The sequence below is a fragment of the Galactobacter valiniphilus genome (assembly GCF_003575975.1).
Classification (GTDB): Bacteria; Actinomycetota; Actinomycetes; order Actinomycetales; family Micrococcaceae; genus Galactobacter; species Galactobacter valiniphilus.
In genome coordinates, this window is sequence record NZ_QQXK01000023.1 from 1 (window position 1) to 55,339 (window position 55,339).

General features: G+C 71.2%; 56 protein-coding genes, 2 tRNA genes and 1 riboswitch. Of the genes, 39 read left to right on the plus strand and 19 right to left on the minus strand.

The features are described 5' to 3' along the window. Window positions 1-1,550 (minus strand): DUF222 domain-containing protein (locus DWB68_RS17015; protein WP_119425233.1); only part of this gene is annotated, 1,550 nt, incomplete at its 3' end. A gap of 312 nt (window positions 1,551-1,862) precedes the next feature. Further along, window positions 1,863-2,237 (minus strand): hypothetical protein, encoded by a 375-nt coding sequence (locus DWB68_RS11285; protein ID WP_147391659.1) that lies wholly within the window; start codon window positions 2,235-2,237, stop codon window positions 1,863-1,865. A gap of 120 nt (window positions 2,238-2,357) precedes the next feature. On the opposite strand from DWB68_RS11285, the gene DWB68_RS11290 reads away from it, so the two are divergent. The 3 genes from DWB68_RS11290 (at window position 2,358) to DWB68_RS16265 (ending at window position 5,580) form a co-directional block, all read left to right on the plus strand. Beyond that, the gene (locus tag DWB68_RS11290) at window positions 2,358-3,917 is read left to right on the plus strand and encodes a long-chain-fatty-acid--CoA ligase (RefSeq protein WP_119425235.1); all 1,560 of its coding nucleotides are present in this window, start codon (window positions 2,358-2,360) and stop codon (window positions 3,915-3,917) included. A gap of 191 nt (window positions 3,918-4,108) precedes the next feature. Then, window positions 4,109-4,708, plus strand: a complete 600-nt coding sequence (locus tag DWB68_RS16260; RefSeq protein WP_158588290.1) for a hypothetical protein — start codon at window positions 4,109-4,111, stop codon at window positions 4,706-4,708. Next, the gene (locus DWB68_RS16265) at window positions 4,705-5,580 is read left to right on the plus strand and encodes a phosphotransferase (protein ID WP_158588291.1); all 876 of its coding nucleotides are present in this window, start codon (window positions 4,705-4,707) and stop codon (window positions 5,578-5,580) included. Before DWB68_RS16260 ends, DWB68_RS16265 begins: the two co-directional genes overlap by 4 nt. A gap of 6 nt (window positions 5,581-5,586) precedes the next feature. Here DWB68_RS16265 and DWB68_RS11300 read toward each other — a convergent pair whose 3' ends face one another. Further along, window positions 5,587-7,002, minus strand: a complete 1,416-nt coding sequence (locus DWB68_RS11300) for an aminotransferase-like domain-containing protein (RefSeq protein WP_119425237.1) — start codon at window positions 7,000-7,002, stop codon at window positions 5,587-5,589. Here DWB68_RS11300 and DWB68_RS11305 point away from each other — a divergent pair. Then, on the plus strand, window positions 7,001-7,942 hold the full coding sequence (locus DWB68_RS11305) for a DMT family transporter (RefSeq protein WP_119425238.1): 942 nt from the start codon (window positions 7,001-7,003) through the stop codon (window positions 7,940-7,942). The genes DWB68_RS11300 and DWB68_RS11305 overlap by 2 nt on opposite strands. Window positions 7,943-8,024: 82 nt before the next feature. On the opposite strand, the gene DWB68_RS11310 is transcribed toward DWB68_RS11305, so the two are convergent. Continuing rightward, complete coding sequence (locus DWB68_RS11310; protein WP_119425239.1) at window positions 8,025-8,963, minus strand: Ltp family lipoprotein; 939 nt, start codon at window positions 8,961-8,963, stop codon at window positions 8,025-8,027. 102 nt (window positions 8,964-9,065) lie between these two features. Beyond that, the gene (locus DWB68_RS11315) at window positions 9,066-9,548 is read right to left on the minus strand and encodes an Lrp/AsnC family transcriptional regulator (protein WP_119425240.1); all 483 of its coding nucleotides are present in this window, start codon (window positions 9,546-9,548) and stop codon (window positions 9,066-9,068) included. Between the two features lie 112 nt (window positions 9,549-9,660). On the opposite strand from DWB68_RS11315, the gene DWB68_RS11320 reads away from it, so the two are divergent. Together DWB68_RS11320 and DWB68_RS11325 are read left to right on the plus strand one after the other, a co-directional pair. Further along, window positions 9,661-10,284, plus strand: coding sequence for a LysE family translocator (locus tag DWB68_RS11320; protein WP_119425241.1), 624 nt, complete (start codon window positions 9,661-9,663; stop codon window positions 10,282-10,284). A 158-nt stretch (window positions 10,285-10,442) separates the two neighbouring features. Next, window positions 10,443-11,393 (plus strand): PQQ-dependent sugar dehydrogenase, encoded by a 951-nt coding sequence (locus DWB68_RS11325; protein WP_233548768.1) that lies wholly within the window; start codon window positions 10,443-10,445, stop codon window positions 11,391-11,393. Between the two features lie 78 nt (window positions 11,394-11,471). On the opposite strand, the gene DWB68_RS11330 is transcribed toward DWB68_RS11325, so the two are convergent. Next, window positions 11,472-12,632, minus strand: a complete 1,161-nt coding sequence (locus DWB68_RS11330) for an MFS transporter (protein WP_158588292.1) — start codon at window positions 12,630-12,632, stop codon at window positions 11,472-11,474. Window positions 12,633-12,837: 205 nt separating this feature from the next. Here DWB68_RS11330 and DWB68_RS16270 point away from each other — a divergent pair, with 205 nt between their 5' ends. After that, entirely contained in the window at window positions 12,838-13,353 is a 516-nt protein-coding gene (locus tag DWB68_RS16270) for a DUF6630 family protein (protein WP_158588293.1), read from the plus strand. Window positions 13,354-13,360: 7 nt separating this feature from the next. On the opposite strand, the gene DWB68_RS11335 is transcribed toward DWB68_RS16270, so the two are convergent. Then, window positions 13,361-14,269 carry a LysR family transcriptional regulator gene (locus tag DWB68_RS11335; protein WP_119425243.1) on the minus strand — a complete coding sequence of 303 codons (909 nt, stop codon included), beginning with the start codon at window positions 14,267-14,269 and terminating at the stop codon, window positions 13,361-13,363. Window positions 14,270-14,353: 84 nt separating this feature from the next. On the opposite strand from DWB68_RS11335, the gene tdh reads away from it, so the two are divergent. The 3 genes from tdh (at window position 14,354) to tpx (ending at window position 17,277) form a co-directional block, all read left to right on the plus strand. Then, entirely contained in the window at window positions 14,354-15,400 is a 1,047-nt protein-coding gene (gene tdh / locus DWB68_RS11340) for an L-threonine 3-dehydrogenase (RefSeq protein ID WP_119425244.1), read from the plus strand. A gap of 66 nt (window positions 15,401-15,466) precedes the next feature. Next, window positions 15,467-16,666, plus strand: a complete 1,200-nt coding sequence (locus DWB68_RS11345) for a glycine C-acetyltransferase (protein ID WP_119425245.1) — start codon at window positions 15,467-15,469, stop codon at window positions 16,664-16,666. Window positions 16,667-16,779: 113 nt separating this feature from the next. After that, on the plus strand, window positions 16,780-17,277 hold the full coding sequence (gene tpx, locus DWB68_RS11350; protein ID WP_119425246.1) for a thiol peroxidase: 498 nt from the start codon (window positions 16,780-16,782) through the stop codon (window positions 17,275-17,277). On the opposite strand, the gene DWB68_RS11355 is transcribed toward tpx, so the two are convergent. The 3 genes from DWB68_RS11355 to DWB68_RS11365 all read right to left on the minus strand — a co-directional run bounded on the left by DWB68_RS11355 (window position 17,231) and on the right by DWB68_RS11365 (window position 19,518). Beyond that, the gene (locus DWB68_RS11355; RefSeq protein ID WP_119425247.1) at window positions 17,231-17,962 is read right to left on the minus strand and encodes a patatin-like phospholipase family protein; all 732 of its coding nucleotides are present in this window, start codon (window positions 17,960-17,962) and stop codon (window positions 17,231-17,233) included. The genes tpx and DWB68_RS11355 overlap by 47 nt on opposite strands. A gap of 174 nt (window positions 17,963-18,136) precedes the next feature. Further along, window positions 18,137-18,640: a GNAT family N-acetyltransferase gene (locus DWB68_RS11360; RefSeq protein ID WP_233548769.1), complete on the minus strand. Its 504-nt coding sequence runs from the start codon at window positions 18,638-18,640 to the stop codon at window positions 18,137-18,139. Further along, complete coding sequence (locus DWB68_RS11365; protein ID WP_233548770.1) at window positions 18,637-19,518, minus strand: aminoglycoside phosphotransferase family protein; 882 nt, start codon at window positions 19,516-19,518, stop codon at window positions 18,637-18,639. The genes DWB68_RS11360 and DWB68_RS11365 overlap by 4 nt, the downstream gene beginning before the upstream one ends. Before the next feature lie 36 nt (window positions 19,519-19,554). Between DWB68_RS11365 and DWB68_RS11370 the strand changes: the two genes are divergently transcribed. Beyond that, window positions 19,555-20,412 (plus strand): CPBP family intramembrane glutamic endopeptidase, encoded by an 858-nt coding sequence (locus DWB68_RS11370; protein WP_233548771.1) that lies wholly within the window; start codon window positions 19,555-19,557, stop codon window positions 20,410-20,412. An 87-nt stretch (window positions 20,413-20,499) separates the two neighbouring features. Here the strand turns inward: DWB68_RS11370 and DWB68_RS11375 are convergent, their stop codons facing one another. Next, on the minus strand, window positions 20,500-21,144 hold the full coding sequence (locus DWB68_RS11375; RefSeq protein ID WP_119425249.1) for a VOC family protein: 645 nt from the start codon (window positions 21,142-21,144) through the stop codon (window positions 20,500-20,502). Window positions 21,145-21,318: 174 nt separating this feature from the next. After that, a riboswitch (SAM riboswitch) is annotated at window positions 21,319-21,434 on the plus strand. A gap of 75 nt (window positions 21,435-21,509) precedes the next feature. On the opposite strand from DWB68_RS11375, the gene DWB68_RS11380 reads away from it, so the two are divergent. Together DWB68_RS11380 and metX are read left to right on the plus strand one after the other, a co-directional pair. Beyond that, entirely contained in the window at window positions 21,510-22,889 is a 1,380-nt protein-coding gene (locus tag DWB68_RS11380; protein ID WP_119425250.1) for a bifunctional o-acetylhomoserine/o-acetylserine sulfhydrylase, read from the plus strand. Window positions 22,890-22,951: 62 nt separating this feature from the next. Then, a complete protein-coding gene (gene metX / locus DWB68_RS11385) occupies window positions 22,952-24,097 on the plus strand; it encodes a homoserine O-acetyltransferase MetX (RefSeq protein WP_407645698.1) in 1,146 nt (381 codons plus the stop codon). Window positions 24,098-24,178: 81 nt separating this feature from the next. On the opposite strand, the gene DWB68_RS11390 is transcribed toward metX, so the two are convergent. From DWB68_RS11390 to DWB68_RS11405, 4 genes are all read right to left on the minus strand, one after another. Further along, on the minus strand, window positions 24,179-24,436 hold the full coding sequence (locus tag DWB68_RS11390; protein ID WP_119425251.1) for a hypothetical protein: 258 nt from the start codon (window positions 24,434-24,436) through the stop codon (window positions 24,179-24,181). Window positions 24,437-24,439: 3 nt separating this feature from the next. Next, on the minus strand, window positions 24,440-24,871 hold the full coding sequence (locus DWB68_RS11395) for a hypothetical protein (protein WP_119425252.1): 432 nt from the start codon (window positions 24,869-24,871) through the stop codon (window positions 24,440-24,442). Between the two features lie 101 nt (window positions 24,872-24,972). After that, the gene (locus tag DWB68_RS11400; RefSeq protein ID WP_233548772.1) at window positions 24,973-25,839 is read right to left on the minus strand and encodes an SGNH/GDSL hydrolase family protein; all 867 of its coding nucleotides are present in this window, start codon (window positions 25,837-25,839) and stop codon (window positions 24,973-24,975) included. A gap of 64 nt (window positions 25,840-25,903) precedes the next feature. Next, on the minus strand, window positions 25,904-27,088 hold the full coding sequence (locus tag DWB68_RS11405; protein ID WP_119425254.1) for a DmpA family aminopeptidase: 1,185 nt from the start codon (window positions 27,086-27,088) through the stop codon (window positions 25,904-25,906). A gap of 157 nt (window positions 27,089-27,245) precedes the next feature. Between DWB68_RS11405 and DWB68_RS11410 the strand changes: the two genes are divergently transcribed. From DWB68_RS11410 to DWB68_RS11445, 9 genes are all read left to right on the plus strand, one after another. Next, entirely contained in the window at window positions 27,246-28,136 is an 891-nt protein-coding gene (locus DWB68_RS11410) for an APC family permease (protein ID WP_158588294.1), read from the plus strand. A gap of 2 nt (window positions 28,137-28,138) precedes the next feature. Beyond that, window positions 28,139-28,519, plus strand: a complete 381-nt coding sequence (locus tag DWB68_RS17020) for an amino acid permease (RefSeq protein ID WP_158588295.1) — start codon at window positions 28,139-28,141, stop codon at window positions 28,517-28,519. Beyond that, window positions 28,516-28,728: a hypothetical protein gene (locus DWB68_RS16275; protein ID WP_158588296.1), complete on the plus strand. Its 213-nt coding sequence runs from the start codon at window positions 28,516-28,518 to the stop codon at window positions 28,726-28,728. Before DWB68_RS17020 ends, DWB68_RS16275 begins: the two co-directional genes overlap by 4 nt. After that, the gene (locus DWB68_RS11420) at window positions 28,667-29,323 is read left to right on the plus strand and encodes a TetR/AcrR family transcriptional regulator (protein WP_158588297.1); all 657 of its coding nucleotides are present in this window, start codon (window positions 28,667-28,669) and stop codon (window positions 29,321-29,323) included. The genes DWB68_RS16275 and DWB68_RS11420 overlap by 62 nt, the downstream gene beginning before the upstream one ends. 70 nt (window positions 29,324-29,393) lie before the next feature. Beyond that, the gene (locus tag DWB68_RS11425) at window positions 29,394-30,053 is read left to right on the plus strand and encodes an alpha/beta hydrolase (protein ID WP_158588298.1); all 660 of its coding nucleotides are present in this window, start codon (window positions 29,394-29,396) and stop codon (window positions 30,051-30,053) included. Window positions 30,054-30,194: 141 nt separating this feature from the next. Beyond that, window positions 30,195-31,277 (plus strand): hypothetical protein, encoded by a 1,083-nt coding sequence (locus DWB68_RS11430; RefSeq protein WP_119425259.1) that lies wholly within the window; start codon window positions 30,195-30,197, stop codon window positions 31,275-31,277. Next, window positions 31,274-31,642, plus strand: coding sequence for a GntR family transcriptional regulator (locus tag DWB68_RS11435; protein WP_119425260.1), 369 nt, complete (start codon window positions 31,274-31,276; stop codon window positions 31,640-31,642). Before DWB68_RS11430 ends, DWB68_RS11435 begins: the two co-directional genes overlap by 4 nt. Window positions 31,643-31,695: 53 nt before the next feature. Beyond that, window positions 31,696-32,334, plus strand: a complete 639-nt coding sequence (locus DWB68_RS11440) for a TetR/AcrR family transcriptional regulator (protein WP_158588299.1) — start codon at window positions 31,696-31,698, stop codon at window positions 32,332-32,334. Next, on the plus strand, window positions 32,331-33,536 hold the full coding sequence (locus tag DWB68_RS11445; RefSeq protein ID WP_119425262.1) for an MFS transporter: 1,206 nt from the start codon (window positions 32,331-32,333) through the stop codon (window positions 33,534-33,536). Before DWB68_RS11440 ends, DWB68_RS11445 begins: the two co-directional genes overlap by 4 nt. An 80-nt stretch (window positions 33,537-33,616) precedes the next feature. On the opposite strand, the gene DWB68_RS11450 is transcribed toward DWB68_RS11445, so the two are convergent. Further along, complete coding sequence (locus tag DWB68_RS11450; protein ID WP_199700440.1) at window positions 33,617-33,850, minus strand: RNA-binding S4 domain-containing protein; 234 nt, start codon at window positions 33,848-33,850, stop codon at window positions 33,617-33,619. Between the two features lie 43 nt (window positions 33,851-33,893). Between DWB68_RS11450 and DWB68_RS11455 the strand changes: the two genes are divergently transcribed. From DWB68_RS11455 to DWB68_RS17170, 4 genes are all read left to right on the plus strand, one after another. After that, a complete protein-coding gene (locus DWB68_RS11455) occupies window positions 33,894-34,877 on the plus strand; it encodes a DMT family transporter (RefSeq protein WP_119425263.1) in 984 nt (327 codons plus the stop codon). Between the two features lie 63 nt (window positions 34,878-34,940). Further along, window positions 34,941-36,440 (plus strand): purine-cytosine permease family protein, encoded by a 1,500-nt coding sequence (locus DWB68_RS11460; protein ID WP_119425264.1) that lies wholly within the window; start codon window positions 34,941-34,943, stop codon window positions 36,438-36,440. Further along, window positions 36,437-36,703 (plus strand): hypothetical protein, encoded by a 267-nt coding sequence (locus DWB68_RS17165; RefSeq protein WP_325048562.1) that lies wholly within the window; start codon window positions 36,437-36,439, stop codon window positions 36,701-36,703. The genes DWB68_RS11460 and DWB68_RS17165 overlap by 4 nt, the downstream gene beginning before the upstream one ends. Before the next feature lie 63 nt (window positions 36,704-36,766). Then, entirely contained in the window at window positions 36,767-37,009 is a 243-nt protein-coding gene (locus DWB68_RS17170) for a cysteine hydrolase family protein (protein ID WP_407645699.1), read from the plus strand. A gap of 81 nt (window positions 37,010-37,090) precedes the next feature. Here DWB68_RS17170 and DWB68_RS11470 read toward each other — a convergent pair whose 3' ends face one another. Beyond that, window positions 37,091-38,815 carry an AAA family ATPase gene (locus tag DWB68_RS11470; protein WP_233548773.1) on the minus strand — a complete coding sequence of 575 codons (1,725 nt, stop codon included), beginning with the start codon at window positions 38,813-38,815 and terminating at the stop codon, window positions 37,091-37,093. A gap of 189 nt (window positions 38,816-39,004) precedes the next feature. Between DWB68_RS11470 and DWB68_RS11475 the strand changes: the two genes are divergently transcribed. Both DWB68_RS11475 and DWB68_RS11480 read left to right on the plus strand, forming a co-directional pair. Beyond that, a complete protein-coding gene (locus DWB68_RS11475) occupies window positions 39,005-40,393 on the plus strand; it encodes a glycine--tRNA ligase (protein WP_119425265.1) in 1,389 nt (462 codons plus the stop codon). After that, a complete protein-coding gene (locus tag DWB68_RS11480) occupies window positions 40,390-41,325 on the plus strand; it encodes a GNAT family N-acetyltransferase (protein WP_233548774.1) in 936 nt (311 codons plus the stop codon). Before DWB68_RS11475 ends, DWB68_RS11480 begins: the two co-directional genes overlap by 4 nt. A 636-nt stretch (window positions 41,326-41,961) precedes the next feature. On the opposite strand, the gene DWB68_RS11490 is transcribed toward DWB68_RS11480, so the two are convergent. After that, on the minus strand, window positions 41,962-43,038 hold the full coding sequence (locus DWB68_RS11490) for a 2,3-butanediol dehydrogenase (protein ID WP_119425267.1): 1,077 nt from the start codon (window positions 43,036-43,038) through the stop codon (window positions 41,962-41,964). A gap of 219 nt (window positions 43,039-43,257) precedes the next feature. Between DWB68_RS11490 and DWB68_RS11495 the strand changes: the two genes are divergently transcribed. The 4 genes from DWB68_RS11495 (at window position 43,258) to dnaG (ending at window position 49,366) form a co-directional block, all read left to right on the plus strand. Beyond that, complete coding sequence (locus tag DWB68_RS11495; protein WP_119425268.1) at window positions 43,258-44,742, plus strand: YibE/F family protein; 1,485 nt, start codon at window positions 43,258-43,260, stop codon at window positions 44,740-44,742. Window positions 44,743-44,786: 44 nt separating this feature from the next. Continuing rightward, window positions 44,787-45,992, plus strand: a complete 1,206-nt coding sequence (dusB, locus tag DWB68_RS11500; RefSeq protein WP_407645700.1) for a tRNA dihydrouridine synthase DusB — start codon at window positions 44,787-44,789, stop codon at window positions 45,990-45,992. Then, window positions 45,985-47,331: a deoxyguanosinetriphosphate triphosphohydrolase gene (locus DWB68_RS11505; RefSeq protein WP_407645701.1), complete on the plus strand. Its 1,347-nt coding sequence runs from the start codon at window positions 45,985-45,987 to the stop codon at window positions 47,329-47,331. Before dusB ends, DWB68_RS11505 begins: the two co-directional genes overlap by 8 nt. Window positions 47,332-47,482: 151 nt before the next feature. Further along, window positions 47,483-49,366: a DNA primase gene (dnaG, locus tag DWB68_RS11510; RefSeq protein WP_119425269.1), complete on the plus strand. Its 1,884-nt coding sequence runs from the start codon at window positions 47,483-47,485 to the stop codon at window positions 49,364-49,366. Between the two features lie 97 nt (window positions 49,367-49,463). Here the strand turns inward: dnaG and DWB68_RS11515 are convergent, their stop codons facing one another. Beyond that, window positions 49,464-49,931 (minus strand): GNAT family N-acetyltransferase, encoded by a 468-nt coding sequence (locus tag DWB68_RS11515; RefSeq protein ID WP_119425270.1) that lies wholly within the window; start codon window positions 49,929-49,931, stop codon window positions 49,464-49,466. Window positions 49,932-49,997: 66 nt separating this feature from the next. Here DWB68_RS11515 and DWB68_RS11520 point away from each other — a divergent pair. From DWB68_RS11520 to DWB68_RS11550, 7 genes are all read left to right on the plus strand, one after another. Then, a tRNA-Asn gene (locus tag DWB68_RS11520) sits at window positions 49,998-50,073 on the plus strand. A 153-nt stretch (window positions 50,074-50,226) separates the two neighbouring features. Beyond that, window positions 50,227-50,302: transfer RNA gene (locus tag DWB68_RS11525), tRNA-Asn, on the plus strand. A gap of 100 nt (window positions 50,303-50,402) precedes the next feature. Beyond that, entirely contained in the window at window positions 50,403-51,509 is a 1,107-nt protein-coding gene (locus DWB68_RS11530) for a glycosyltransferase family 4 protein (RefSeq protein ID WP_119425271.1), read from the plus strand. Window positions 51,510-51,579: 70 nt separating this feature from the next. Beyond that, the gene (locus tag DWB68_RS11535; RefSeq protein WP_119425272.1) at window positions 51,580-52,440 is read left to right on the plus strand and encodes a phage holin family protein; all 861 of its coding nucleotides are present in this window, start codon (window positions 51,580-51,582) and stop codon (window positions 52,438-52,440) included. Between the two features lie 69 nt (window positions 52,441-52,509). Next, window positions 52,510-53,169, plus strand: coding sequence for a CDP-alcohol phosphatidyltransferase family protein (locus DWB68_RS11540; protein WP_119425273.1), 660 nt, complete (start codon window positions 52,510-52,512; stop codon window positions 53,167-53,169). Continuing rightward, window positions 53,169-54,065, plus strand: a complete 897-nt coding sequence (locus DWB68_RS11545; protein ID WP_119425274.1) for a DMT family transporter — start codon at window positions 53,169-53,171, stop codon at window positions 54,063-54,065. Before DWB68_RS11540 ends, DWB68_RS11545 begins: the two co-directional genes overlap by 1 nt. Window positions 54,066-54,119: 54 nt before the next feature. Continuing rightward, window positions 54,120-55,310 (plus strand): glycosyltransferase, encoded by a 1,191-nt coding sequence (locus DWB68_RS11550; protein ID WP_119425275.1) that lies wholly within the window; start codon window positions 54,120-54,122, stop codon window positions 55,308-55,310. Window positions 55,311-55,339: the final 29 nt, after the last annotated feature.

The following is a 55,339-nucleotide window of genomic DNA, read 5'->3' on the forward strand; positions in this document are numbered from 1 at the left end:
CAGTCGTGCAGGTGGTGGTCGATCGCGGTCAGGGTCGTGCTGATGAGCAGGGTGGGGGCTGCGCCTGCGGTGGTGGGTGCGTCGGCGGAGGCGGCGTGGAGGGCGAGGATGTGCGCGAGGGCGTCGAAGGAGCGTTGGGCGTGGGTGCGGCTCGCGTCCGCACCAGTGCCCGTGCCCATGTCGGTGCTGTTGGCCACGTGGTCTTGGTTGAAGAGGTTCTCGGGGCCGTGGTCTTTAGTGCGTGGTGAGAGGCAGGCGTCGAGGAGGGTGCGGATTTGTGCGCCTTCGACGTCGGGGGCGAAGCCGGTGATGTCGTAGCCTCCACCGGCCTTCTTGATGAGACGGAAGGAGCGGTTCTTGCGCTGTTGTTCGTAGCGCGGTTCGGCCCCGTCGGGGTCCAGGACCAGGCCCCAGCCCTTGGATTCTTCCTTGATGCGTTCAAGGCCCACGCGGCCTCCGGCGATCGCAGAGCCGGTGCCGCGGCGGGTGGTGTTCTCGTCCATGCTCGGTGGAAGCACGGGCCGGAACGGCGCCTGCGGCTGCTGTCGTTGGTGCGGGGAGGGCTGCTGGTTGGGCGAGGCAGTGGTCCCGGGCCAACCCGCGCCGCCTCCGCCCGGGGTGCCATCTTGTTCGTGGCCTGCGGGTGCACCGGGCACTGCGGGCCAAGCATTGCCGTGGGCGCCGGGCTGCCCGAAACGCCCGAGGTTCCCTGCACCGCCGGCCCCGGCGGATGCCTGTCCCGGGTGGGGCTGACCGGGGTCGTCTTGGTGGCCGAACCAGGCACGGCCCGCCCGCGTGTGCGGGTCTTCGTATCTGGGGTCGCGGTCCCAGGGTGTGCCACCCATCTCACCCCAGGGCGTCATCCGCGGGTCCTGGGGCGCGGGCGGGTTCTGGGGCAGGAACTCGAGGATCCCGTCGCCGGGACCGCCTGGGCCGCTGCTGTTTCCGCCCCAATCCGTGCCAGATTCGCAGTACCCGCCGGATTGTCCCGCGGGCGGGGCAGGTTGCACGGGCGGTGCTGGCTTGAAGAGGTTGATGCGTCCACCCGTGGCGTTGGCGACCATGGCTGCCTCGGCCACGGCGATGCCGCCGTCCACAGATTCGCCGGTGAGCTTGGAGAGCTGTTCGACGATGGCCTTGGCGATCTCCGCGCTGAGTTCCCCGGCCTCGATCGCGGCGGCCACGGCGGGCCGGGCCGGTGGCAGGTCCCCGGTGGAGATCCCCGTGCGTGGTTGCACGGCGGCGGCCACGTCGATCCAGGAACCTGCCACGTAGCCGTTGACGCCGAAGACGTCCATGACCAGCCGCCGAGTGTTGGAGTGCCCCAGCCGGCGCGCCAACGATTCGATGGGTGTCAGGGGTTCAGAACGGCGGGCCACGGCACCGGCCGCGGCGATCTTCACCGAATCACAGGTCCGGGCGAGGTCGGCGGCGGCACCGAGTGCGGCCACGACCTCTTCTTCCGGGGCACCGTCCCAGGCACGGGGACCGGCGTTAATGAGGGAGCGCAGTGTGGCGGTGGCCTGCGTGATGGCCTCAACGTCCAACATGGCGATCCCTCCCGCCTTTGAGCGCATGCGCGCGCCACTAGAAACGAACCTCGAATCGATCGGTGATCGACCGGCATGAACTTCGGTTTCTCGGTGCTGGCGAGAGTTTCATTCTAGCGAGGAAGCCTGGAAATTGACTGAGAAAGTGAACCAAAAGCGGACCAAAACACAACAAAACGCAAGTATCTGACAGTGGTATTCCACCAGCCGCTCAGCCCACGGCAAGCCCGCAGCGAGGCTCCGCCGAGCCCGTCCCCGGCACCCGGCTGAGCCGCCCCATCCAACGCCACCACCCGCCGTCGGGCACTCTGGTCAGCGCTTGGCGCGAGGCCCGAGCAACGGGGCCGCCGCCTCCCGCAACAGCGGCGCGAGCAGGTCGCGCACGCGCTCCCACTCGCTGGCCCCGACGGTGCCCTGCAGATCGCCGACCGCAAGCCGGGCATCCACCTCGTGGAGCTGCCTCCGCAAGGATCCAAGCCGCTCCCTCGCCAACTCTTCGGGGGCGTAGGACTCGGTTTCAAAGAGCTCGAGGGCCTCGTTCCAATACTCGGCGGACTCGCTCGCCTCGCGCAGTCGGGTCTCCAGCTCATCGACGATGCGCTCGTGCACGGCGCGCGGAACGGGCCCGGCCTCAGGGGCCGAGGGCAGCGGTTCTGGGAACAGCGGCGGGTTGTTTGACGAGTTCATGGCGCCAGAGTGCAACGGCCCCCCGACACAGCGGAACGCACGCGGGCAACCATTGACACCACCCCACCCCGGCACTTGGATGTGAGGCGCCACCTCAGCACGTGAATCGGGGAACATCGCATGTCTCAGCAGGGCTTCGCAGGGATCAACGTCGCATCGGTACTCGCCGAAAGTGCGCGCAGGTATCCGAACCACACGGCGGTCAGCCTGGGGGAGGCGCGCATCAGCTACACCCAGCTCTGGGGTCAGACCCTCGCCTATGCGGGGGCGCTCAAGGAGCGCGGCGTGGGTCCGGGGAGCAAGGTGGCGTTGCTGTCACCGAACGTCCCGCACTTCGCCATCAGCTACTACGCCGTGCTGGCACTCGGCGCCACGGTCGTGCCAATCCACGCCTTGCTCAAGCGCCACGAGATCCAGTACGTCCTCGAGGACTCGGGCGCCTCCCTGCTCATCGCGGCCGCGCCCTTGCTCGGCGAGGGAGGCACGGGCGCCCAGGCCGCGGGCATCGAGGTGCTCACGCTGCTGGCCCCGGAGGACCTCGGTACGACCCGCCTCGAGGCCCTCGCCGCGGAGGCCGCCCCGCTCACCCAGCTCAGCCTCCGAGACCCCTCGGATATCGCCGCCATCCTCTACACCTCAGGCACCACGGGCAAGCCCAAGGGCGCCATGCTTTCGCACTTCGCCCTGCTGGAGCAGACCAGCGCGCTCCTCATCGACACCTTCGATATGAGCGACACCGACAAGATCTTTGGAGCCCTCCCGCTTTTCCACATCTTTGGGCAGACCGTGGTCCTCAACCTCGGCATCCGGGCGGGCGCCGAGCTCGTCATGGTCCCCAAGTTCAACGGCCCGGAGGCCTGGGACGCGCTGCTGGATCAGGGCATCACCATCATGGCCGGCGTCCCCACGATGTACGTGGGGCTCGTCGAAGCGGCGCGCGGCCGCGCCGGCACGCCCCCGGCCCTGCGTTACGCGGTGTCCGGCGGGGCGAGCCTGCCGCTCGCCGTGCTCGAACGCTTCGAGCAGGCCACGGGGGCCCGCATCCACGAGGGCTACGGCCTCACCGAAACCAGCCCCGTCGTGAGCTTCAACGAGATCGGTGTCGATCCGCGCCCGGGAACCATTGGCAAGCCCATCTGGGGCATCGACGCCGAGATCGCGGACCCGGCCATCCCGGACAGGATCGTCCTGCTCCCGCGCGGCGAGCTGGGGGAGGTGGTGGTGCGCGGCCACAATCTCTTCTCCGGCTACCTCGGCCGGCCCGAGGCCACCCCGGAGGCCGTCGTGGAGGGCTGGTTCCGCACCGGCGACCTCGGCACCAAGGACGAGGAGAACTACCTGCGGATCATGGATCGCAAGAAGGACATGGTCATCCGCAACGGCTACAACGTCTATCCGCGCGAGGTGGAGGAAGCGCTCCTCGGCCACCCGGAGATCGTCAACGCCGCGGTGTACGGGATCAGCGACGCCACGCACGGCCAGGAGATCGTCGCCTCGGTCACGCTCGCGCCGGGCAGCACCCTCGGTCCGGAGGCCGTCGTCGCGTACGGCCAGGAGCGCCTCGCCGCCTACAAGTACCCGCGCATCGTGCGCATCGTCGACGAGTTCCCGCTGGGGCCCTCCGGCAAGATCCTCAAGCGGGAGCTGGTGAGGCAGGCGGAAGACGACGGCGCGGAGTAGCCGCCGCGGTCGGCACGCCAGGGCGCGCCCCGCCTCGCGCGCCGCCGGGCAGCGCCGGGCGCGCCCCGCCTCGCGCGCCGCCGGGCAGCGCCGGGCCGCGCAGGCCCGGGCTCCGCCGGCAGCCGCTCGCCCGGCCCCATCCCGCCGACCTCAACGTGAACCGACGGTCCAGAGGATGAGAACATGGCGGCATGAGCGCGAACCCGTACCCGCAGCAAGCGGCCCAGCCGTGGATGGCCCTGCCCGTCCCCGGCGGCCCGGACGTGGAGACCATGGCACGCGCCATCTCGCCCGAGGAGAACCAGGCGAGGGGGCGCGCCGCGTATCTGCGGGCGCTGATGCACAGCATGGTGCCGATGCTGGCCATTGGCGGCCTGGTCGCGGTGTTGCTCGGTGCGTCGTTGCTGACCATGGGGCGTGTGCCCTGGTGGGCCGGGGCGCTCGCCATTGGAGGATTCTGGGTGCTGGTCTGCGGCCTGGGCGTGGCCATCGGCCTCCCGCTGGGCTTGGCGGTCAACCGCAATCGCGCCGAGGACGAGCTGGGCGTCGGGCGGGTGCTGACCACCGCCTGGAACCAGCTGGGCTTCACCATCGCCGGGCTCAGGGGCATGCGGAGCATCCCCTTCTCCGACGTCCGCGCCGTGCGCCGCGCCGGCCCCAACGACCGGTTCGTGGTGGTTCGGCTGCGCATGCGCTTCATCTCCGCCGACCCGTACGTCATCTCCTTGCCCGGGGACCTCGTCCCGGCGTGGGCCCTCGACCGCCTGTACTCCCAGGGCGGTGCCCGATGAGGCCGCACGCCGACGCGCAGCCCACGGCCGAGGTCGCCCGCGCCCTCCTGCGCGCGCAGGCACCCCAGTGGGCCGAACTGGACATTGCCCCGGCGGCGGAGGGCTGGGACAACGTCATGTTCCGACTGGGCGACCGCCTGGCCCTGCGCATGCCCCGCCGCGCGAGCGCCGTCGGACCCCTCGAGGCCGAGGCGAAGTGGGCCGAGGAGGCCGGTTGGGGCCTCTCCCTGCCCGTCCCGGTCCCGCAGTTCCTCGGCGAGCCGGGGGAGGGGTACCCCTACCCCTGGCAGGTCACGCAGTGGTTCGAGGGCACGGTCGCCAGCGGCCTGAGCCAGGAGCAACGCGACGCCTACGCCGAACAGCTGGCCGGTTTCCTGGTGGGGTTCCACCGCCTCGCACCGCTCAACGCCCCCGAGAACACCGTCCGCGGCGTCTCCCCGGCCCGCCGGGCAGCGGCGTGGGAGGACGCACTGGAGAACGCGCCGGCCGCCCTGCGCCTCGAGTGGGACCACTCGATGCAGGTGGCGCTCGACGCCAAGCCGTGGGACGGCCCGGCCCGCTGGATCCACGGGGATCCGCACGCCGGGAACCTCGTGGCGCTGCCGCGCGGCACCGAGGCGCGCCTGTGCGCCGTCGTCGACCTCTCCGATCTCACCTCGGGCGACCCGGCCAGCGACCTCGGCATCGCCCAGGCCCAGTTTTCCGCCGAGGGCGCCAGGCGCTTCCGCGCCGCCTATGGCCGCGGCGCGTTCTGGGCGGACGCGGAACTCTGGGATCGTGCGGAGGGCTGGCGGGTCTATTTCCTCGCCATGATGCACGACGACGCGACGGACCTGGGTGCCGTGGCTCGCCAGGCCGTGGGGTTGGCCTAAACCCAGCTACGCGGCCCCGAGTCCGCCGAGTGCCGCGCCGATCCGGCGGGCCGCCTCCGCGAGTCCCTCCGGTGGGGTGCCGGCGAAGTTGAGGCGCAGGTAGCCGGCCGGGGGTTCCGCCGGGAACGCCCGCTGCCCCGGGAACACGTGCACCCCGGCCCGTGAGCAGGCCTCGACCGCCGTCTGCTCGGAGCACCCGGCCGGCAGGCGGAGCCACAGGTTGAGCCCTCCGCGGGGGAGATGTTCCAGCTCCAGTGCGGGGGCGTGCTCCGCCAGCGCGGAGGCGAGGAGGTCGCGCCGCTCGCGCAACGCAACGCGCAGCCCGCGCCGGTGGGAGGCCCACCCCGGGCTGAGCACCACCTCAAGGGCGGCGCGCTGGAGGATCGGGCTGACGTAGAGCGACTGCGCCTGCACCTCGGCCAAGATCCTGGCGTGCACGGGGCCCCTGGCCGTCACGGCCGCGACGCGCAGGGCGGGGGAGACCGACTTGGTGAGCGAGCGCAGCCCGATCACCACCCCGTCCGGATCCGTGGCGGCCAAGGGCGCCGGGGCGGCGTCGATCGCAAAATCGGCGGCCCACTCGTCCTCGATCACGAAGGCCCCGTGGCGCCGCGCCGCGGCCAGCACCGCCGCACGCGTCTGCGCGGGCCACGTGCCGCCGTGCGGGTTGGCGAAGCTCGGCTGGGCGTAGAAGGCGCGGGCGCCCGAGCGGGCCAGCGCGCGCTCAACCTCCTCGGGATCCGGGCCGTCCGGACCGCTCGCGATGGGCACGAGGACCACGCCCGCTTGGGCGGCGGCGAGTCGCGCGCCCCAATACGTAGGTGACTCGATGAGCATCGGCGCGCCGCGCCCCACCACGGCCCGGAAGATGGCGCCCAGCCCCGCCTGGCTGCCGGGTAGGACGACGACGTCGCGCGCGGTCGCGGCGGCCACGCGGGCCGCCGTGCGCGCGGCGAGATCGCCGGCCACCCAGACCCTGAACTCCTCGAGCCCGGCGACGGGGGCGCGTTCGCCCATCGCCGGCGAGCGGGTGACCCGCGTGAGGGCTGCGCGCACCGATGCGAGCGGGAGCAGGCCCGCCTCCGGGTAGGCCTCGGCCAGGTTGAGTTGCCCCGCCGGCACCTCGGCCAGCGCGGAGGAGAGTCCGGGCACCTCGAAGGGCGCCGGGCCGAGCGCCGCGGTCTGCCAGCCGTAGTCGGTAGTGGCCGGGCCGCGCCGCGGCGCGGCAAAGGTCCCGTCGCCGGGCCGCGTCAGCACGAGCCCCTCGGCGCTCAGTCGCGCGAGGGCTGATCGCACCGTCGCCGCGCTGACGTGGTGTTGCGCGACCAGGTCTCGTGTGGAGGGGAGCCTCGCGCCCGCCGGTGCTCCCGCGATCCAGGAACGCAGCTCGGCGGCCAGCCGCTCACTGCTACTGTTGTTCATGAAAGCTAACAGTAGCGTTACTGCACTCCGCCCCGAAGCGGTACCGGCCCGCGTTTCGGCCCGCCTCTCGTCTGGTCGCCCTGCAAACGGCCTGGCCTGGGGCGCCCTCGGCATCCTCGCCTTCTCCCTGACCGTCCCCATGACCCGGATCGCCGTACAGGGCGGTCTCGACGCGGCCCTCGTCGGCACGGGGCGCGCCGTCGTCGCGGCGGCCCTCGTCGGTGTCGCCCTCCTCGTCTTCCGCCCGCCTCGCCCGCGAGGGCGGCAATGGCTCAGCCTCGCGGTCGTGGCGTTCGGCGTGGTCCTCGGCTTCCCCGTCCTCACCTCGCTCGCGCTGCGGTCCGTCGAGGCCTCCCACGCCGCCGTCGTCATCGCCCTCCTGCCCGCCGTGACGGCGGTCCTCAGCTGCCTGCGGACGGGCGAGCGTCCCCGTCGCCGCTTCTGGTGGGCGGCCGGCCTGGGCGCCGCCGCCGCGCTCGGCTTCACCCTGCTCCAGGGCGGCGGCCTCGGGACGCTTCGCCCCGCCGACCTCCTGCTGCTCGCGGCGGTGGTCTGCTGCGCCGCCGGCTATGCCGAGGGTGGCGTGCTTTCCCGCAGCCTCGGCTCCTGGCAAACCATCTCCTGGGCGCTCGTGCTCGCCGCACCCCTCACGCTGGTCCTGAGCGCTCAACGCCTCGCCTCCGGCTGGCCCCAGGCGGAGCCGCAGGCCTGGCTCGCCTTCGGCTACCTCGCCGCGGTGTCGATGTTCCTGGGCTTCCTCGCCTGGTATCGCGGCCTGGCGCTCGGCCCGCTCGTGCAGGTCTCCCAGGTGCAGCTGGCCCAGCCGCTCCTCACCCTGGCCTGGTTGGTGCTCCTGCTCGGCGAGCACGTCGGCGTCCTCACCGTGGTGGGCGGGTGTGTCGTCCTGCTGTGCACGGCGATCGCCGTGCGCTCGCGCTGAACCCGGCCGCCCGCCGTCGTTCTGGCGAACAGTCGGGAAGGGCCCCGGCCGAGGTGACTCGGCCGGGGCCCTGGGGAGGCGGCTACAGGCCCACTGACTTGGCGCCGTACTTGGCCTGAGCGTTCGTGAAGCCCTCGTACTCCAACTGCTCGATCAGCCCCGAGCGGGAGAAGCTCGTCATGTCCATGTAGCTCTCCGCCTTCGCGGCCGCCTGCTCGTTCCAGTCGACCGTGAGCCTGGAGACCGCCCACTTGGCGTCGGCCTTGGGGAAGCCCTCGTACTCCAACTGCTCCACGAGGCCGGAGGCGGAGAAGGCGGTGAACTCGAGGTAGCTTTCGGCCTTTTCGAGGGCGTTCTGCTGGCTGACGGTGCCGTTCTCGGCCTCCTCGCGGGCCGCTTCGGCCGCGGCTTCTTCCTCGGCCTTCTTTGATGCCTCGGCCTCGGCCTTCGCGGAGGCCGCAGCTTCCGCTTCCGCCTGCTTGGACGCCTCGGCCTCGGCCTTGGCGGATTCTTCGGCGGCAGCGGACGCCGCTGCCTCGTCTTCCGCCGAAGTGGCGGTGGTCTCGGCGGGTGCCTCCGGGCTGGTGGCGGCGGTGGTCGCGGGGGCGGCCTCCAACAGGGGCGCGGGTGCCGGAGCCGACGTCGGTGCGGCGGAGGGGAGCGAGGAGGCCTGCGTGCCGCCGCTGATCATGCCGAGCACGAGGGCAACGCCGGTGACGATCCAGGCCACCTTTTTGTGCTCCGGGTAGCCCTGGAGCAGCAGCCCGTTCTTGTCGCGCATCTTGTCGGCAAGAACCAGGATGAGGTCGATCAGGGCCCAGATGCCCGCCCCGCCCAAAGTGAACAGCTTCAGCAGGCCGGTGCCGACCTTTCCGAGGTAGAAGCGGTCCACGCCGAAGATGCCGAGGAAGAGCGAGAACAGCCAGGTGGCCACGAAGGACTTGGGGCCGCGGTGCTGGGTCGGGGCTGCGTACATGGGGGCGCCGTAGGGCGCAGGGGCGTAGAGCGGGGGTGTAGTCATGATGTGCTTCCTTCGCGGCCTCGAAAGGCCATTGGCAGAGTGATGATCACAGCATAGAAACGCAGTCCGACAATGTGGATAGCCGAGTGATTCCTGACGATGTCAATGAATGAATTTTGAGCCAATTTGGCCGCCGAGCGGCAGCATCCGCTCGTCCACCACGGTCTTCATGACCAGCGTGGTCTGCAGTCGGTGCACTCCGGGGAGCGCGGCGAGGTGCTCGTCGTAGAAGTGTTGGTAGGCCTCCAGATCGGCGGAGACGACGCGCAGCAGGTAGTCCGGATCGCCGAAGAGCCGCTGCGCGTGAAGCACGCGCGGCAGGTTGCGCACCGCCGCTTCGAAGGGCGGGATGGTGCGGCTATTGGCCGCGTCGAGGGTGACGAAGACGAGGGTCTCGAAGCCGAGCCCCAGCGATGGGGCGTCGAGCATGGCCCGGTAGCCGGTGATGATGCCGTCGCGCTCCAGGGTGCGCAGCCGGCGGTGGCACGGGGACACCGAGAGGCCCACGCGCTCGGCGAGCTCGGTGACCGTCAGGCGGCCGTCGGCCTGCAGCTGCGAAAGAATTTCCCGATCCAGGGCGTCCATGAGGAAGATCCTTCCATGATTCACCCCTAAATGGGGTCGAAATGGAGAGCACCTTCCACGCAATTTTCCCTAGTCTTGCGGCGTTCAACCGATACGAGGCAAGGGAGCCACCATGGACGCCACGATGATTTGGGCCTTCTGGGGCGTCTCGATCCTCTTCATCCTCACCCCTGGCGCCGACTGGGCGTACGCCATCTCCGGCGGCCTGCGCCAGCGCGTGCTGCCGAGCGTCTCCGGCCTCTGGATGGGGCACGTCGTGGCCATCGCGGTTGTCGTCGCCGGCGTCGGAGCCCTGCTGGAGCGCTTCCCCTCCATCACCCTCGCCCTCACCCTCCTCGGCGCCGCCTACCTCGTGTGGCTCGGCCTCGGCGTGCTGCGCTCGAGCGGCACAGTGGGCGAAGCGACGGACGTGCCGGTCGGCTCCTCGGGTCGCTGGTTCGCCAAGGGCATCGGCGTCGCGAGCCTCAACCCCAAGCTGGTCCTCCTGCTCACGGCGGTGCTCCCGCAGTTCACCCGGCACGACGCCGCGTGGCCGGTTCAGGGGCAGATCGCCGTCTTGGGTGGCTTTCACCTTCTCGGTTGCGCCGTGGTCTACCTCGCGGTGGGCGCCGGTTCCCGGCGCGTGCTGGGTGCCCGGCCCGGCGCCGCCCGCGTGGTGACAAGGATTTCGGGCGTGGCCATGATCGGGATTGGCCTGGTCCTGCTTGCCGAGCGGGTCGCGGAGCTGATCCACTGACGCCTTGACCGGGCGGCCGGTGGGCCGCACGCTGAGGGATGGTCGTTCTTGGGGCTCGACGTCGCGGGGTGCGGTTCGGCGCGCTGGCGGCGGTGCCGCTGTTGCTCACGGCGTGCGTGGCGCCGCTGCCGCCTCACGGCTTCGGCGACCCTCCCGCCGTGCGCGGGAGCGCGCCGTCGGGCCTCGAGGTGGTCGCCACCGATCTCGAGGCGCCGTGGTCCCTGACCTTCGCGGGGCGGACGCCGCTCATCAGCCTGCGTGATGCCGCCCGCATCGTGGAGCTGGATCCCTCCGGTGAGGCGCGCGTGGTGGGGACGGTCCCGGGCGTGAAACACGGCGGCGAGGGCGGCCTGCTGGGGCTCGCGGCCGACGGTGCGGGACACCTCTTCGTCTACTCCACGGGTGAGGACGGCAACCGGATCCAGCGCTTCGAGCTCCTGGGGGAGCCGGGCTCGCTGCGCCTCGGTTCCGCGCGCGATCTCCTCACGGGCATCCCCGCCGGGACGAACCACAACGGCGGCCGACTCGCGCTGGGTCCGGACGGGATGCTGTACGCGGGGACGGGCGACGCCGGGGAACGTGAGAGCGCACAGAACCTGGACTCCCTCGCCGGCAAGATCCTGCGCCTGCGGCCCGACGGCTCCGTGCCCGCGGACAACCCGTTCCCGGGTTCGCCCGTCTACAGCTACGGGCACCGCAACCCGCAGGGGCTCGCGTTCACCCCGGACGGACGGCTGCTCGCGAGCGAGTTTGGCCAGAACACCTGGGACGAGCTCAACGTGATTGAGGCGGGGAAGAACTACGGCTGGCCGACGGTGGAGGGGCGGGCTGGCCGGGCGGGCCTCGTGGACCCGGTGTGGCAGGCCACCCCGGAGGAGTCGAGCCCCAGCGGCATTGCGGTGGCGAACGGGACGGTGTTCATCGCCGGGCTGCGCGGGCGCTCGCTGCTCGGCGTGCCACTCGGCGGACCGTCGGGCGACCGCTGGGGCCGGACGAGCACGGTACTCGAGGGGCACGGCCGCCTGCGGGACGCTGTGCGTGCGCCCGACGGGCGGCTCTGGGTGCTCAGTAACAACACGGACGGGCGGGGGGCAGCCAGGCGAAGGTGATGACAAGGTGCTCGCGTTTTGGCCGAACAGCGGGTGATGAGCCGGTGGGGAGGCGAGGGCCTCGACCTGTGCCGCGGCTCAGACGGAGGTGGTGGCGTCCGGGTGCCGGAGTCGGCGCAGCACCGGTAGGCATGCGACGAGCACCAGAGCGGGCAGGATGAACGCCCATTGCAGGGAGCCGATCATCGCGATCACGCCGGGGATCACGGCGCCGATGACGGCCGCGGCGTAGTTGAAGAGGTTCACGCGGGCGATCACCTCGTCCGAGCGGCCGGGGACCAGTTCGCCGGCGCGGCCGAAGGCCAGCGGGACGAGCCAGCCGGCCCCGAAGCCCGCCAGGGCGAAGCCGACGAGGGCCAGCCAGGCCGGGGCGCCGAGGACGAGGGCCAGGCACCCGGCGATCCCGCTCGCCGCCGCCGTCACCGCCAGCGGCGCACGCCCCCACCGGGCGATGAGCGGGTCGGCGACGAGGCGCGCCGCGAGCACCGCGGCAAGGTAGCAGCCGTAGCCGAGCGGCGTCAGGTTGGTCTCGAGGCGCAGCACGTCCTGCGAGTAGACGGTGCCCCACGTGGAGACGGCGGTGTCGCTGACGAAGGCGGCAAACACCACGAGGCCCACCATGAGGATGCCGGCGCGGGGCAGCGGCACGCTGGGCCGGGCCGAGTGTGGGTCCTTGGCGGCCCTGGCTGGGTCGAAGAAGCGGGCGCCGAGCACGGCGACAGTCGCATGGATCGCCGCGGCGACGAAGAGCGTCGTGGTCGCGGGGAGGCGGCCCGAGAGCACCGCGAAGGTGACGAGCGTCGAGACGATGCCGGCCGCCGTCGCGGTGGCGAAGAGCCGACCGAAGAGCGGGCGGGCCGCGGCGCGCTCGGCGAGCGAACCCTGCATGTTGCACGCGGCGTCCACGAGGCCCAGACCGAGGCCCTGGAGCATGAGCATCGGGATGAGCAACGCGGCGCCGCTGAGGGAAGCGACGAGCAGCATCGCGGTGGCCTCGATCGCCAGCCCCGTGACGAGGGCGGCCCGGCTGCCGGAGCGGACGGCGATCCAGTCCGCCACGAGCGTGCCGAGCGCTGCACCCACCGTCATGCAGAGGATCACGATGGAGAGCCCGCCGTCGTCCAGCCCGGTGCGGTCGCGCAGGGCCGGCAGAGATGTGGTGAGCGCCGCATAGCCGAAGGCCTGCGAGGCGTAGGCGGCGCCGACGGCGGCGCGCGTGAGAGCTGGCGTGGGGGCCATGGGTCCTCCCGGGGTCGCCCTGGCAGGGGCGGGCGGAGCGGGAGTCTCACTGCGGCTCGGCGCTGGGTGAGCACATCTTGCCGCGCCGGTGGCCCGGCAGGGAAGCGGCGCGCCGCGCCGCGGTGCCCCGACCGCTTGCCCGGCCACGCGCCGTCGTGCTTTGCCACCCTTGACGCCCGCGCGGCCCGGTGGGCAGGCTGGCCGGATGATGCATCGCGACGCCGCCGCCTGGCGCGACCTGTCCATCTTTCTGGGTCTGAGCCCCGCGGAGGCCGAGGGGATTGGGCGGGCCGCCGTGGACCCGGCGGCCTTCGCCGAGGCGCACCCCGACGCCGCCTCCGGGCGGATCTGGGGCGAGGTGGAGGAAGCGGAGGAGAACACTCCCTGCACCCTGGCGCTACTGAGCCTCGTCGACGCCCTCCTCGCGCGGAACGTCGCGATCGAGCAGGACTGGAAGGACGACTGGGGCGAGGTGAGCTGGAGTCTGGGCCGCATGTGCGCCGCCCGCGGTCTCAGCCCGGCCCTTCCCGAGCACCAAGAGGGCACGCCGGACGAGACTTTCGTCGGCGCCGCGGAGTCCCTCGCCGCCATCGGGGCCGTGCTGTGGGGGATCGACATCGACTCCGACTCCTACGTCGCGACCCTGATCCCCCTGGCCCGCCGCGCCGACGCCGACGCGCTCGCCGCGCGCACCGGCATCGAGGCCCAGTGGTGGGACTGAACCGCCGCTAGGGCGTCGGCCTGACCTGCCCGACGACGGCGCGCAGCGCCTCCAGCACGCGCGTCACCGCCGGGCGTTCGAGGGTCTCCGGTCGGGCCAGCGCCTCGATGAGGCGCACGTGCGTGGTGCCGCGCAGCGGGCGCAGGACCACGCCGGCGGGGATCTGCGAGCCGGCCGTGAACCGGGGGATCGCCGCGACCACGCCGGCATGGGCCACGAGCGAGGCGACGGTCGCGTAGTCGTTGACACGGTGCGCCACCCGCACGGGGCGGTGCGCCGCCGCGCCCACCTGCGCCACGACATCGGCGGGGGAGTAGCCCTCGCGCGAGCTGACCCAGAGCTCATCGGCCAGATCGGCCGGGTCCAGGACCGCGCGCGAGGCGAGCGGGTGGGTCGAGGGCAGGGCGATGTCGAAGGGTTCGCGCAGCAGCTCGATGGACCGCACACCCCCGGACCACGGCGGCGCGTAGTCAACGCGGTGCGCCACGACGAGGTCGTAGCGGGAGGTGAGGGCCGGGAAGTCGCCCTCCGGCACGTCCTCGTCCGCGACCGTGACGGCCGGATCGCCGGGCCGCGACAGCTCGGCGACGAGCCGCCCGCCGAGCACGGGCCCCACGGAGTGGAAGAGCGCGAGCGAGACGGAGGCGTCCGGGGCCGAGCCGTGTGCCGCCACGGCCGCCTCGGCGCGGGCCATCGTCACGAGCACGTCCTGGGCCGCGGCGGACAGCGCACGACCGGTCTCCGTGAGGACGAGCCCGCGGCCCTCCTTGCGGGTCAGCGCCACCCCGGCCTCGCGCTGCAGCTGCGCGAGCTGCTGCGAGACGGCGGACGGGCTCACGTACAGCGCCGCCGCCACGGCGCGCAGCGAGCCGAGGTCATCCAGGAGGCGCAGGGTGCGCAGATGGGCGATGTCCATGAAGCCATTCTGAACTATCAGGTTGTGAACATGCACCGTTCCTGACCTGTTGTGACGGGCGGAACGGGGGAAGACTGAACTCTCGTGAAAGCCCTCTTCAAGCCCTCCCTCGACGCCCCGCTCCAGCTCGTCGAGCGTCCCGAGCCCACCGCCGGCAGCCACGACGTGAAGATCCGCGTCATGACGGCGGGCATCTGCGGCACCGATCTTCACATCCAGGCCGGCGACGCCGCCGCGGCCGCGATGATCGTCCCCGACCTCATCCCGGGCCACGAGTTCTACGGCGAGGTCGTGGCCGTGGGCGACCTCGTGGATCACGTCAAGGTGGGCGATCGCGTCTCCGGCGAGGGCCACGTGGTCTGCGGCATGTGTCGCAATTGCCGAGCCGGCCGCCGCCACCTCTGCATCGCCACGCAGTCAGTGGGCGTGCAGCGCGACGGCGCCTTCGCCGAGTACGTCGTCATCCCCGAGTCCAACGTGTGGGTGCATTCCGAGGGCAACATCACCCCCGAGCTGGGCGCCATCTTCGACCCCTTTGGCAACGCCGTGCACACCGCCCTGACCTTCCCCATGGTGGGCGAGGACGTCCTCGTGACCGGCTCCGGCCCCATCGGCGTCATGGCCATCGCCGGGGCCCGCCACGCCGGCGCCCGCCGCATCGTCGCCACCGACGTCTCGCCGCAGCGCCTCGAGATGGCCCGCGCCGCCGGGGCCGACGACGTCGTCAACGTCGCCTCCGAGCGCATCGTCGCCGCCCAGCACCGCCTGGGCCTCAAGGAGGGCTTCGACATCGGCCTCGAGATGTCCGGCGTGCGCTCCGCCCTGCCGGAGATGGTCGAAAACATGAACCACGGCGGGCGCATCGCCATGCTCGGTCTGCCCACGGGCGAGATCCCCGTGGATTGGTCGCGCATGGTCACCCGCATGATCACCTTCCAGGGCATCTACGGCCGCCAGATGTTCGAGACCTGGTACGCCATGAGCGCCATGCTCGACTCCGATCCCGTGCTGCGCGAGCGCATCGCCGGCGTCGTCACCGACGTCCTTCCCGCGGCGCGGTGGGAGGAGGGCTTCGCGGCCGCCCGCTCAGGAAGCGGTGGCAAGGTGGTCCTGGACTTCACCACGCTCTGACCCGCCCGGCGGCACCCAGCCCGAGCATCCGCCGTCGGGCACCACGAACTTGAAGAGAAGGACCCCATGTACACCACCGTCAAGGACCAGCTGGCCGCCCAGCTCGCGCAGATCGAGGCCGACGGCCTGACCAAGCGCGAGCGCATCATCACCTCGCCGCAGGGCGCCTCCGTGGAGGCCGCCGACCCGGGCGCCGAGCCGCGGCCGGTCTTGAACTTCTGCGCCAACAACTACCTGGGCCTCGCCGACGATCCGCGCCTCATCGACGCCGCCAAGGACGCGCTGGACGAGCGCGGCTTCGGCATGGCCTCCGTGCGCTTCATCTGCGGCACGCAGGACACCCACCTGGAGCTCGAGCGCCGCGTCTCCGGCTTCCTCGGCACCGAGGACACCATCCTGTTTTCCTCCTGCTTCGACGCCAACGGCGCGGTCTTCGAGCCGCTCTTCGGCAAGGAGGACGCGATCATCTCCGACGCGCTCAATCACGCCTCGCTCATCGACGGCATCCGGCTCTCCAAGGCGGCGCGCTTCCGCTACGCGAACCGCGACATGGCGGACCTGCGCGCGCAGCTGGAAGCCACGCGGGCGCTGAACGACGGCGCGGGGGCGCGTCGCGTGGTCGTCGTCACCGACGGCGTGTTCTCCATGGACGGCTACCTCGCGCCGCTGGCCGAGATCTGCGATCTCGCCGAGGAGTTCGGCGCGCTCGTCATGGTGGACGACTCCCATGCAGTGGGCTTCATGGGTGCCACGGGCGCCGGCACGCCGGAGCACGCCGGCGTCTCCGACCGCGTGGACATCTACACGGGAACCTTCGGCAAGGCGCTCGGCGGTGCCTCGGGCGGCTATGTCTCCGGCCGCGCCGAGATCGTGACGCTGCTGAGCCAGGTGGGCCGCCCGTACCTGTTCTCCAACTCGCTCGCCCCGTCCATCGTGGCCGCGACGCTCGCGGCGCTTGACCTCGTGGAAGGGGCGGGCGAGCTGCGCGAGCGGCTCTTCTCCAACGCGTCCCTGTTCCGCCGCCGCATGGCCGAGGAGGGCTTCGAGCTGCTCGAGGGCGAGCACGCCATCATCGCCGTGATGTTCGGCGACGCCGTCGAGGCAGCACGCGTCGCCGCGGCCATGCTTGAACACGGCGTGTACGTGACGGCCTTCAGCTACCCCGTGGTGCCTAAGGGGCAGGCGCGCATCCGCGTGCAGCTCTCGGCCGCGCATTCGGCCGAGGACGTGGAGCGCGCCGTTCAGGCGTTCGTGGCCGCACGCTGACGTGCCCTGGGGCGCCCCGACCGCGCGGGCGGTCGATTGTCGCCAGGTGAAAACTTCGTGTCACTTGGCGGAATGCGGCTGACGACGTGGGCGGGGCGTGCGAGGATGTGGGCATGGCTACTACTGCATTCACCGGTACCCCCGCCCACACCGTCGGCGAGCTGCCCGCCGTGGGCTCCAAGGCCCCGCACTTCGAGACCGTGGGCAACGACCTCGCCACCGTCTCCGACGCCGACTTTGCCGGCAAGCGCGTGGTCCTGAACATCTTCCCGTCCGTGGACACCGGCGTCTGCGCCGCGTCCGTGCGCGAGTTCAACCAGCGCGCCGCCGGCCTGGAGAACACCGTGGTCGTCACGGTGTCCGCCGACCTGCCGTTCGCCCTGGGCCGCTTCTGCGGCGCCGAGGGCATCGAGAACGTCGTCACGACCTCGGCCTTCCGCTCCTCCTTCGGCTCGGACTACGGCGTCACGCTGACCGACTCCCCGCTGGCCGGCGTGCTCGCCCGCTCCGTGGTCGTCGTCGACACCGACGGCACCGTGTTGCACTCGCAGCTGGTCCCGGAGATCACCACCGAGCCCGACTACGACGCCGCGATCGCCGCCCTGGCCTGATCGCCGCCCGCTCGTGAGAGCAACGCCCCGGTTCCCGCAGTAGCGGGGGCCGGGGCGTTCTGCGTTGGCCCTCGGCGGCCGCGAGGCCTTGGCGGCGCCCCTCACGGGCCGCTGCGGGCCGGATACCCGGCGACATGAGGTTGGAGCCGAACACGGCAAGCGCCTCGTCGTCCGGGTGGATCACCGCGACCTCGGACCCGCCGGCCCGCAGCGTAGCCACCTGGCTCGACAGGGTCGTGCCCCACGCGTCCTCGCGCCGCAGCCCCTCGAACTGCCGGGGAGCCTCGCTGCCCTCCGGTCGCGCGAGCGGCGAGAGCACCAGGACGCGCGCGAAGCCAGCGCCGAGCTGCGCATTGTCGGCCGAGTACACGCCGCCGTCCACGTAACGGCGACCATTCACCGGGACCGAGGAGGTGCCACCCGGTAGCGCGGTGCTGGCGGCCACCGCCTCGGCGAGAGTGGCCCCGCCGCCGCGTTCGAGTACCACCACCTCGCCGCTCTCTGCGTCGACGACCACCATGCCAGCGTGCCCGGCCGGCCACTCCTGGGACGGCAGCCGGGAGGCCACCTGTTCCAGCCGGGCAGCGGCGTCGGCCGCGAGGTCGGGGTCGCGCTCGAGCGCGAAGGCGCCCATGCCGCGGGCCATGTCGGGGCCGCTGCTCGCGGCAGCCCCGATGGAGCGCATGCGCTCGAAGGTCTCGCGCGGGTCTTGGCGCGGGTCGCCCCAGCACCCACGGCACGCCCGGCATCCCCGGCAACCCCGCCGCTCCCTGCGCTGCCGGTGTCGCTGCCTCCTCCCGTCCCGCCTTTTTCGTTGAATCCCGCGCAAACGGTGCGGGATGAAACGAAAAGTGGGGGACTAGACGCGCTTGGCGAAGAACACCCGCCGATACCCGCCGTCGCCGCGGCGGTCGGTCTCCACGTAGCCCCGCCGCGGGTAGTAGGCAACGTTCTCGGTCATGGCCTGGTTCGTGTACAGCCGCACCTCGGGCAGCCCCAGTTCGCGGGCGCGCTCCTCGGCCAGCTCCAACAGTCGCCGGCCCAGACCCGTGCCCCGCTCCGCCGCGTCCACGGCCACGGTATCGACGAGGATGTGGTCGGCCTCGAGCTCGAGGTAGAGCACGCCCGTGAGCGCGTCACCCCGCACCGCCAGCGTCACCTCGGCCCGGGGAGCCTCCCCGCCCAGGATCGCCTCCCAGTCCAGCAGCATGGGCGCGGGCTCGCGCCCGATCCGCTCCACGTACTGCGCGAACGAGGCCCGCACGAGCGCCCGGATGGCCCCGGCGTCGCTGGCCGCGGCCGGGCTGAAACGCACGACGTCGCGCGGCCCGGTCCCAGCGTCGCTCGCCTCGGCGCCGCTCACGCCAGCACCTCGCTCGCCCCGGACGCGGCGGCAAACTCGAGCCGGGGGAGCGTCTTGCGCAGGAGTCGCTCCCAGCGCCGAACGCCACCATCCTCGGCCGCCCGGCGCAGCCGGAAGAGCGCGTGATGTCCCACCCAGAGCGCCGCGCGCGTCGCGCAGCGCTCGTCCGGGGCGGCCGGTGCCACGATGCCGACGCCGTGCCACAGCGCGAGGTGCGAGAGGTTGATCGCCGGGTCCCAGGCCGCGGCGTGGTCCCAGTCGATCACGCCGACGAGCTCCTCGTGGCGCCAACGCATGTTGTGCCCGGCGAGGTCGCCGTGGACCAGCCCGGACGCCTCGCCCTCGATGGCCTCGAGCCCCGCCCAGACCTGTTCGGCCGCGCCGCGCGCCTCGGGTGGCAGCACGCCCAGCACCGTCTCGCGTCCGGCCTCGTCCCAGCGCGCGGTGCTGACGTAGGGCCCCGTCGCGAGCGGCCCCCACGCGGTGCACGGCACGGCCGCGAGCGCCTCCACGACCGAGCGCAACACCGCCGGATCGCCCTCGTGCGGCGCGTGGGCCCCGCCGATCACGAAGCGCTGCAGCACAGCGGCCGGCGCCGCCTCGTGGTCCAGGATCACCTCGCTCAGCGGCTCGGGGCTGGCCCAGGGAAGGTGGGGCGAGACGGCGTGCAGCAGCTCCATGCGCCGGCCCAGTTCGGCGGCCACCTCGGGGCGCCGGGCGAGCCGCAGCACGGCCGCGGGTGCCGCCCCCGGCGCTGCGGCGGGCACGAGCACGAGGTGGTCGTCGCCGCCCTCCTCGACGAAGCCCTCGGCCCAGGCGAGGACGGGGTCGAGGCGGCGGGCGAGGTCGAGTTCGGAGCTCAGGGGTGCGCGGGTCACAGCCAGAGCCTAGCGAGGCGTGGGTAGGCTCGCCCCGTGAGTCAGCCTTCCGTCCCGCCCGCGCCCCAGCCAGAGCCCGTCCCGGAGCCCGGCCCAGTGCCCTCCGCGGAGCGGTTGCCTGGCCTCCTGCCCGGTGCCGGAGCGCCCATGACGCGGCGCTTCATCGGCTGGGAGATCGTCATCGTCCTGGCGCTCTCGCTGGGCCGTTCGGGCGTGAACGCGCTCATCAATCTCATCGACCTCGCGACGCGCGCGCCCATCTCGCAGGGCCAGGCGAGCCTGAACGGCTCGGCCAGCGCGCGCCCCTGGATCGACCTTGCCTATCAGCTCTCGGGCCTGTTCTTTTCGCTTGCCCCCGTGGCGCTCGTGCTGTGGCTGCTGTGGCGCTGGCCCGGCGGGAACCCCTTCCGACGCCTGGGCCTGGACCTCAAGCACCCGTGGCGCGACGCCTGGCAGGGCACCGCCCTCTTCCTCGTGATCGGCGCGGGCACGCTGGGCGTCTACGCGGCGGGTCGGGCGCTCGGCATCACGATGTCCATCTCGACGAGCGGCCTCGGCGAGCACTGGTGGACCGTCCCGATCCTGCTCCTCGCCGCCCTGCGCAACGGCCTCCTGGAGGAGGTCATCGTCATCGGTTACCTCTTCGAGCGGATCAAGACCCTCGGCTGGAACACCTGGGCGATCCTCCTCAGCGCCGCCGTGCTGCGCGGCTCCTACCACCTCTACCAAGGCATCGGCCCGTTCATCGGCAACGCCCTCATGGGCCTGGTCTTCGGCTGGTTCTACTTGAAGACCAAGCGCGTCGCTCCGCTCGTGATCGCCCACTTCCTGCTCGACGCCGTGGGATTCGTGGGCTACCCGCTGCTCGCCTCCGCTTTCGGCTACGGCAGCTGAGGCGGGACCCAAGGCACGACGACGCCCGTTTGCCTTTCCAGCGAAAGGCAAACGGGCGTCGTCGTGCGTTGGAGAACCGCGAGAGCCTTAGAGGGTCACGGAGCCCTTGGGCGTCTCGAAGGTCACCGACATGAGGCCCGGCGTCCCGGAGGGTGCCGAGTACTCCACGTTGAGGCCGGCGGCGGGGGAGACGGCGGGGTCGCCGAGCCACTCCAGCACGCGGGGGCGGTTGCCGGCGAGGGCCAGGCCCGTGATCTCGCCCTGCTGGCCCTCGATGGCCTGCGAGGGATGAAGATCGGCGGTCTCCTCGTCCCAGCGGATGATGTACGGCAGCTGCGGGTCGGCGATGAGGCCGTTGATGCCGATCTGGCGCCAGGTCAGCTCTCGGCCGTCGGGGAAGCGGCGGTTGCCAGGCACCGACTCGCGGCCCAGGCGCTCCTCGAAGGGCGCGAGGTCGTCCACGGAGACGACCCAGCCCATCCAGCCGCCGCCCTCCTCGGAGCGGGCGCGCACGGCCTGCCCGAAGGGCGCCTTGAGGCTGGCCGGGTGCTCCAGCACCTCGACGACCTCCAGGTACTGGTGGTTCTTCAGCGGGAAGATGACGTTGCGGGTGCCGAAACGCGGGTGGACGCCGCCCTTGACGAACTCAAGTCCCAGCGTGTCCGCGATGCGCTCGGACGTGGCGACGAGGCCCTCGGGGCCGCAGGCGTAGGAGACGTGGTCGAGTTTCATGGCCTCAGAATTCCACCCTGTGACACGGATCTCTACTTAGGGTGACCTAACCTCCGCATATCCCCGGAATTGCGGGGAAGTTGGGACGGCCGCAACGTGACCGATCGGTAGGTTTCACCGCGTGACGCCCGCGGGCTTGCCAAGCGCGCCCCGTTCCGGGCACAGTGTCGCGTAGGTCATGAGTGCCAGCAGATAGCCCCGGCTTGCTGGCCGGCAACCCTCCCACCGCGGCGGGGTGCCCCGGGTGAAGACCTGGTCGAGCGCAATCAGCGCCTCGGCAAGCGCGGGCGCACCTGGCGTCCTTGAGGCGTACGTGCGCACTCAAGGTACGGCGGGCGCCCCACCCAACACGAAAGTGGGACGCCATGAGCTCCTGGAACTTTGAGACTCGCCAGATCCACGCCGGCCAGCAGCCGGACCCGGCCACGGGCGCGCGGGCCCTGCCGATCTACCAGACGACCTCGTTCGTCTTCCCCGACGCCGACGTGGCGGCCAACCGCTTCGCTCTGGCCGACCTCGGCCCCATCTACACGCGCATCGGCAACCCCACCACGGACGTCGTCGAGCAGCGCATCGCCGACCTCGAGGGCGGTGTTGGCGCCCTCCTGCTCTCCTCGGGCCAGGCCGCCACGACCTTCGCCCTGCTCAATGTCGCCGAGGCCGGTGACCACATCGTCGCGAGCCCCTCGCTCTACGGCGGCACGCAGAACCTGCTCAAGCACACGCTGAAGAAGGTCGGCATCGAGGTCACCTTCGTGGAGAACCCGGACGACCTGGACGCGTGGCGCGCCGCGGCCAAGGAGAACACCAAGGCGTTCTTCGGCGAGACCGTCTCCAACCCGCGCCAGGACGTCCTGGACATCGAGGGCGTGGCCGCCGTGGCCCACGAGGTCGGCGTTCCGCTCATCGTGGACAACACCCTCGCCACCCCGTACCTCATCCGTCCGCTCGAGTGGGGCGCCGACGTGGTGGTCCACTCCGCCACCAAGTACCTGGGCGGCCACGGCACGGCCATCGCCGGCGTGATCGTGGACGGTGGCACCTTCGACTACGCCCAGAACCCCGAGCGCTTCCCGGGCTTCAACACCCCGGACGAGTCCTACAACGGCCTCGTGTTCGCCCGCGACCTGGGCGTCGGCTCCGCGCTTGGTGCCAACCTCGCCTACATCCTGAAGGCCCGCGTGCAGCTGCTGCGCGACCTCGGTTCCTCCGTGGCGCCGTTCAACGCCTTCCTCATCGCGCAGGGCCTCGAGACCCTCTCGCTGCGCGTGGAGCGCCACGTCTCCAACGCCAAGTCGGTCGCGGCCTTCCTTGAGGCGCGCGACGACGTCGCCTCGGTCGCCTACGCGGGCCTCGAGTCCTCCCCGTGGTTCGAGCGCGGCCGCAAGTACGGCCCCCAGGGCGTCGGCGCCATCGTCGCCTTCACCCTGGACGGCGGCGCCGAGGCGGCCCGCGCCTTCGTGGATGCGCTCGAGCTGCACTCGCTCGTGGCCAACCTCGGCGATGTGCGTTCCCTCGTGATCCACCCCTGGTCCACGACCCACGCCCAGCTCTCCGAGGCGGAGAAGTACGCGGCCGGCGTGGAGCCGGGGCTCGTGCGCCTCTCCGTTGGCCTGGAGCACATCGACGACATCGTGGCCGATCTGCAGCGCGGCTTCGATGCCTTCGCGGCGGTGTCGGCCGGCGCCGTCGTGACCGAGGCGGCGGAGGCCGCGGTGGCGGACGCCGCCCCGGCCAACGCCTGATCGCCAATACAGCGAAGCACGGGCGCCGCGGCGCCAACCAGCAGGACCCGAGGAGTACAGACGTGAGCATCGACGCCGAGCCGTTCGCGGCAGGCACCTTCCAGGCCTCGAGCCCGGCGGACGGGACGCCCCGCACGCTGAGCCTCGGCGCGCTGGAGCTCGAGACGGGGGGCCGCTTGCCCCAGGTCCAGCTCGCCTTCCAAACCTGGGGGCGGCTCGATGCTCAGGGTTCAAACGCGGTGCTCGTGCTGCACGCCCTGACGGGGGACGCCCACGTGGCGGACGGCCCCGAGGACAGCGACGGCTGGTGGCGTGACCTGGTCGGGCCCGGCCGGGTCATCGACACCGAACGTTTCTTCGTGGTGGCGCCGGCGGCGCTGGGCGGGTGCGCAGGCACCACCGGCCCGGCGTCTCCGGCGCCCGACGGGCGCCCGTGGGGCTCCCGCTTCCCGTTTGTCACGCTGCGAGACATGGCCTCGGCCGAGCACGCCCTGCTGGGCCACCTCGGCATCGAGGCTTGGCACACCGTGATCGGCGGCTCCATGGGCGGCGCCCGCGCGCTCGAATGGGCGGCGAGCTATCCCGAGCGCGTGCGCCGCTGCGCCGTTCTGGCCTCCTGCGCCGCCTCCACGGCCGAGCAGATCGCCCTGTCGCAGATCCAGGTCGAGGCGATCCGCCTCGACCCGGCCTTCGACGGCGGCGACTACTACGAGCGCGAGGACTCAGGCCCGGTGCGGGGACTGGGCCTGGCCCGGCGCCTCGCGCACCTCTCCTACCGTTCCGAGGCCGAGCTGGGCCAGCGCTTCGGCCGCGAGGCCCAGGGCGAGGAGACCCCGCTCGGCTCGGCGGATCGCGAGCGCCGCGGGCGCTACGCCGTGGAGTCCTACCTGGACCACCAGGCCTCCAAGCTCGTGGGGCGCTTCGACGCCAACGCTTACCTCTCCATCACCGAGGCGCTCATGAGTCACGATGTGGGGCGCGGGCGCGGGGGAGTGGCGGCCGCCTTGGGCGGCCTCGAGGGCATCGAGTTCCTCATCGCCGCCGTGGATTCCGACCGGCTCTACCTGCCGGAGCAGTCCGAGGAGATCGTCGCGGCCCTGCCCGGCGAGGTGAGCGTGGACTACATCCGCTCGCCCATCGGACACGACGGCTTCCTCACCTCGGCGGCGACCCAGCTGGAGCCTCCGCTGCGCCGCCTGCTCGGCTGAACGCGGGGCGCTCAACGAACGACGACGCGGCGGTGACCTGGGAATCCCAGGTCACCGCCGCGTCGTCGTGCCGTGTTGGCCCTACTGCTGGGCGAGCGCCGCGCGCCTGGCCTCGGCGCGCTCCTCCTCCGTGATGAGGCCCTGCTGGTAGGCGTCCTCGATCTCGGCAAGCCTGACCGCCAGGCTCGGCCCCTGGTCGAGGGGCTCGAGCTCCTGCTGCTCGCGGGCCTTGCGCTGGGAGAGCCGGATCACGAGGAACACGAAGCCAGCAGTGAAGGCCAGGCCCAGCACGAGCAGGACGCTGAGGAGGACCAAGGGAAGAAAGGAGGTGGTGTTCACGCTTCAATCTTCCGTCAGGACGGCGTCGCGGGCCCGCTGGCGCTCCGCGCTCGTGATGGCGCCGTTGCGGTACAGGTTCTCGATTTCCTGCAGGCGCTCCGCCTTGGTGCCGGCGTGCTGGGCCGCCTGACCCGGCTGGGAGGCGCCCGGGGGCGGCGCGAGCAGCGCCGAGTTGTAGACGCGGCCCGCCAGCTCGGTCTCCACGGCAAAGGGGTCCATGCCGTGGCGCTTGGCCGCACGGTAGTTGCGCACGGCCGTGAAGATGATGAGCCCGATGACCAGCACAATGAAGACGGGGATGACCACGGACATCACGTTGAAGGTCGTCTCCACGCGGTCGAAACCCTTATCGACCATGCCGGGGATGTCGCCTTCGTCGATCGTGACCCCGTCGATGGTCTCGTTCTCTGCGAGGAATAGCAGGCTAGAAAACATGGCCGCCTCTTGTATGCATCAGGTGGGCCCGGCGGGCCCGCTCGAGCCAAGTGTTGCACCACGCAAATCGCCCCGGCGTCATCCGCGCGGACGATCGACGATCACGATTCAGAATCGCCTGATGCCTGCCGGCCCTCGGTGTCCGGGGCTGGGGTGTTGGCCGCTCCGAACACCGGCTGGGGGCGCGGGCGCTTGGGGGTCACTCCGTCGCCGGAGGAACGGTGGCGCAGGCGGCGCACCACCCACGGGAGCAGGTGCTCGCGCGCCCACTCGAGGTCCTCGGCGCGGGCCTCGCGCCAGGGCTTGGCCGGAGCCGGGGCCGGGAGCTCGGGGTCGAGGTCGTGCTCCACGCCGAGGGCTGTGAGCACCATCGCGGCGATGGTGTGGTGGCCGAGCGGGGAGAAGTGGAGGCGGTCCGGCGCCCACATGGGCTTCTCGTGCAGCTCGCGCAGCGCCCAGAGGTCGGCGACGATCGCGTCGTGGCGCAGGGCGATCGTGTGGATGTTCTCGTTGTAGATCGCCACGCGGCCGCGCAGCGCGCCGAGCACCGGGGTGTCACCGATGTCGGGGCCCGTGAAGATCACCACGGTCGCCCCGTCGGAGGAGAGGCGTTCCACCATGGAGTCGAGGCGCTCGGCGATGCGGTCCGGGTTGCCGCCGCGGGTCACGTCGTTGCCTCCGGCGCAGATGGTGATGAGGTCGGGGCGCAGCGCCAGGGCGGCCTCGATCTGCTCGTCGTCGATCTGGGCGATGAGCCGGCCGCGGATGGCCAGATTGGCGTAGGCCAGGTCCGGCACGCGCAGCGCGAGCTGCTCGGCCACGCGGTCGGCCCAGCCGCGGTTACCGCCAGGAACGCCCTCGGAGGGATCGCCGATGCCCTCGGTGAAGGAGTCGCCGATCGCGACGTAGCGGTGCCACGGCAGGTCCTGCTGGGGCGCGGTCTGGGGTGCTCTAGGGGTCTCGCTCACGGTCACAGACGATGCCACCAACAAGGAACCCGCGCCAGCGGGTATCGGGTAATCGCGGCGAACGTCACGCGCACCGGGCGTGCGAGAAGTCGGTCGCGAGCACCTCGGCGTGGGGCAGGGCGTAGGAGCGGTGCCCGTCGCGCCCCTCGACGTCCTCGTTGTTGACGAGGGCATTGAGCACCGCTTCCTCGACCGCCTCAACGGCGGCCGTGTAGAGCGGGTCAACCTGGCCCCAGGCCACAAACTCGAGGGAGTCGTGCGTCGCCGCCCCCGGCGCGCCCGGCATGACCGAGCGCAGCGAGCCGGGGTTCGCGGTGGAGAAGGCAAGGAAGATGTCGCCGGAGAAGTGCCCGCCCGCGGTGCCGGTGCGGGCGAGGCCCAGTGAGGCGCGGCGGGCCAGCCCGGCGAGCTGCTGGGGGAGGAGCGGTGCGTCGGTGGCGAGCACCACGATCACCGAGCCGGCGCCCGGGGCGCTGCGCTGGGCGGCGCCGACCTCGGCGGCGAACCACTCGGTGCGCTGGATGGGGCACGGTGCCTGGGAGCGGGCCCCGAGCGGCACGCCGAGCACCGTGAGCTCCTCGCGATCGCCGAAGTTTGCCTGCACCAGGGCGGCCACCGTGTACTCGGCCTCGCCGATGCCGACGCGGCGAGAGGAGGTGCCGGTGCCACCCTTGAAGCCGTAGCAATTCATGCCCGTGCCGCCGCCCACGCTGCCCTCGGGCACGGGGCCGGCCGTCGCCGCGTCGAGCGCCTCGACGGCGTGCTCCGGCGTGACGCGCTCGGCGTTGATCTGGTTGAGGTAGCCGTCCCAGGTCTCCCCGACCACGGGCAGCATCCACGCAGCTGACGCCTCCGGGTGGGTGCGGTGCATCCAGCGGTCCGCGCCCGCGTGGGCCGCCCCGACCGCGTGGGAGTTGCTAAGCAGGATGGGCGTGGAGAACTGGCCCGACTCCTCGATCCAGGTGCGCCCCGTGAGCTCGCCGTTGCCGTTGAGCGAGAAGGTGGCGGCGGCCACCGGGGTCCCGGCGCCGGCCTTGCCGCGCGGAAGGATCGCCGTGACGCCCGTGCAGGCCGAGCGGTCCTCCGGGCGCAGGGTCACGAGTCCCACCTCCACGCCGGCCACGTCCGTGATGGCGTTGAGCGGGCCGGTGGTGCCGGGCAGGGGGATACCGAGCGTGCGGGCGCGGGCGCGGGTGGCGAGGCGGGCGGGGGCGGCGGTGGAGGCGGCGGTGGAGGCGTCGTCGTGCATGCCGACATCGTGGCATGCGTTCGCGAAGCGAACAAGCCTTGAATTGAACGTTGGTTCAAAAGATGAGGGGAGCGAGACTCGAAAACCAAGACTGATCTTGAAGCCATGACGTCAGTCACTTTGAATGGGCGTTCAAACACGTACGAGGAGGACCAGCATGTCAACGACAGCCCCCGCACCCCCCGCCGCCGGGCGACGCCGCCTGAGCGCCTGGGGGATCGCCTTCCTGGTCGTCTCGGCCGCCGCGCCGCTGACGGTGGTGGTCTCCGCCGCCCCCATGGACTTCCGGCTCGGTGGCATCGGCGCCCCGGGCTCCATGCTGCTGTGCGGCGCCGTGCTGTTGCTCTTCGCCTTCGGCTTCAACGCCATGACCTCGCATGTGCCCAACGCCGGCGCCTTCTACGCCTACGCGCGGCACGGGCTCGGCCGGGGAGCCGGCGTGGGCTTGGCCCTCGTGACGCTCTTCTCCTATGTGGTCCTGAACCTCGCGTTCTACGTCTTCATCGGCTTCTTCGGATCCATGCTGTTCGAGAATCTGTGGGGGATCGCTAACCCGTGGTGGGCCTGCGCCCTCGTCGCCGCCCTCGGCGTGGGGATCCTCGGGGCCCGCCAGGTGGATGTGGGGGCCAAGGTGCTTGCCGTGCTCGTGACCGCCGAGGTCGCGATCCTGCTGGTGCTCGCCGTGGCAGTCCTGGTGCTGGGTGGGCCTGAACCCGTCTCCGGGGCCGGCTTCGACCCCGCCCACGTGCTCTTCGGTGGGGGCATCGCGGCGCTGCTCGTGATCGGCTTCGGCGCGTACCTCGGCTTCGAGGGCACGGCGATCTACGCCGAGGAGGCCAAGGACCCCGACCGCACCGTGCCGAAGGCCACGTACGCCATGGTGGCGGGCCTCGCGCTCTTCTACGCCTTCACCTTCTGGATCCTGACGGTGGCCTTCGGCGTGGACGGCGTGATCGCCTTTGCGCTGGGCGACGGCTTTGCCGACATGGTCCCCGTGGCCGCCACGGGCTACCTCGGGCGTGGGTCGGCGACGTCATCAGCGTGCTGATCGTGACGAGCTTCCTCGCGTGCGCGCTGTCCTTCCACAACGCCTCCACGCGCTACGTCTTGTCCCTGGCCCGCGAGGGGCTGCTGCCGCGCCGCTTCAAGCGCCTCAGCGCGCGGACCCAGGCACCCGTCGCAGCGAGCGTCGCGATCAGCGTGCTCGCCGTCGCGGCTCTGGTTGTGGCCGCGCTGACCATCGCCGACCCCTACCTGGGGCTCGCGCTGTGGACCTACGCCACGGGCGTGCAGGGCCTCGTCTTCTCGCAGGCCGTCGCCGCGATCGCCGTGGTGGCCTACTTCGCCCGCGACCGCCGCGGCCACAGCCTCTGGCGGGTGCTCGTGGCCCCGCGCTCGGCGCCGCGGGGCTCTGCCTCGGCTTCGTCTTGATCGTCAGCAACTTCGAGATCACCTCTGGCATGCAGGACTGGGTCAATGCCCTGCTCATCGCCCCCACCCCTATCCTGTTCCTGGCTGGCTTTGCGGTCAGCGCGATCCTGCGCCGCACGCGGCCACAGACCTGGGAGGAGCTCGGCCGTGCCGACCAAGAACGCCAAGCCCACGGCAGCGACGCCGCGCCGGCAACGCTCCGTCGATAAGCGCGAGGCCCTCGTGAGCGCGGCTCGCGAGGTGGTGGCCCGCGACGGCATCGCCGGGGCGAGCGTGCGGGCCGTCGCCGCGCAGGCCGAGGTGAGCGTCGGGACCGTTCTCTACCACTTCGAGGGTGGGCTCGAGGAGCTGCAACAGCTGGCGCTCGAACGGGTCATGGAGCAGCTCTACGCCGGTCGCCTCAAGGTCCTGGCCGGACCCGGCACCGTGCTCGCCAAGCTGCGGGCCATGGTGGAACTCGGGGTGCCTGACGTGATCGACGAGGACCTTGCGAGCGTCTACTACACGCTGCCGCAGCTGCGGGATCACCCCGTGCGGGCGGCCGCGCATCGCGAGCTCGTGGAGCGGCAGGTGAGCCTGTATCGATCGCTCATCGAGATCGGTGCCGAGGCGGGGGAGGTGGATCCCGGAGCGCTCGAGGCGGCCGGTGGGCCGGAGGATGTCGCGCGGACGGTGGTCGCTCTCGAGGACGCCAACGACCTCTACCCGTTGTTCGGCCTCGAAGCGGGGGGTGGCGAGGCGCGTCGGCGCCGCGTGCGGCGTTACCTCGAGCTCGCGCTCGGCGTCGCGCTGCCGGCGTCGTAGCTACCCGTGGCACCCCGGCCGGGCGCGGCGTCGTCGCCCCCTCGCCGAGGCGGTCTGCAAGGATGGGCCCATGAGCTTTGATTGGGACCCGTACGCCATCATCGACACCCGCGACGGCAACACCGACGCCTCTCCGTTGCTCGTGCTGCTGCACGGCTACGGGGCGGACGAGCGCGATCTCCTGCCGGTCGCCGCGCAGCTGCCCGCGCAGTTCACGGTGGCCTCCATCCGCGCCCCCTTCGCCATGGGCCCGGGGTACACCTGGTTCCCGCTCGTCGCCGACCCGGCCTTCGACTTCTCGATCGTCCGCGACGTCGTGGAGCGCCTCGAGGACTGGATCGAGGAGATGAAGGCCAAGCACGAGACCATCGTGCTGCTCGGCTTCTCCATGGGCATGGCCGTGGCCACCTCGCTGCTGCGCCGCCGGCCCGACCTCATCACGGCCGTGGTGGGGTGTTCCGGCTTTGCCCTGGACGCCGCCCTGGACCCGGGCCAGGACTTCTTCGATGACGCGGCGCTCAAGCACCACAAGCTGCCGCTGTTCTGGGGCCGCGATCCGCAGGATCCGGTCATCACCGAGGACAAGGTCGAGTACACGAACCACTGGGCGCGCGCCCACACCAAGCTCACCAAGGTGAACTACGCGGGCATCGGTCACGGCATCGGCGCCCAGGAGATCTCGCACATCGGCGAGTTCCTCGACGCCGAGGTCTTCGGGGCCCGGCTCTAGCCGGACACACCTTCGGCGCCCCGCCGTGCCTCCTGCCGCCCGTCGAAATCCGACGGGCGGCAGATTTGTATCTACCCATTGACACAAGTGGCCCCGGCGTTTGTACCCTTGAGTTAGAACAAGTTCGATGAAGGGGGAATCATGCAGGCACTAGTGACGGTCGCGAGCGCGATGCTCTTGCTGGCGTGGGTTGCGGCCATGGTGTGGCTGCTGCGGCGGGTGCTCAAGGCTTCGACCGCGCCCGAGGCCGCGGGTGCGGCGGGGGCCGACGCGGCCGTCCGCGCCGCTTGGTGCCACGAGGTCGGGCGTTCCGCGGCGGTGTTCTGGGTGGGTCTCGCGGCGCTGCTCGCCCTGGGGGTCGCGGGCCTCCTGGTGCAGGATTTTCATCGCCTGCTCTTCCTAGCGCCCGCGGGGGCCGCCGCCGCGAGCATGCTGGTGGCCGCTGTGGTGCCTCCGGCGCGCACGCAACAGTCGGGGCCCGCTCAGGCGGACCTGCGTCAGCGCGGGGTGTTGAGCGGTACCGCCCGCGGCGGGGTGCTCCTGGCCGGCTGCCTCGCGGCGGGCCTGGCGGTGTTGGCCGTGGCCACCGGGCTGCTCTCTGTGGTCGATGACACGACCGGCACGTGGCAGGCCCTTCCCTTGACGCGCGTCTATCCTGCGGACGTCACCTTCGATGACGACGGGATGGTGGCGAGCGCCATGGGCGTCTCCAATGCCAGCTACCTCATCCCGTTCCCCGGATGGAACTACGGCGTGCCCCTGCTCGGGCTGCTGGTGCTCTCGATCGTCTTGGTGGTGATTGCGCTGAGGCGCAATGCGGATCGGCGCCGCTGGCAGGGGGAGGGGGCCGAAGCGCTCGACAGCGCGGCGCGCGAGCTCGTGGCTCGGGTCACCTCGCTGACCCTCGGTGGCCTCCTGGCCATCAGCGCGGCGGCGTTGCTCGGCCGGATCGGCAACTCGGCCTGGGGGCTCTCCGGTGCCGCCGATCCCATGCGCTTCCCCGAGATGGGGACCGACATCCCGCAGGCGCTGCCGGGGCTCGAGCCCTCCGCCCTGATGGGTCCCGCGGTCTTCCTGCTCGCCCTGGCGGTGATCGTTGCCCTCGTGGCCGTGAGCTGCCTCCTGCTGGCTGGCGCGGCGTGGGTGCGCTCACGCGCGGCGGTCCGGTCGGCGGCACAGGGTGACGGGCTCGTCCCGGTCGTGACCGGCGAGGTTGTGGCGTGATCACCATCGACCCGCACGGGCCGCAGAGTCCCTCCGTGCAATTGCAGGCGCAATTGGCCTCCGCGATCCGGGCGGGCGAGCTGCCGGCGGGGGCCCGGCTGCCTTCCGTGCGGCATCTCGCCGTGGATCTCGGTCTCTCCAATGGCACGGTGGCCAAGGTCTACAAGGCGCTCGAGCAGGGCGGCTGGGTGCAAACCCGGCGAGGGGGAGGGACGACCGTAAGCGAGGGGCTCGCCGTCGCGCCGTCGCTGACGGCCGAGGTCGAGGCCTTGGTTCACGCCGCGAGGCGGAGCGGCGTGGGGCTGGACGAGGTCGTCGCCCTCGTGGCGTCCAGCTGGCGGCGGACCGGCGGGGAAGAGAAGTAACGCACGGTGCCCGATTCTGGACAGTAGTGTCCAGAATGGGGCACGCTCGTTCCATGAGTCCGCGCCCCCCAGCCTTCGACGAAGCCGCAGTCATCGACGCGGCCATCGCCTCCTTCACGCGCCACGGCTACGAGGGTGCGGACGCGAGCACCTTGGCCCGCGAGGCAGGCCTCTCGCGCTCCAGCCTCTACAACAGCTTCGGCTCGCGCGAGGCCCTCTTCCTGCGCGCCCTGGGCGAATACTCGCGCCGCGGCGTGGCCGAGGCGGAGGCGCTCGCCGCCCACCCAGGCCGGGCCCTGGCGCTGCTGCGCACCCGCTTGCTCGAGAGCGTGCAGGCGCAGGCGCGCGAGGGGAGTCGCGATGGCTGCCTCACCGTCAACGTCGGCGTGGAGCTGGGGCGCTCGATGCCCGAGGCGGCCGACATCATCGATGCGGATCGCGAGGCCTGGGTGCGCGCCTACGGCGCGCTACTCGAGCGGGCCAAGGGGGAAGGGGACCTGGTGTTCGACGGCGATCCCCTCGCCTTGGGTGCCGCGCTGCACACCCTGCTCGCCGGCCTGCGGGTGGCCGCGCGGACGCAGACCCCCTCCGAGCTCGGCCGCGAGGTCGATGCCCTGCTCGGGACGTGGGCGAGCGACGCGGGCCGCACGCTGCTCGGCGAGCTTTCGCAGGGACAGGGGGAGGCCCGATGAGCGCCTCACCCAAGGTCCCCGGCGTCGTCTGGCTGCTCGCCGCCGTCATCTTTGCCCTCGGCACGAGCGAGTTCATGATCGCGGGCCTGCTCGAGAACATCGTCGCCGATCTGGGCGTGAGCCTCTCCGCCGCGGGACTGCTCGTGACGGGCTTCGCGCTCGGCATGATTGCCGGCGCGCCGCTCATGACGGTCCTGACGCTGCGCCTGCCCGTGCGCGTCACGCTCGTCGGTGCCGCGGCGGTGTTTGCCGCGGCGCACGTCATGGGCGCCCTGGCCCCCGGCTACGGCGTGCTCATGGCCTCGCGCGTCATCGCCGCCGTGGCCTGCGGTGCGTTCTGGGCCGTCGCGAGCGTTCACACCTCGCGGGTGGCCTCGCCCGCTGTGTTGGGGCGCTCGCTCGCCACGCTCGTGGGCGGCATGACGATCGCCAACGTGGTGGGCGTCCCGGGCGGCGCCTGGCTCGGCAACGCCTTCGGCTGGCGTAGCGCCTTCTGGACGCTCGCGGCCGTCACGGTGGTGGCCGGCCTGCTCGTGGCGTTCACGGTTCGCCCGGCCCCGCGCGGAGACCTGCCCCCGCTGCGGGAGCTCATCGGCCGCGAGCTGGAGGCCTTCAAGCACCGCCGGATCTGGCTCTCGCTCAGCGTGACGGCCCTCTTCCAGGCAGCGGTGTTCGCGTTCTTCTCCTACTTCTCGCCGCTCCTGACCCAGGTGGCAGGCCTGCCCCTCGACGCGGTCCCCGCCGTGCTCGCTGCCTTCGGCGTCGGCACCTTCATCGGCGTGAGCATCGGCGGGCGGCTCGCCGACGACAACCTGTTCGGCAACATGATCGGCTCGCTCGCGGCCCTCGTTGCCTCCTTCGTGATCCTCGCGCTCACGGCGGGCTGGGCGCCCGGCGCCATCGCGGCCATGGTGCTCGTGGGCATCTCGGGCTTCTCGATCGCCGGCGCCCTCAACGCCCGCGTCTTCCAGGTGGCCGGCGCTGCCCCCACCCTCGCCTCGGCCGTGAACACGAGCGCGTTCAACGTGGGCAACGCCCTGGGTCCGGCCCTGGGTGCGTGGGTGCTTGCCGCCGGCGCGCCGGTCGTCACAACGGTGTGGCTCGGCGCCGGCCTCGCCGCCGTCGCGTGCGTGCTGGCCGTGGCCGTCAAGGCCACCGACGCCCGCTGGGCGGCGCTCGAGGTGCGCCCGGCGGGCGCCTGAGCCGCGAACCCGGCCGCTCGTCGTCGTGACGCGCGAGATCCTGCTGGCAGGCGGACGGGCCCGAGGCGTCCCTTCAGGAACTACTCGACGACGATGCGCCAGGCCTGGCCTTTGAACTCGATCACGGCGCCGGCGGCGAGCTGGGCACCGCGACGCTCCTCAATGTCGCCGTTGAGCTTCACGAGGCCGTTCGCGATGGCGGCCTTGGCCTCCTGGCCGTCCTCGACGGCGCCGACAAACTTGAGGAACTGGCCCAGGCGGATGCCCTCCTCGGCAAAGAGGACGTCTTCGATGCGGGGGGTGGCTGCATACATGCCTTCCAGCGTACCGTCCCCGAGCCTGTAGCGTGGAGCGGCCATGACTCAGACGCGCGCCACCTCCCTCCCCGTTCCCCTCGGACTCGCGCTCGCCCTCGTGGCCGGCGCGGCCATGCCGGCCCAGGGCCGCATCAACGGCCAGCTCGGCCTGTTCCTCGGCAACGGGATGCAGGCGGCGACCATCAGCTTCGGCACGGGCCTGGTCATCATCCTGGCCCTCGCGGCACTGCTGCCCTCGGGCCGCCGCGGCGTGCGCGTCATCCCCGCAGCCCTGCGCGCCAAGGCCTTCCCTTGGTGGTACCTCTGCGCCGGCGCGATCGGTGCCTACTTCGTGCTGAGCCAGGGCCTCGTGGTGGGCATCCTGGGCATCGCGGTCTTCACGGTCGCCAATGTCACGGGCCAGACGGTCGGATCAATGATCGTCGACGGCACGGGCTTCGGGCCGGGCGGCAAACGCCCCATCACCGGCCTGCGCGTCATCGCCGCGATCATCATGCTCGGCGCCGTGCTCTGGGCGGTCTCGCCGCAGCTCGGCGACGCCGTGGCGCACCCCGCCGAGCTCCTCCTCCCCATGCTCCTGCCCTTCACGGCCGGCATCCTCAACGGCTTCCAGACCGCCATGAACGGCACCCAGACCCAGCACTACGGCACCTTCGTCCCGGCCACGATCTTCAACTTTGCCGTGGGCTTCGGCGTCCTCGCCATTGCGCTGGCCGTGCAAGCCGCCCCCGCCGGGGTCTCCTGGAACCTCCCGGGGGAGCCCTGGTACTACCTCGGCGGAGCGTGCGGCGTCGTCTTCATCTCGCTCGCCGCGTACCTGGCCAAGCACCTCGGCGTGCTGCTCACGAGCCTCGGCATGATCGCGGGGCAGCTGCTCGGTTCCCTCGCGCTGGATGCCGTGTGGCCCATGGGGAACGCCGGCGTACACCTCGCCACGGTGCTCGGTTCCGTCCTGGCGATCGGCGCCGTGGCGCTCGCCTCGGTGCAGCCGGGCGCCCGCCTACCGTGGGAGAAGCGCGGCTGAACCCGCCCGCCCGCGCGAGCGCGCGCCGTCGGGCCCTTCCCAGCGTGCTCCCAGGATGTGAGGATGAGGCGGTCACACCCGCCCGCCCCGCAGGAGGTCGCCTTGTCCTCGCCAGCCCCCACCTCGCGCAGCCGCCTCATCGAGACGGCTGGCATCGAGATCATCCCCGAGTCGGCGCGCACGGCCACGCCGCGCCAGCTCTTCTGGCCGTGGTTTGCCGCCAACGTGTCGGTCTTCGGTATGAGCTACGGCGCGTTCGTGCTCGGCTTCGGCATCTCCTTCTGGCAGGCCACGGTGGTGAGCATCGTCGGCATCGTTATTTCGTTCGCCCTGTGCGGGCTCGTGGCGATCGCCGGCAAGCGCGGTTCGGCGCCGACCATGGTGCTTTCCCGAGCGGCCTTCGGCGTGGAGGGAAACAAGGTGCCAGGCGTCGTCTCCTGGCTTGTTTCGATCGGCTGGGAGACCTCGCTGGCCATCACGGCCGTGCTCGCGACCTCCACCATCTTTGAGCGGCTGGGGCTGGACGGCGGCACGGGCACCAAGCTCGTCGCCACGATCGTGGTGGCCGCGCTCATCGTGGGCGCCTCGGTGCTCGGCTATCACACGATCATGAAGCTGCAGTCTTGGCTCACGTGGATCACGGGCGCCATCACCGTGCTGTACCTCTTCATGGCGCTGCCGCACGTCGACTTCTCTGCCGTCGGCGCCGTGCCCAACGGCTCGGCCGCGCACATGATCGGCGCGCTCGTCATGGTGATGACGGGCTTCGGGCTCGGGTGGATCAACATCGCCGCCGACTGGTCGCGCTATCAGCACCGCAACGCCTCCGACGCCTCGATCGTCGCGTGGAACACCATCGGCGGCGCCGCGGCACCCATCATCCTGGTGATCGTCGGCCTGCTGCTCGCGGCCTCCGATGCCGACTTCGCCGCCAACGTGGGAGGCGACCCCGTGGGTGCGCTCGCGAGCATCCTGCCCACGGGCATCCTCATCCCGTTCCTCATCACGGCGATCCTGGCGCTCGTCTCGGGCGCCGTGCTCGGCATCTACTCCTCCGGCCTGACCCTGCTCAGCCTCGGCATCAAGGTGCCGCGCCCCGCCGCCGCCGGCATCGACGGGTTGATCCTGACCGTTGGCACGCTCTTCGTGGTGTTCGTGGCGCAGGACTTCATCGGCCCGTTCCAGTCCTTCCTCATCACGCTCGGCGTGCCGCTGGCCTCGTGGGCCGGCCTCCTCATCGCGGACGTGCTGCGCCGCCGCAAGCCCTACGCGGAGGAGGAGCTCTTCGACAAGCGCGGGCGCTACGGCTCCTGGGACGCCGTGAGCATCGTGACGCTCATCGTGACCTCCGTGATCGGCTGGGGCCTGGTCGTCAACACCTTCGCCGAGGCCGCCGCCTGGAACAACTGGCAGGGCTACCTCCTCGGCCCGCTCGGCCTCGGCGGGCGCGAGGGCGATTGGGCCTACGCCAACCTCGGCGTGCTGTTGGCGCTTGTGCTCTCCTTCCTGGTCGGCTACTTCGTGCGCGCGCCCAAGATCGCCGCGCAGGAGGCCAAGGGGTGAGCAGCGAGCCGTGGCTCGTGGTGATCGACCCGCAGGTGATCTTCGCCGACCCGTCCTCCGACTGGGCCTCGCCCGAGTTTGAGGCCGCGGCGGACGTCATCGAGCCCCTGCTGCCGGCGTTTGGGGACCGCGTGCTCGTGACGCGCTGGCTGCCCACCGCCTCCCGCGAGGGCTCGTGGGGCGAGTACTTCGCGGCCTGGCCGTTCGCCGACGTCCCGGCCGAGGACCGGCTCTACGACCTGGTGTCCCGGGCTGCCACGTGATCGCCGCACCCCACCCTGGACCGGCCGACCTTCGGCAAGTGGGGCCCCGAGGTCGTTGAGCGGGTGGGGGAGAACCCCCGCCTGGTTCTGACCGGGGTGTCCACGGATTGCTGCGTGCTCTCCACGGCGCTGGCCGCGGCCGACGGCGGCGCCTGGGCGAGCGTCGTCTCCGACGGCTGCGCCGCCTCTACGCCCCAGAACGGCGCGGCGGCGCTGCACGTCATGGGGCTCTACCCGCCGCAGCTGCGCGTGCTCGACTCGGCCGCGCTCCTCGCGGAGCTCGCTCCGCCGGGGGCGGCCGGCTGACTCCCCGGTGGTTGCACTTTTCCCCGCGTATCGAGCGGGGAAAAGTGCAATGGCCGGGGAACGACGGAGCGCGGCCGGTGGCTAGCGCGGCTCGGGTCGGTCGCCGCTTGCCTCGTCCTCCCCGGCCAGGAAAGCGTCGAGGGTGGGCTCGCCGTGGTCACCTGCCGGCGCAACGCCGTAGCCCGCGTAGCCACGCGGCATAAACGTGACCCGCGGATCCGGGCCGCCACTCACGAAGCCAAAGTCCTCGCCGGATTCCTGGTCGAAGACGTCGGAGTCCTCCGGCTGGGGATCGGAGCCGAGCAGGCGCCGCGTGAGCGTGGCCGCCGCGTCAAGCAGCGACTCGAGCGCGGCGTCGAGGTGATCGTCCCCGAGCCGCTCGCGGCGCTCGGCCGCCAAGAGCACGGCGCGGCGCATGAGCTCCTTGGCGAAGGAACCAGTGGTGCCCTCGGCGGCCTCGGCCGCCTGATCCAGCGCGGCGTCGCTGAAGCCGAGATCCCGCGCGTACATGCCGAAGAGCCGTCGCCGCTCGGCGAGGGCCGGCAGGCCGATCTCCACCGCGAGGTCCACGCGGCCCGGCCGCTGGGCCAGCGCGCGTTCCAAGACGTTGACGCGGTTGGTCGTCATGATGAACGCGACGTCGGCGTCGCCGTCGAGGCCGTCCAGCGCGTCGAGCACCTCGAAGAGCAGCGGCTGGGGCGTGTGGCCGCGTTGCATCGCGACGAGGTCGATGTCCTCCATGACCACGATGGCCGGCTGGAAGGTCCGCGCCAGGTCCGCCGCCTCGGAGATGAGCCCGATCGAGGAGCCCGTGAGCAGCACGGCCGTGGTGCCCTCCGTGACGCTGAGCAGGTGCCGCACCGTGAGGGTCTTGCCCGTGCCGGGAGGCCCGTAGAGCAAGACGCCGCGCTTGAGATGCTGCCCGGCCTCGAGGAGTTCCTCGCGGTGCTCGGCGATGCCCACCACGTGGCGGCTCACCTCCTCCAGGACGCCCTCGGGCAGGATGACGTCCTCCGCCCAGACCTGCGGGCGCTCCACGAAGGTGGCGCCGGCCGAGCCGCCGTACTCGTTGTGCTGGAACGAGAGCACGCGCCCGCGCAGCACCGAGAGCTCGATCATGAGCTCCGTGAGCCGCGACTGGAACGCTGAGGCGGCCGCCGTGTGTGCGCAGAGGATCTCCACCTGGGCCTGCTGCCGGCCGTACTGCGGGTTCGCCCCGCGCACGAGCGCCGCGATGGGGGCGCCCTCGAAGCTCGTGAGCCACACGCCGAACGCGACGACCTGCTCCGTGGCGTCCGGGCCCGTGGCGCGGAAGGCGTAGTCGACCGGCCCCTCGTCGAAGTTCGACCACGCGCCGGAGGTGAGCAGATCGGTGAACGACTGGTGCTGGCGCTGCTCGCCGCCCGAAACGCCGATCAGCCGCCCGGAGGCCTCCTCACCGAGCCGGCGCAGCGCGCGGTCCAGGTCCACGAGTCGGTGGTCGCCGAACTGGGCCACGGCCAACGGCACGCCCGCCGGCGACTGGCCAAGGTGCGCGCCCACGAGCTTGCCGAGCGGCGTGAGCTCGGTCGGCGTGTTGAGGGCGGCGAGTGCCGTGGCCTGCTCGAGGTAGGCGGCCACAGTCAGCATGATGTCGCGATCGAGCGCCGGTAGCGCACCGCCCGCCGCGCCAGGCGTCGCGCCGGGCACCACGCCCGGGGCCGCCTTGCGCTCCGACGCCGCGCCCTGGCTCGCCCCTTCCAGGGTGCCCTCGGCGCCCGCCGTGCTCGCGCCGTCGTGCTTCTTGCCCTTGTGCTTCTTGCCCACGCCGTTGCCCCGCTTCCCCCGCGGCCGTGCCGCGGGCATCAAGAGGTTGAGGATGAGGCGCTCGCCACACCCAGGCTCGACGCTACCGGGGCCGCGCCTGGCGCGCGAGGGGCCGGTAGGCTGGTGGCACCCATCTTTCGCGCGGACCGCAGCCGGCGGCCCGCCAAGATTCTTACGGAGTGCATTTTCATGGCAGCTGCCACCACCCTCGACAAGGTCATCTCCCTTGCCAAGCGCCGCGGATTCGTTTTCCAGGCGGGTGAAATCTACGGTGGTTCGCGCTCCGCGTGGGACTACGGACCGCTCGGTGCCGAGCTGAAGGAAAACATCAAGCGCCAGTGGTGGCAGACCTTCGTGCGCGGCCGCGCCGACATGGTGGGCCTGGATTCCTCCATCATCCTGCCCTCCGCCGTGTGGGAGGCCTCGGGCCACGTCGCGACCTTCACCGACCCGCTCGTCGAGTGCCTCTCCTGCCACAAGCGCCACCGCCAGGATCACCTCCTGGAGGCCTACGAGGCCAAGAAGGGCCACGCGCCCGAGAACGGCATGGCCGACATCGTCTGCCCCGATTGCGGCACCCGCAGCCAGTGGACCGAGCCGCAGAACTTCTCCGGCCTCATGAAGACCTACCTCGGCCCCGTGGACGACGAGTCCGGGCGCCACTACCTGCGCCCCGAGACAGCCCAGGGCATCTTCGTGAACTTCGCCAACGTCGTGACCACCGCGCGCAAGAAGCCGCCGTTCGGCATCGGCCAGATCGGCAAGGCCTTCCGCAACGAGATCACCCCCGGCAACTTCATCTTCCGCACGCGCGAGTTCGAGCAGATGGAGATCGAGTACTTCACGGCTCCCGAGGACGCGCCCGCCAAGTTCGATCAGTGGGTCAAGGATTGCTGGGCCTGGTTCGTTGACCTGGGCATCAAGGAAGAGAACATGCGCCAGTTCGACGTCCCGGACGGGGAGCGCGCGCACTACTCGGACCGCACCATCGACTTCGAGTACAACTTCGGCTTCGGCGGCGACGGCTGGGGCGAGCTCATGGGTGTTGCCAACCGCACCGACTTCGACCTGAAGTCCCACATCGAGGCCTCGAAGCAGGACCTGTCCTACTTCGACCAGGCCTCGGGCGAGCGCTACGTCCCCTACGTGATCGAGCCGTCCTTCGGCCTGACGCGCTCCATGATGGCCTTCCTCGTGGACGCCTACACCGAGGACGAGGCGCCCAACGCCAAGGGCGGCGTGGACGTCCGCACGGTCCTGAAGCTGGATCCGCGCCTGGCCCCGGTCAAGGCCGCCGTGCTGCCGCTCTCGCGCAACGAGAAGCTCTCCCCGGTCGCCCGCGAGCTCTCCGACAAGCTGGGCAAGCACTGGAACGTCGACTTTGACGACGCCGGCGCCATCGGCCGTCGCTACCGCCGCCAGGATGAGATCGGCACGCCGTTCTGCATCACGGTTGACTTCGACACGCTCGAGGACAACGCCGTGACTGTGCGCGAGCGCGACACGATGAGCCAGAAGCGCGTGAGCCTGGACAACATCGAGGCGTACCTGGCCGGCAAGCTGCTGGGCGCCGCGTGAGCGACACCCTGAGCGGGCTGACCTTCCGCCCCTGGGAGGACGGCGACGACCTGCGCCTCCTCGAGGTGTGGGGCGGCCCGCGCACGCCGCAGGCGCACGAGGACCGCACCATGCTGCGGGCGAGCTCGGATGCGCCCTTCGCCCGCTGCATCGTGGCGGAGGACTCCGGCGTGCCGGTCGCGGCCGCCGTGGTCTACTCCTCCTCGCTGCACCCGCAGCGCTTCTGGTTCTACGCCGAGGTGGCCTCCGGGCTGCGCCGGCGCGGGATCGCCACGGAGCTGCTGCGGCTGCTGCGCCTCGAGCTGCCCGACGGCGCGGCCCTCAAGGCCCGCTACACGGTGGCCGCCGCGGGCGAGAACCCGGACGCGGAGGGGGCCGACGGCTTCCTGCGCGCCGCCGGCTTCTCCGATCTGCAGCGCTCGCGTTTGGTGGTCGTGGAGCCCGGTTCCCTGCCGCTGCCGCAGTTCTCCGACGGCGGGCTCACGCTGGACGAGGCGGCGACCGGCTCGGTGGAGCTCTCCCAGCTCGTGGCCGAGTTCTACAACGCCACGCACGAGTGGGACCCCAGCACCATGACCCTGGGTCTGGCCCAGACCATGCTGCTGGGCGATCACACGGGGGCCAAGGGTGCAGTGGTGCTGCGGGACAAGCCCAAGGCGGACGGCGGGCGCATCCTGGCCTTTGCCGTCTCCTACGATCCGGCGCGCCCCGAGGCACCCACCGAGGTGTTCCTCGGCTGGGATCCGGCGCTGGGCCTGCAGGACGCCACCATCGCGACCCGCAGGCTCCTGGGCATGCTGGTGCACCAGTTCCCCGTGCAGCTCGAGGTCGACGACGCGATGGTCCCGCTGGCCCTCGTGATCGACGAGCTGGGCCCGCAGGAGAAGGCGACGGTCATCGCCACGAGCGAGATCGTCGCGACCGACGCCTGAGCCTCCGGCACGCAAGAACACCACGACGCCGCGTGGTCACCTCAAGGTGACCACGCGGCGTCGTGCTGTGTGTGGGTGAGCACGGGGTGGCTCACGCTGTCACTGGCCGCCGACGCTTTCTGCCGCTCGCCACGGCGACGAGTCCCACGGTGGAGCCCAACGCCGCCAGCGCGAAGCCCGTGAGGAGCAGCCATTCCCCGACCGATCCGCCGCTGGGATTCGAGGCGTACAATTTGCCGTTCCCCTCGGTGAACCACCTGGGTGGAGCGGCGGCTGCGTTGGACCGTGTCGCTCGTCTGCTTCGTGACCGTGACCTCGGCGCTGGAGTAGCCGGCGGTCGCCTTCTGGATGAGGGGCACCCCAACGGTCGCGGTCAGGCCCCAGCAGATGAGCGTGAGCACCACGAGGCGCACGAGCTTCTTGCGCCGACCGGGCGGCGGGGCGGTGTTCGGCTGGGTCCGGGTCACCTCGTATATGCCCACCAGCGTAACGGTGTTGGCCGACGCGACGGCCGCTCAGCTGGACGGCGGGCGGACCGCCCCCCAACGCCACGCGCCGTCGGGCATTGAACGAATCAAGGCCCGACGGCGCGGGTGGGGGTGAGGCGCGTCTGGGCGCCTCGAGCAGGGGAAAGGGTCAGAGGCCCTTGCCGCTGGGGGAGACCAGGATCTTCACGGCGGTCTCGTTGTGGTTGATGAGGGTGTCGAAGCCCTTGTCGACGATGTCCTCGAGGCCGATCTTGCCCGTGATGAAGGGCTTGAGGTCGATCTTGCCGGACTCGACGAGCGCGATGGTCTCGGGGTGCGAGTTCACGTAGCCGATGGTGCCGCGGACGTCGATCTCCTTCATGACCAGCTTGTGCATGTCGAAGGAGGCCTTCTTGCCCCAGATGGACACGATGACGATCACGCCGGTGGGGCGCACGGCGTCCATGAGCGTGTCGAAGACGACCTGCACGGAGGTGCACTCGAAGGCGACGTCGGCGCCCTTGCCGCCCGTGAGCTTCTTGATCTCGGCGACGACGTCGACCTCGGCCGGGTTCAGCGCGACGTCGGCGACGCCGGCATCCAGGGCCTTCTGGCGGCGCAGGCCGGAGAGCTCGGAGACGATCACCTTCACGCCGAGGGCGTGCAGGACGGCGGCGGTCAGCTGGCCGATCGGGCCGGCGCCGCCGACGATGGCGGTCTGGCCGGCCTTGACGCCCGAGCGCTTCACGGCGTGGTAGGCCACGGACAGCGGCTCGATGAGGGCCGCCTCGTCCAGGGCCACGGAGGAGTCGATCTTGTGGACCCAGCGGCGCTTGACCACGATGTTCTCGGCGAGCCCGCCGCCGCGGCCGGCCAGGCCGATGAAGTTCATGTCCTCGGAGAGGTGGTAATCCACCGAGTCCGGGCCCGTGTAGACGTCGTCGCGCAGGATGTAGGGCTCCACGACCACGTGGTCGCCCAGGGCCAGGTCCTCGACGCCTTCGCCGAGCTCGGAGACGACGCCGGAGAACTCGTGACCCAGGGTCACGGGGGAGTCCTCGCCGGAGATCGGGTGGGGGTGGCCGTGCTCGGGGGCGAAGATGGGGCCCTCGAGGTATTCGTGCAGATCCGTGCCGCAGATGCCGCACCAGGCGACGTCGATGCGGACCGTGCCGGGCTCGAGCTGCTGGGGGGTGATGTCCTCGATGCGAATGTCGCCGCGATCGTGGAAACGTGCTGCCTTCACCGTTTTCAACCTCTTTCCAAGGGTGAGTGTGTGATCTTCACTGATCACTGCCCAAGCTATGCCCGCCGGACAGCAAATGCCCACAAAGGTGATGCTAAATACATTCCGAACCGGTCGGTAGCACTGCCGGCCCTGCTACGCGCGCGACGCGCCCGCGCATACATTGCGCGGAGCAAAGAACGCACGGCACTGGACCCGCCTGCCCCTAGGGTGGAGTCCATGGGTAGCAGCCACAGCCATGACGCCCCGATCGCCGACCCCGTGCGCAAGCGCCGGGCCACCGTGACGCTCTTTTCCCTCCTGGTTCCCTTGGCCCTGGCCACGCTCGCCGGGCTCATCCTGCTCTGGCCCGGGCCCGGCTCGGACCGCGTGAGCCTGGGGCAGCCGTACTCATCGCAGGAGGGCGTGCAGCTCATCTCCGCCACCGTCACCCGTGTGGCAACGGGCCAGGACGCCTGCACTGAGCGCTCCACCGCCGACAAGGACGGCAACTGCGTGGTGCCGTACGTCTGGCCGGCCGGGGCGAGCGCCGAGGTGCCGGTCGACATCTCCCCGGAGCTGCGCGATCAGCACCCGCCGCAGGTCGGGGACAGCATCCGGCTCGTCTACTTCGAGGCGAGCGGCACGGGCGAGCCGGCCTCCGGCACCATGATCGACTACGACCGCTCGGTGCCCCTGGCCCTCCTGGCCGCCCTGTACGCGCTCGTCGTCATCCTCGTGGCGCGCTGGCGCGGCGTGCGGTCCATCCTGGGCCTCGGCTTCGCGTTCCTCATCATGGGGTTCTTCATGTTCCCGGCGCTCGTGGCGGGCAAGCCGGCGCTCTGGGTGGCGTTCATCGGCTCGGTGGCGATCATGTTCGTGGTCCTCTACTTCGCCCATGGCTTCACGGCGCGCACCTCCACGGCGCTGCTCGGCACGGTGTTTGGCCTGGCCGTCACGGCGGCTCTGGCGATCTGGGTGACGGACGCCGCCGGGCTCATCGGCATGGGGGACGAGTCCACCTACGCCCTGAACTCCCAGGTCCCGCAGCTCTCGCTCTCTGCGCTTGTGATCTGCGGCCTCATGGTGGCGGGCCTCGGCGTCCTCAACGACGTGACGATCACGCAGGCCTCCGCCGTGTGGGAGCTGGCCGAGTCCAGCCCCGGGGCCACGGCGCGCGAGCTCTTCGGGCGGGCTATGCGGATCGGCCGCGATCACATCGCCTCCACGGTCTACACGATCGCCTTCGCCTACGCCGGCGGCGCCTTCGCGACCCTGTTGCTCCTGAGCCTCTACGACCACTCCTTCACGGAGTTCCTCACGACGGGCGCGCTCGCGGAGGAGGTGGTCCGCACGCTGGTCGGTTCGATCGGCCTGGTGCTCGCGATCCCCGTCACCACGGCGATCGCCGTGGCCGTGGTCAAGGCCGTGGGCCCCGGGACGCGGCGCGGCCACACGCACGACGACGCGGCGCCGGCTTCCGGCGCGACTCCCACCGCCGCGGCCGCCGGGGCGGCCCCCGCCCCGCTCGCTGGGCCGGTCACCCCGGCCACGGGCCGCCCCCGCGGGAGGCGGGCCGCCCGCCCGGGCGAGCCCACGCCGTCGGGCACGGGAAGCGTCCCGGCCCCGGGCGCCGCGCCCTCCGCGCTGCGGGACGACGATGTGGAGGAGCTCCCGAGCCTCCATGACGTGGTCCGCTCCCGGCCCCGCGATCCACAGGGGTAAGCCGCGCCACTGCGCCATTTGACCGCAGGTGGGAGAATGGTTCGGTGACCCTGACTGCCCCTCACTCCGTGACCAGCACCGAGGAGGCCCCGGAAGCCGTCAAGCTCAACCTGCCGCCGCTGCAGCTCGGCAAGCTGACGATCGACACTCCTGTGGTCCTCTCGCCCATGGCCGGCATCACGAACTCCGCCTTCCGGCGCCTCTGCGCCGAGTACGGCGGCGGCCTCTACGTGTGCGAAATGGTGACGAGCCGCGCCCTCGTGGAGCGCACGCCGGAGTCCATGCGCATCATCAAGCACGCGCCGGAGGAGGAGATCCGCTCCATCCAGCTCTACGGCGTGGAGCCCAACACGGTGCGCGCCGCCGTGCGCATGCTGGTGGAGGAAGACCGGGCCGATCACATCGACCTGAACTTCGGTTGCCCCGCGCCCAAGGTGACGCGCAAGGGCGGCGGCTCGGCGCTGCCGTGGAAGACCGACCTCTTCGAAGACCTCGTCCGCGCCGCCGTGGACGAGGCCCACAAGGGTGAGATCCCGCTGACCGTCAAGGTGCGCAAGGGCATCGACGACGAGCACATGACCTTCCGCGAGGCCGGCAAGATCGCCCGCGACCTGGGCGTGGACGGCATCGCCATCCACGGCCGCACCACCAACCAGCACTACGCGGGCAAGGCCGACTGGGGTTCCATCGGCGAGCTGCGCGAGCAGCTCCCCGACATCCCGGTGATCGGCAACGGCGACATCTTTGCCGCCGAGGACGCCGTGGCCATGGTGGAGCAGACCGGCGTCGACGCCGTCCAGATCGGTCGAGGCGTGCAGGGCAAGCCCTGGCTCTTCGGGGATCTGCAGAACGCGCTGAGCGGTTCGGCCGAGCGCTTCCACCCCTCGCTCGGCGAGGTGGCCGGGGCGTTCCGCCGCCACGCCGAGCTGCTGATCGAGCACTTCGAGGACGAGTTCCGCGGCCTGCAGGATCTGCGCAAGCACGTGGCCTGGTACTTCAAGGGCTACCAGGTGGGCGGCGAAACCCGCTCCGGCCTGGCCAAGGTCTCCTCCATGGTGGAACTGGACGAGCTGTTGGGTCAGCTCGACGCCTCCGGTCCGTACCCGGGCCGCGCCGCCGAGGGCTCCCGCGGCCGCGCCGGCTCCGCCAAGCGCCCGCACCTGCCGCAGGACTGGCTCGAGTCGCGCACCATGAACTCGGAGCACAAGGCCATGATTTCCCACGCCGAGCTGGACATCTCCGGTGGCTGATCGGGTGGTCGTGGCGTCGGTTCCCCACGCCGTCCGCACGCCGGGCTACGGCGAGTGGGACGAGGAACGCTGGGTGCCCGAGCCGCCCAAGAAGGCCTACCGCACGGCCTTCGAGCGCGATCGCGCGCGCGTGCTGCACAGCTCCGCGCTGCGCCGGCTCGGCGCCAAGACGCAGGTCGTGGCGCCGTACTCGGACGACTTTGTCCGCACGCGCCTGACCCACTCGCTCGAGGTGGCGCAGGTGGGCCGCGAGCTCGGCGCCACGCTGGGCTGCGATCCGGACGTGGTGGACACGGCGTGCCTCTCGCACGACCTGGGCCACCCGCCCTTCGGCCACAACGGCGAGAAGACGCTCGACGTCCTCGCCGCCGCGTGCGGCGGCTTCGAGGGCAACGCGCAGACCCTGCGCCTGCTCACGCGCCTGGAGACCAAGACCTTCCGCGCCAACGGCGCGTCCGCCGGCCTGAACCTCACGCGCGCCTCGCTGGACGCCGCGTGCAAGTACCCCTGGCCGCGCTCCGAGGCGCCGCAGACCTCCGAGGGCAAGCCCACCCGGAAGTTTGGCGTCTACGAGGACGACGAGCCGGTGTTCCGCTGGCTGCGCGGGGCCGGTGCCTCCCAGGGACCCGGCGATGACGTCCCGGCCCCCGGCCAGAGCTGCCTCGAGGCGCAGGTCATGGACCTCGCCGACGACATCTCCTATTCGGTGCACGACGTCGAGGACGCCGTGAACGCCGGCCGCTTCCAGCTGCGCTGGGTGCGCGAGGGCTCCCAGCGCCAGCGCGTCATCGAGTACACGCGCCGCTGGTACCTGCCAGGCGCCGCCGACGATGAGATCGACGCCGCGCTGCGCCGCCTCGAAGGCACGGACGAGTGGGTGCCGCTCGTTGACGGCACGCGCCGCTCGCTCGCCGCGCTCAAGGACATGACGAGCCAGTTCATCGGCCGCTTCTCCTCGGCCGCCCTGCGCGCCACGCGCGAGCAGTACGGCCCCGCCGCCCTGACCCGGTACAACGCGAGCCTCGTGGTCCCGCGCGAGACGGAGTTCGAGATCGCCGTCATGAAGGGCCTCGCCACGGCCTACGTCATGACCTCCGAGGAGCGCCAGCCCATCTACGAGCGCCAGGGCGAGGTGCTCTCCGGCCTCGTGGAGCTGCTCTCCGAGACGGGGGACCGCTACCTCGAGCCGATCTTCGCCGAGGACTGGCGCCTCGCCGCCGACGACGCCGGGCGCCTGCGCGCGGTGATCGACCAGGTCGCCTCGCTCACCGACTCCTCTGCCCTCGAATGGCACCAGACGCTCGTGGCTGGCTCGGCCTTCGAGGCCCGGCTGTTCTAGGTCCCGTCCCCGCCGTTCCGACGCCGCCGAGCCCGCCAGGGCTCGGCGGCGTCGCGCGTGGTGTGGGCCGTGGGGCCGGGTGAGCGGCGCATCGATTGCGCCGGTGGGGAAAGCCGCCCCGCGCCTCGCCGCGCGGCACTAGGATGAAACGGTGCCAGGACTGATCAAACGCGACGACATCGACGAGGTGCGCACCCGCACCGACATCAAGGCCGTCGTCGAGGCGTTTGTCTCCCTGAAGCCCGCCGGCATCGGCTCCTACAAGGGCCTGTGTCCCTTCCACGACGAGCGCAGTCCCAGCTTCCATGTGCGCCCCCAGGTGGGCACCTATCACTGCTTCGGCTGCGGCGAGTCCGGGGACGCCATCAGCTTCCTCATGAAGATGAACCACACCTCCTTCGCGGAGACCGTGGAGCAGCTGGCCGCGCGCGTGGGCCTCGAGCTGCACTACGAGGACGGCGGCAAGGGCCCCGACCGCGAGAGCGTGGGCAAGCGCCAGCGCCTCCTGGACGCCCACAAGGTGGCCGAGGAGTTCTACCGCGCGCAGCTGCAGACACCCGAGGCCGCCGAGGGGCAGAAGATGCTCGCCGAGCGCGGCTTCACGCCCGCCGACGCCGCGCGGTTTGGCGTGGGCTACGCGCCCCAGGGCTGGGATGCCCTGTTGCGACACCTGCGCAACAAGGGCTTCACTGACGACGAGCTCAAGCTCACTGGCCTCATGTCCGAGGGCCAGCGCGGCATCTACGACCGCTTCCGTGGCCGCCTCATCTGGCCCATCCGCGACCTCACGGGCGCCACGATCGGCTTCGGCGCGCGCAAGCTCTACGAGGACGACCCGGGGCCCAAGTACCTCAACACCCCGGAGACGCAGCTCTACAAGAAGTCCCAGGTGCTCTACGGCATCGACCTCGCCAAGCGAGAGATCTCAAAGCAGAAGCGAATCGTGGTCGTGGAGGGCTACACCGACGTCATGGCCGCGCAGCTGGCCGGCGTCGGCACAGCCGTCGCCACGTGCGGCACCGCCTTCGGCACGGACCACATCAAGATTGCCCGCCGCCTCCTGTCCGATTTTGGCGGGGGAGGAGAGGTCATCTTCTGCTTCGACGGCGACGCCGCGGGGCAGAAGGCGGCCCTGCGCGCCTTCCAGGAGGACCAGCGCTTCGTGGCGCAGACGTACGTCTGCGTGGAGCCCTCTGGCATGGATCCGTGCGAGCTGCGCCAGGAGCGCGGCGACGAGGCCGTCGTGGAGCTCATCGAGAACAAGCGCCCGCTCTTCGAATTCGCCATCAAGGTGGGCCTCGTTAAGTACGACCTCAACACGGTGGAGGGCCGCGTCAACGCCCTGCGCGAGGCGGCCCCCGTGGTCGCCGCCATCCGCGATCCAGCCATGCGCCCGGGCTACGCCCGCGAGCTGGCCGGCTGGCTCGGCATGGACCCCAACGAGGTCATGCGTTCGGTCCGCGCCGCGGGCGGGCGCGCCCGCCATGCGGCGCCGGCCCAGGGGCACGACGACGCGTCGCAGGGCGAGGCGGTCCCGTCGCCGGGTGCCGCGCCTGTCTGGGAACGCCCCGACACCCGTGACCCCGTGGTGCGCATGGAGCGCGAGGCCCTCGAGGTGGTGCTGCAGCACCCCAACTCGCTCTCGGCCGAGGCCTGGCAGGCCGTGTACGGCGCGCACTTCGTGGCGCCCGCGCACGCCGCCGTGAAGGACGCGATTGTCAACGCGGCCGCCGCGCAGACGCCCATGAGCCGCTGGGTCGAGGCGATCCGCGAGTCGGTGCCCGAGCCGCTCGCGGCGTTCGTGGCGGAGCTGGCCGTGGTGCCGCTGCCCGCGGCGAGCGACGATCAGCTTGCGCTGTACTGCCGCGGCATCATGAACCGGCTCTTCGACATCCAGATTAACCACGCCAAGGCCGAGCTGCTCGGTCGCCTGCAGCGCCTGGCGATCGACGCCCCGCCGGAGGAGGCGCAGGCACTCAACCGCGAGCTCATGGAGCTCGAGATGCGCCGACGCTCCCTCCGGGCCGAGACCTGAGCCGCTTGCGCTGACGCCCGGCGTTGAGGCGCCTTCTGCGGTTTGAGGCCCGGAAAACGCGCCTCACAGCGCGGAACCGGCCTCAAAGCGGTGACGGTCACGCAGGCAAGGTGTCCCGGCGCAGGTGCAGGAGCGGGAAGGGATTCCCCTCGCCGTCAAGGTCCGAGCGACCCACCCGCGTGAAGCCGCGGGACAGGTAGAAGCCCAGGGCCGCCGGATTCTGCTCATTGACGTCAACGAGCACCTCGGCGTGATCGTCCGCCGCCGCCTCCAGGAGCGAGGTGCCGACGCCCCGCCCGTGCGCGTCGGGATCGACGAACAGCATCTCGATGCTGAGCGGCTCCCCGGGATCCCCGCTCACGCCAACAAAGCCCACCGGGGCGTCGTCGCGCAGTGCGACGGTGAGGCGCACGGCGCGGAGGTAGACCTCACGAATGGCGCGTTCGACGCCGGCGATGTCGGCGGGGGAGAGGAAGTCATGGGTCGCCTCCACCGCCCGGCGCCACACACCAAGGACGGCCGGGTGATGCTCTGCGGTGCCGGGGACCAAAGTGATAGGGAACATTCAATCAGTCTAGCAGCCCCGTTTTGGCAAGTGGGCGGGTGAGCCGCTAGACTGAACGAGTTGCGATCCTCCGTAGCTCAATTGGCAGAGCATTCGACTGTTAATCGAAGGGTTACTGGTTCGAGTCCAGTCGGAGGAGCCACTTTCGGGGTCCCTTCATCCATTCATGGATGAAGGGATCCCGTTCTTTTTGCCATTACTGAAGCGGTGACAAGCGATTTCTTGGGGATCTGCAAAGGGGATGCCTCGATTTCGCGAACGCGGCCGACCCCTGGTAGAGTCGACGCCGTTGCGATCCTCCGTAGCTCAATTGGCAGAGCATTCGACTGTTAATCGAAGGGTTACTGGTTCGAGTCCAGTCGGAGGAGCCAGGACAAGGGCCCCGGTTTTGTACCGGGGCCCTTTGCTTTACCCGCGGGCCCAAGAAACCGGGCAGAATCGGGCGCAGAAACCTTTCCTCAAGGAGGCCACGTGCGGCTCATTGTTGACGCGCGCTACACCCGCACCTCGCAGCACGACGGCATCTCGCGCTTCACCGCCAGCCTGATCGAGGCGCTGGCGCGCAAGCACGAGGTCCGGATGCTCATCAGCGACCCGGCCCAGCTGCCCATGCTCCCCGTGGTTCCGTACACCCAGGTCAGCTCGCCCACCTCGCCGCTCGAGCCGCTCGTAGCGCTGAAGGTCAACCGGCTCCAGCCGGACGTGGTGTTCTCTCCCATGCAGACCATGGGCTCGTGGGGGCGCAAGTACGGCCTGATCCTCACACTGCACGACCTCATCTACTACCAGCACCGCACGCCGCCGGGCTTCCTGCCGGCCCCCGTGCGCCTGCTGTGGCGCCTCTTCCACCTCGCGTACTGGCCCCAGCGGGTGCTCCTGAACCGCGCAGACGTGGTCGCCACGGTGTCCCAGACGACCAAGTCGCTCATGGCGGAGCACCGCCTGACCAAGCGCGAGGTCCGCGTGGTCTACAACGCGGCCGAAGCCCAGGACGAGCCGCGCCCGGCGGGCGAGGCCCCCACCAAGGAGCTCGTCTACATGGGCTCCTTCATGGAGTACAAGAACGTGGAGACGCTCATCGCGGCCATGGCACACCTGCCCGGCTACACCCTGCATCTCGTCTCCGGCATCCGCCCCCAACGGCGCGAGCAGCTCGAGGCGCTGGTCCCCGCCGGAGCGGACGTGCGCTTCCATGGCGGCATCGAGGAGGCCGACTACCAGGAGCTGCTGCGCCGGGTCACGGCCTCGCTCACGCTCTCTCGCTCCGAGGGCTTCGGCATCCCGCTCGTGGAGGCCATGCGGGCCGGAACGCCCATGATCGCCTCCGACATTCCGATCTTCCGCGAGGTCGGCGCGGACGCCGTGAGCTACGTCAACCCGGGGGACCCGCGCGCCGTTGCGGACGCCGTCCTGGCGCTCGAGGACCGGGCCCGCTTCGCGGCCGCCCGCGAGGCGGGGTTGGAACGCGCCGCCGGCTTCTCCTGGGACGACTCGGCCGCGGTCGTGTGGGATTGCGCACACGAGGCGGCCCGCCTGGCCGCCGGGCGTCGCGGGAACGTGCCTGAGTCGGAATGGTGAGTGGTAGTTTTATGAGGATGTGGGCCACGCACACGGCTCACGCCCAGCCCTGTCACAGGAGGCAGAAGCCATGAGTCAGCCCGACGTCGCCGCGTCGCAGCAGGAAACGGCCCAGCGGCCGAAGAATCTGCGCGAGACAGTCTCGGTCGTTTCGCGACTGGCGCCGAAGCAGCTCAACGACGAGCTGGCGCTCACGCTGCGCCAGCTGCAGTCGAAGGGCGTCTCGCTCGGCGTCTCGGCGGCCCTCGTGGTGGGCGGCCTGGTGTTCGTTTCGCTCGTCATGATCGCGCTGGTCGTCGCCGCCATCGCCGGCCTCGCGACAGTCATGCCGCTGTGGCTCTCGGCGCTCCTCGTGGCGCTCGTCTTCCTCGTCATCGGCGGCCTGCTGGCCGGCGTGGGCGCCCTGCGCGGCAAGAACACGCTCCCCGAGGCAGTGGCCATCCCCAAGCAGGCCATGCTCCGTGTGAAGCACGATCTCGGCGTCATGCGCGAGGGCACGGCCTTCGACCCCGCCACGCTGGCGGAGCCCAAGCCGGCCAAGGAGTCCAAGAAGTCCTCGCTCAAGCAGGACACGGTTCCCGCCTCGCAGGAGCCCGAGGTCAAGGCGCCCAAGCCCACCGAGGCCGAACTGCGCCGCCGCCTGGCCCGCCGCCGCGAGCATCTCGCCGAGCTACGCGACACCTTCGGCGAGCAGACCGATGTGAAGGCCCGCGTCGGCGCCGCCGCCCAGCGCTTCTCCGCGGCCACGAGCCGCGCCACGAGCAACGCCAAGGACGGCCTCGACCGCGCCCAGGTGGGCCTCAGCGACACCGTCAACGACCGCGAGCAGCTGCGCGCCACGGCCGAGAAGGTGGGCCCGTGGGTCGTCGTCTCGCTCGCCGCGACCGCCGTGGTCGTGTTCATCCGCCGCCTGTTCCGCAAGGCAAAGTAGGCTTTCCGCTTCCCGGTATCTGCCGGGCCGGGAGCGCGTCGGGAACAGACAGGGGAGGGACGAGACACGGTGAGGATCATTGGCGCTGGAACGAGCGACGACATCCACTACGTGGAGCGCCACACCTTCTGGACGGCCCCGAACCTCATCACACTGGCCCGCTTCCTCCTGGTCCCGGTGTTCGTGGCCCTCGTGGCCTCCCACCACTACGTCTGGGCGTTCTGGACGCTCGCGGTGCTCTTCTCCACCGACTGGGTGGACGGCTACGTGGCGCGGCGCTTCAACCAGATCTCCTCGGTCGGCACGTGGCTTGACCCGCTCGCCGACCGCCTCGCGCTGATCATCGTCTCGGCCACCTACGTGATCTTCCACGTGGCGCCGGCCTGGTTCGTCTGGGCCATCGTGATCCCGGACCTGGTGCTGCTCTTCAACGCGATCTTCCTCTTCAAGGGCAGCCCCGAGCTTCCCGTCTCGATCCTCGGCAAGATCCGCACGGCCTTCCTCATGGTGGCCGCGCCCCTCCTGCTCCTGGCCCAGGCCAACTTCTCCTGGGCCCCCGCGCTGCACGCCGTGTGCACCGTCATGCTGGCCATCGGTTCGGCCCTGCACGTCGCCGCCTCCGTCGGTTACCTGCTCGCCGCCCAAGCCAAGGCACGGCAGGCAAGGCAAGGCACGACGTCGGGCGCTCGCCAAGGCGAGCCGCTCGCCGACGCCGGGGGAGAGGGCTGATGGTCTGGCTGGCCGTTGCGTGCGCCGTCGCCTCCGCGGCGTTCCTGGCCTTCGGCACGCAACGCCAGAGCTCCGCCGTCCAGGCCGACACGGGCGGCCTCGACGTCAACTCGCGCGGCATGGTCCGCCTGCTGACCAATCCGCGCTGGCTCTTCGGCCTCCTGCTCATGGCCATCGGCATGCTGCTCAACGTGGCGGCACTGACCATGGCCCCGCTGACGGTGGTGCAGCCGCTCGGCGCGATCGCGCTGGTCATGACCACCATCATCAACTCGCGCGACCAGGGCATCACGATCAACCGGGCCACGTGGATCTCGATCATCGTGTGCATGACCGGCTCCGTGGCGTTTGTGCTCCTGGCGGTCAACGCGACCCACGAGGCCAAGCTCACGCCGCAGGCCGAGTGGACCGTGGTGGGGCTCCTGGCGATCGTGGTGGTGTTCTTCGGCGGCATCGCGTTCGCCCGGCGCCGCCGCCCGCACGGCGCGTTCTTCTACATCGTGGGCGCCGGCGTCCTCTTCGGCTTTACCGCCGTGCTCGTGCGCACCATCGCCGTGGCGATGACGCAATTCGACGGCGGCGTGCCGTTCTGGCTGCAGGTGCCGTGGATGCCGTTGCTCGCGATCATCGTGGCCGGCCTGATGGGCCAGTACTTCAACCAGAACGCCTACTCCACGGGGCCCCCGGAGCTGGTCATCGCCGGCCTGACCGTGATCGACCCCATGGTGGGCGTGGCGATCGGCGTCTTCATCCTGGGCGAGCTGCGCCCCGATGTGCATCCGGTCGTGGGTCTGTCCATGGCTGGCGCCGCCATCGTTGCTATCGTGGGGGTCGTTGCCCTGTCCCGGCACCACCCGGACGTCCTGGCGCGCAAGGAAAAGCGCTCCAAGGAGTAAGCGACCCGCGCCACCGCACCCGGTGGGCGGACCCGAAACAAGGAGTTCCCTCACGTGAGTGCCGAGCGGCCGCTGCGCATCCTCATCGCCTGCGACACCTACCCGCCGGACCTGAACGGCGCCGCCGTGTTCTGCTTCCGCCTGGCCAAGGCCATGAGCTCGCGGGGGCACGAGGTCCACATCGTTGCCGCGCGCACCGACGACGGCCCGAGCTTCGTTGAGCACCGCCCCGAGGCCACCGTGCACCGCGTGAAGAGCCACAAGGCGCCCACGCACGAGAGCTACCGCCTGTGCCTGCCCGTGACGGCAAACAAGGTCATCGCCGAGGTGATCGACGAGATCAAACCCGACGTGGTGCACATCCAGTGCCACTACATGATTGGCAACGCAGCGGAGAAGCAGGCCACCAAGCGCGGCCTGCGCCTCATCGCGACCAACCACTTCATCCCGGAGAACCTGGAGCCCTTCCTACCCTTCCCGCAGTGGTTCCTCAACATCGTCTCCAAGAACTCCTGGCGCGACATGGGCAAGATCATGGGCCGCGCGGATGTGGTCACGACGCCCACGCCGCTCGCCGCGCGCGAGATGCGCCTGCGCGCCGGGCTCGAGCACGTCTTGGCGCTGTCCAACGGCATCGATTCGGCCAAGTACGAGGCGCACGAGGGCGAGGAGATCGCCCACCCGGACCACCAGGTGGTGCTCTTTGCCGGGCGCCTCGCCGTGGAGAAGAACGTCGACGTCCTGATCCGCGCCATGGCCCGCCTCAAGGGCGCCAACCCGCCGCACCTGCGCCTCGTGGGCGAGGGCGAACAGCGGCCCAAGCTACTCAAGCTGGCCCAGGACCTGGGCGTGGAGGATCGCGTGCACTTCCTCGGCTTCGTCGACGACGAAACGCTACGCGCCGAGTACCTTGCAGCCGATGTCTTCTGCCAGCCGGGCACGGCCGAGCTGCAGTCCCTCGTCACGCTCGAGGCGCTCTCCGCCTCGCGCCCCGTGGTGCTCGCCAACGCGCTGGCGCTGCCGCACCTCGTCGACGAGGGCGTCAACGGCTACCTCTTCGAGCCGGGCAACGACGCCGACCTGGCCTCCAAGCTGGAGACGGTCCTCGACCTCTCGCCCGCGGACCGCGAGGCCATGGGCGCCGCAGGCCACGCCAAGGCGCTGCTGCACGCCGAGAAGAAGACCATGGACACCTTCGAGGACCTGTACCGCGGCGCCCCCGCCGCGAAGTACATGGACGCGTAGACGCCCCGTCCGGCGCGACGCAGGCGAGC

Coding starts and splice junctions, on each gene's coding strand:
- DWB68_RS11285 (WP_147391659.1), bottom strand. CDS start 2,237: ATGAACTCGTCAAACAACCCGCCGCTGTTCCCAGAACCGCTGCCCTCG.
- DWB68_RS11290 (WP_119425235.1), top strand. CDS start 2,358: ATGTCTCAGCAGGGCTTCGCAGGGATCAACGTCGCATCGGTACTCGCC.
- DWB68_RS16260 (WP_158588290.1), top strand. CDS start 4,109: ATGAGCGCGAACCCGTACCCGCAGCAAGCGGCCCAGCCGTGGATGGCC.
- DWB68_RS16265 (WP_158588291.1), top strand. CDS start 4,705: ATGAGGCCGCACGCCGACGCGCAGCCCACGGCCGAGGTCGCCCGCGCC.
- DWB68_RS11305 (WP_119425238.1), top strand. CDS start 7,001: ATGAAAGCTAACAGTAGCGTTACTGCACTCCGCCCCGAAGCGGTACCG.
- DWB68_RS11300 (WP_119425237.1), bottom strand. CDS start 7,002: ATGAACAACAGTAGCAGTGAGCGGCTGGCCGCCGAGCTGCGTTCCTGG.
- DWB68_RS11310 (WP_119425239.1), bottom strand. CDS start 8,963: ATGACTACACCCCCGCTCTACGCCCCTGCGCCCTACGGCGCCCCCATG.
- DWB68_RS11315 (WP_119425240.1), bottom strand. CDS start 9,548: ATGGACGCCCTGGATCGGGAAATTCTTTCGCAGCTGCAGGCCGACGGC.
- DWB68_RS11320 (WP_119425241.1), top strand. CDS start 9,661: ATGGACGCCACGATGATTTGGGCCTTCTGGGGCGTCTCGATCCTCTTC.
- DWB68_RS11330 (WP_158588292.1), bottom strand. CDS start 12,632: ATGGCCCCCACGCCAGCTCTCACGCGCGCCGCCGTCGGCGCCGCCTAC.
- DWB68_RS16270 (WP_158588293.1), top strand. CDS start 12,838: ATGATGCATCGCGACGCCGCCGCCTGGCGCGACCTGTCCATCTTTCTG.
- DWB68_RS11335 (WP_119425243.1), bottom strand. CDS start 14,269: ATGGACATCGCCCATCTGCGCACCCTGCGCCTCCTGGATGACCTCGGC.
- DWB68_RS11345 (WP_119425245.1), top strand. CDS start 15,467: ATGTACACCACCGTCAAGGACCAGCTGGCCGCCCAGCTCGCGCAGATC.
- tpx (WP_119425246.1), top strand. CDS start 16,780: ATGGCTACTACTGCATTCACCGGTACCCCCGCCCACACCGTCGGCGAG.
- DWB68_RS11355 (WP_119425247.1), bottom strand. CDS start 17,962: ATGCGCTCCATCGGGGCTGCCGCGAGCAGCGGCCCCGACATGGCCCGC.
- DWB68_RS11375 (WP_119425249.1), bottom strand. CDS start 21,144: ATGAAACTCGACCACGTCTCCTACGCCTGCGGCCCCGAGGGCCTCGTC.
- DWB68_RS11380 (WP_119425250.1), top strand. CDS start 21,510: ATGAGCTCCTGGAACTTTGAGACTCGCCAGATCCACGCCGGCCAGCAG.
- DWB68_RS11395 (WP_119425252.1), bottom strand. CDS start 24,871: ATGTTTTCTAGCCTGCTATTCCTCGCAGAGAACGAGACCATCGACGGG.
- DWB68_RS11405 (WP_119425254.1), bottom strand. CDS start 27,088: ATGCACGACGACGCCTCCACCGCCGCCTCCACCGCCGCCCCCGCCCGC.
- DWB68_RS11410 (WP_158588294.1), top strand. CDS start 27,246: ATGTCAACGACAGCCCCCGCACCCCCCGCCGCCGGGCGACGCCGCCTG.
- DWB68_RS11425 (WP_158588298.1), top strand. CDS start 29,394: ATGAGCTTTGATTGGGACCCGTACGCCATCATCGACACCCGCGACGGC.
- DWB68_RS11430 (WP_119425259.1), top strand. CDS start 30,195: ATGCAGGCACTAGTGACGGTCGCGAGCGCGATGCTCTTGCTGGCGTGG.
- DWB68_RS11440 (WP_158588299.1), top strand. CDS start 31,696: ATGAGTCCGCGCCCCCCAGCCTTCGACGAAGCCGCAGTCATCGACGCG.
- DWB68_RS11445 (WP_119425262.1), top strand. CDS start 32,331: ATGAGCGCCTCACCCAAGGTCCCCGGCGTCGTCTGGCTGCTCGCCGCC.
- DWB68_RS11450 (WP_199700440.1), bottom strand. CDS start 33,850: ATGTATGCAGCCACCCCCCGCATCGAAGACGTCCTCTTTGCCGAGGAG.
- DWB68_RS11455 (WP_119425263.1), top strand. CDS start 33,894: ATGACTCAGACGCGCGCCACCTCCCTCCCCGTTCCCCTCGGACTCGCG.
- DWB68_RS11460 (WP_119425264.1), top strand. CDS start 34,941: ATGAGGCGGTCACACCCGCCCGCCCCGCAGGAGGTCGCCTTGTCCTCG.
- DWB68_RS11475 (WP_119425265.1), top strand. CDS start 39,005: ATGGCAGCTGCCACCACCCTCGACAAGGTCATCTCCCTTGCCAAGCGC.
- DWB68_RS11495 (WP_119425268.1), top strand. CDS start 43,258: ATGGGTAGCAGCCACAGCCATGACGCCCCGATCGCCGACCCCGTGCGC.
- DWB68_RS11515 (WP_119425270.1), bottom strand. CDS start 49,931: ATGTTCCCTATCACTTTGGTCCCCGGCACCGCAGAGCATCACCCGGCC.
- DWB68_RS11535 (WP_119425272.1), top strand. CDS start 51,580: ATGAGTCAGCCCGACGTCGCCGCGTCGCAGCAGGAAACGGCCCAGCGG.
- DWB68_RS11545 (WP_119425274.1), top strand. CDS start 53,169: ATGGTCTGGCTGGCCGTTGCGTGCGCCGTCGCCTCCGCGGCGTTCCTG.